Source organism: Kutzneria sp. CA-103260 (assembly GCF_018263855.1).
GTDB lineage: Bacteria > Actinomycetota > Actinomycetes > Mycobacteriales > Pseudonocardiaceae > Kutzneria.
This window is the reverse complement of the sequence record NZ_CP073318.1, coordinates 8,708,962-8,764,768: the sequence shown is the minus strand read 5'-3', so window position 1 is coordinate 8,764,768 and position 55,807 is coordinate 8,708,962. Positions and strand designations below refer to the sequence as shown.

59 protein-coding genes and 1 tRNA gene (2 of these 60 running past the window's edge) are annotated in these 55,807 nt (G+C 70.5%); 32 read left to right on the top strand and 28 right to left on the bottom strand.

Translation table 11 applies throughout. From position 1 onward, the window contains the following. The 3 genes from JJ691_RS38770 to JJ691_RS38760 all read right to left on the bottom strand — a co-directional run. Positions 1–1,105 carry the 5' portion of a solute symporter family protein gene (locus JJ691_RS38770; RefSeq protein WP_211764471.1) on the bottom strand. It extends 515 nt beyond the left edge of the window, so only the first 1,105 of its 1,620 coding nucleotides appear in the window; it begins with the start codon at positions 1,103–1,105; its stop codon lies off the left edge, out of view. Continuing rightward, the gene (locus JJ691_RS38765; RefSeq protein ID WP_211764470.1) at positions 1,102–1,452 is read right to left on the bottom strand and encodes a DUF485 domain-containing protein; all 351 of its coding nucleotides are present in this window, start codon (positions 1,450–1,452) and stop codon (positions 1,102–1,104) included. The genes JJ691_RS38770 and JJ691_RS38765 overlap by 4 nt, the downstream gene beginning before the upstream one ends. A gap of 177 nt (positions 1,453–1,629) precedes the next feature. Then, positions 1,630–2,139 (bottom strand): hypothetical protein, encoded by a 510-nt coding sequence (locus JJ691_RS38760; protein ID WP_211764469.1) that lies wholly within the window; start codon positions 2,137–2,139, stop codon positions 1,630–1,632. A 93-nt stretch (positions 2,140–2,232) separates the two neighbouring features. Between JJ691_RS38760 and JJ691_RS38755 the strand changes: the two genes are divergently transcribed. Both JJ691_RS38755 and JJ691_RS38750 read left to right on the top strand, forming a co-directional pair. Further along, positions 2,233–2,763 carry a peptidylprolyl isomerase gene (locus JJ691_RS38755; RefSeq protein ID WP_305874183.1) on the top strand — a complete coding sequence of 177 codons (531 nt, stop codon included), beginning with the start codon at positions 2,233–2,235 and terminating at the stop codon, positions 2,761–2,763. Between the two features lie 3 nt (positions 2,764–2,766). Then, on the top strand, positions 2,767–3,651 hold the full coding sequence (locus tag JJ691_RS38750; RefSeq protein ID WP_211764467.1) for a rhomboid family intramembrane serine protease: 885 nt from the start codon (positions 2,767–2,769) through the stop codon (positions 3,649–3,651). On the opposite strand, the gene JJ691_RS38745 is transcribed toward JJ691_RS38750, so the two are convergent. Together JJ691_RS38745 and crgA are read right to left on the bottom strand one after the other, a co-directional pair. Continuing rightward, a complete protein-coding gene (locus tag JJ691_RS38745; protein WP_211764466.1) occupies positions 3,628–4,059 on the bottom strand; it encodes a PH domain-containing protein in 432 nt (143 codons plus the stop codon). The two genes, JJ691_RS38750 and JJ691_RS38745, sit on opposite strands and share 24 nt — an antisense overlap. Positions 4,060–4,236: 177 nt before the next feature. Continuing rightward, on the bottom strand, positions 4,237–4,503 hold the full coding sequence (gene crgA, locus JJ691_RS38740; RefSeq protein ID WP_211764465.1) for a cell division protein CrgA: 267 nt from the start codon (positions 4,501–4,503) through the stop codon (positions 4,237–4,239). Positions 4,504–4,732: 229 nt separating this feature from the next. On the opposite strand from crgA, the gene JJ691_RS38735 reads away from it, so the two are divergent. From JJ691_RS38735 to JJ691_RS38725, 3 genes are read left to right on the top strand one after another with little or no spacing between them, the layout of a single operon-like run. Next, a complete protein-coding gene (locus JJ691_RS38735; RefSeq protein ID WP_442912507.1) occupies positions 4,733–5,653 on the top strand; it encodes a class E sortase in 921 nt (306 codons plus the stop codon). Between the two features lies 1 nt (position 5,654). Next, complete coding sequence (locus tag JJ691_RS38730) at positions 5,655–5,810, top strand: hypothetical protein (protein WP_211764464.1); 156 nt, start codon at positions 5,655–5,657, stop codon at positions 5,808–5,810. A gap of 9 nt (positions 5,811–5,819) precedes the next feature. Further along, positions 5,820–6,464 carry an aminodeoxychorismate/anthranilate synthase component II gene (locus tag JJ691_RS38725; RefSeq protein WP_211764463.1) on the top strand — a complete coding sequence of 215 codons (645 nt, stop codon included), beginning with the start codon at positions 5,820–5,822 and terminating at the stop codon, positions 6,462–6,464. A 57-nt stretch (positions 6,465–6,521) separates the two neighbouring features. Here the strand turns inward: JJ691_RS38725 and pknB are convergent, their stop codons facing one another. From pknB to JJ691_RS38690, 7 genes are read right to left on the bottom strand one after another with little or no spacing between them, the layout of a single operon-like run. Beyond that, positions 6,522–8,540: a Stk1 family PASTA domain-containing Ser/Thr kinase gene (gene pknB / locus JJ691_RS38720; protein WP_211764462.1), complete on the bottom strand. Its 2,019-nt coding sequence runs from the start codon at positions 8,538–8,540 to the stop codon at positions 6,522–6,524. A gap of 57 nt (positions 8,541–8,597) precedes the next feature. Next, positions 8,598–9,836, bottom strand: coding sequence for a serine/threonine-protein kinase (locus JJ691_RS38715; RefSeq protein ID WP_211764461.1), 1,239 nt, complete (start codon positions 9,834–9,836; stop codon positions 8,598–8,600). Between the two features lie 2 nt (positions 9,837–9,838). Next, positions 9,839–11,329: a peptidoglycan D,D-transpeptidase FtsI family protein gene (locus JJ691_RS38710; RefSeq protein WP_211764460.1), complete on the bottom strand. Its 1,491-nt coding sequence runs from the start codon at positions 11,327–11,329 to the stop codon at positions 9,839–9,841. Next, positions 11,326–12,777: an FtsW/RodA/SpoVE family cell cycle protein gene (locus tag JJ691_RS38705; RefSeq protein WP_211764459.1), complete on the bottom strand. Its 1,452-nt coding sequence runs from the start codon at positions 12,775–12,777 to the stop codon at positions 11,326–11,328. Before JJ691_RS38705 ends, JJ691_RS38710 begins: the two co-directional genes overlap by 4 nt. Then, positions 12,777–14,198 (bottom strand): PP2C family protein-serine/threonine phosphatase, encoded by a 1,422-nt coding sequence (locus JJ691_RS38700; protein WP_211764458.1) that lies wholly within the window; start codon positions 14,196–14,198, stop codon positions 12,777–12,779. The genes JJ691_RS38705 and JJ691_RS38700 overlap by 1 nt, the downstream gene beginning before the upstream one ends. Next, positions 14,195–14,656 (bottom strand): FHA domain-containing protein FhaB/FipA, encoded by a 462-nt coding sequence (locus JJ691_RS38695; protein ID WP_184863441.1) that lies wholly within the window; start codon positions 14,654–14,656, stop codon positions 14,195–14,197. The genes JJ691_RS38700 and JJ691_RS38695 overlap by 4 nt, the downstream gene beginning before the upstream one ends. A gap of 46 nt (positions 14,657–14,702) precedes the next feature. Beyond that, on the bottom strand, positions 14,703–15,896 hold the full coding sequence (locus JJ691_RS38690) for a DUF3662 and FHA domain-containing protein (RefSeq protein WP_211764457.1): 1,194 nt from the start codon (positions 15,894–15,896) through the stop codon (positions 14,703–14,705). Positions 15,897–16,011: 115 nt separating this feature from the next. On the opposite strand from JJ691_RS38690, the gene JJ691_RS38685 reads away from it, so the two are divergent. Then, positions 16,012–16,094 (top strand) — tRNA-Leu (locus tag JJ691_RS38685). Between the two features lie 302 nt (positions 16,095–16,396). On the opposite strand, the gene JJ691_RS38680 is transcribed toward JJ691_RS38685, so the two are convergent. After that, positions 16,397–17,473: a hypothetical protein gene (locus JJ691_RS38680; RefSeq protein ID WP_211764455.1), complete on the bottom strand. Its 1,077-nt coding sequence runs from the start codon at positions 17,471–17,473 to the stop codon at positions 16,397–16,399. Between the two features lie 639 nt (positions 17,474–18,112). On the opposite strand from JJ691_RS38680, the gene JJ691_RS38675 reads away from it, so the two are divergent. Continuing rightward, on the top strand, positions 18,113–18,733 hold the full coding sequence (locus JJ691_RS38675; RefSeq protein WP_211764454.1) for a hypothetical protein: 621 nt from the start codon (positions 18,113–18,115) through the stop codon (positions 18,731–18,733). A gap of 16 nt (positions 18,734–18,749) precedes the next feature. Continuing rightward, positions 18,750–19,406 carry an NAD(P)H-binding protein gene (locus JJ691_RS38670; protein ID WP_211764453.1) on the top strand — a complete coding sequence of 219 codons (657 nt, stop codon included), beginning with the start codon at positions 18,750–18,752 and terminating at the stop codon, positions 19,404–19,406. Between the two features lie 242 nt (positions 19,407–19,648). Here the strand turns inward: JJ691_RS38670 and JJ691_RS38665 are convergent, their stop codons facing one another. Further along, entirely contained in the window at positions 19,649–20,992 is a 1,344-nt protein-coding gene (locus JJ691_RS38665) for a D-arabinono-1,4-lactone oxidase (RefSeq protein ID WP_211764452.1), read from the bottom strand. An 88-nt stretch (positions 20,993–21,080) separates the two neighbouring features. On the opposite strand from JJ691_RS38665, the gene JJ691_RS38660 reads away from it, so the two are divergent. Further along, positions 21,081–22,286 carry an amino acid deaminase/aldolase gene (locus JJ691_RS38660; RefSeq protein WP_211764451.1) on the top strand — a complete coding sequence of 402 codons (1,206 nt, stop codon included), beginning with the start codon at positions 21,081–21,083 and terminating at the stop codon, positions 22,284–22,286. Position 22,287: 1 nt separating this feature from the next. Here the strand turns inward: JJ691_RS38660 and JJ691_RS38655 are convergent, their stop codons facing one another. Further along, positions 22,288–22,956 carry a TetR family transcriptional regulator gene (locus JJ691_RS38655; RefSeq protein ID WP_211764450.1) on the bottom strand — a complete coding sequence of 223 codons (669 nt, stop codon included), beginning with the start codon at positions 22,954–22,956 and terminating at the stop codon, positions 22,288–22,290. A gap of 107 nt (positions 22,957–23,063) precedes the next feature. Here JJ691_RS38655 and JJ691_RS38650 point away from each other — a divergent pair, with 107 nt between their 5' ends. After that, complete coding sequence (locus JJ691_RS38650; RefSeq protein ID WP_211764449.1) at positions 23,064–24,377, top strand: GH1 family beta-glucosidase; 1,314 nt, start codon at positions 23,064–23,066, stop codon at positions 24,375–24,377. Further along, positions 24,377–25,660: an MFS transporter gene (locus JJ691_RS38645; protein WP_211764448.1), complete on the top strand. Its 1,284-nt coding sequence runs from the start codon at positions 24,377–24,379 to the stop codon at positions 25,658–25,660. Before JJ691_RS38650 ends, JJ691_RS38645 begins: the two co-directional genes overlap by 1 nt. A gap of 458 nt (positions 25,661–26,118) precedes the next feature. On the opposite strand, the gene JJ691_RS38640 is transcribed toward JJ691_RS38645, so the two are convergent. Both JJ691_RS38640 and JJ691_RS38635 read right to left on the bottom strand, forming a co-directional pair. Further along, positions 26,119–26,484 (bottom strand): hypothetical protein, encoded by a 366-nt coding sequence (locus JJ691_RS38640; protein WP_211764447.1) that lies wholly within the window; start codon positions 26,482–26,484, stop codon positions 26,119–26,121. Between the two features lie 13 nt (positions 26,485–26,497). Then, complete coding sequence (locus JJ691_RS38635) at positions 26,498–26,728, bottom strand: hypothetical protein (protein WP_211764446.1); 231 nt, start codon at positions 26,726–26,728, stop codon at positions 26,498–26,500. A gap of 302 nt (positions 26,729–27,030) precedes the next feature. Here JJ691_RS38635 and JJ691_RS38630 point away from each other — a divergent pair, with 302 nt between their 5' ends. From JJ691_RS38630 to JJ691_RS38620, 3 genes are all read left to right on the top strand, one after another. Continuing rightward, a complete protein-coding gene (locus JJ691_RS38630; protein ID WP_211771980.1) occupies positions 27,031–28,347 on the top strand; it encodes a helix-turn-helix transcriptional regulator in 1,317 nt (438 codons plus the stop codon). Positions 28,348–28,351: 4 nt separating this feature from the next. Further along, positions 28,352–29,257 (top strand): aminoglycoside phosphotransferase family protein, encoded by a 906-nt coding sequence (locus JJ691_RS38625; protein ID WP_249227285.1) that lies wholly within the window; start codon positions 28,352–28,354, stop codon positions 29,255–29,257. 109 nt (positions 29,258–29,366) lie between these two features. Continuing rightward, positions 29,367–29,651: a hypothetical protein gene (locus JJ691_RS38620; RefSeq protein WP_211764445.1), complete on the top strand. Its 285-nt coding sequence runs from the start codon at positions 29,367–29,369 to the stop codon at positions 29,649–29,651. Here JJ691_RS38620 and JJ691_RS38615 read toward each other — a convergent pair. Next, complete coding sequence (locus tag JJ691_RS38615; RefSeq protein WP_211764444.1) at positions 29,635–30,480, bottom strand: macrolide 2'-phosphotransferase; 846 nt, start codon at positions 30,478–30,480, stop codon at positions 29,635–29,637. The two genes, JJ691_RS38620 and JJ691_RS38615, sit on opposite strands and share 17 nt — an antisense overlap. Positions 30,481–30,561: 81 nt before the next feature. Here JJ691_RS38615 and JJ691_RS38610 point away from each other — a divergent pair, with 81 nt between their 5' ends. The 6 genes from JJ691_RS38610 to JJ691_RS38585 all read left to right on the top strand — a co-directional run bounded on the left by JJ691_RS38610 (position 30,562) and on the right by JJ691_RS38585 (position 36,017). After that, positions 30,562–31,344 (top strand): alpha/beta fold hydrolase, encoded by a 783-nt coding sequence (locus JJ691_RS38610; RefSeq protein WP_211764443.1) that lies wholly within the window; start codon positions 30,562–30,564, stop codon positions 31,342–31,344. 63 nt (positions 31,345–31,407) lie between these two features. Continuing rightward, positions 31,408–31,725 carry a tetratricopeptide repeat protein gene (locus JJ691_RS38605; protein WP_211764442.1) on the top strand — a complete coding sequence of 106 codons (318 nt, stop codon included), beginning with the start codon at positions 31,408–31,410 and terminating at the stop codon, positions 31,723–31,725. Between the two features lie 617 nt (positions 31,726–32,342). After that, the gene (locus tag JJ691_RS38600; RefSeq protein WP_211764441.1) at positions 32,343–33,089 is read left to right on the top strand and encodes a helix-turn-helix transcriptional regulator; all 747 of its coding nucleotides are present in this window, start codon (positions 32,343–32,345) and stop codon (positions 33,087–33,089) included. Between the two features lie 122 nt (positions 33,090–33,211). Further along, positions 33,212–33,769 (top strand): hypothetical protein, encoded by a 558-nt coding sequence (locus tag JJ691_RS38595; protein WP_211764440.1) that lies wholly within the window; start codon positions 33,212–33,214, stop codon positions 33,767–33,769. Between the two features lie 14 nt (positions 33,770–33,783). Then, positions 33,784–35,064, top strand: a complete 1,281-nt coding sequence (locus JJ691_RS38590; protein ID WP_211764439.1) for an MAB_1171c family putative transporter — start codon at positions 33,784–33,786, stop codon at positions 35,062–35,064. Continuing rightward, positions 35,061–36,017 carry an NAD-dependent epimerase/dehydratase family protein gene (locus JJ691_RS38585; protein ID WP_211764438.1) on the top strand — a complete coding sequence of 319 codons (957 nt, stop codon included), beginning with the start codon at positions 35,061–35,063 and terminating at the stop codon, positions 36,015–36,017. The genes JJ691_RS38590 and JJ691_RS38585 overlap by 4 nt, the downstream gene beginning before the upstream one ends. Positions 36,018–36,032: 15 nt before the next feature. On the opposite strand, the gene JJ691_RS38580 is transcribed toward JJ691_RS38585, so the two are convergent. Genes JJ691_RS38580 through JJ691_RS38565 form a run of 4 tightly spaced genes read right to left on the bottom strand, consistent with a single transcriptional unit; the run spans position 36,033 to position 38,947 of the window. Continuing rightward, positions 36,033–37,067, bottom strand: coding sequence for a copper resistance D family protein (locus tag JJ691_RS38580; RefSeq protein ID WP_211764437.1), 1,035 nt, complete (start codon positions 37,065–37,067; stop codon positions 36,033–36,035). Continuing rightward, positions 37,064–37,603, bottom strand: a complete 540-nt coding sequence (locus JJ691_RS38575) for a copper resistance CopC family protein (RefSeq protein ID WP_249227284.1) — start codon at positions 37,601–37,603, stop codon at positions 37,064–37,066. Before JJ691_RS38575 ends, JJ691_RS38580 begins: the two co-directional genes overlap by 4 nt. Beyond that, positions 37,600–38,379 carry a YcnI family copper-binding membrane protein gene (locus JJ691_RS38570; protein WP_211764436.1) on the bottom strand — a complete coding sequence of 260 codons (780 nt, stop codon included), beginning with the start codon at positions 38,377–38,379 and terminating at the stop codon, positions 37,600–37,602. Before JJ691_RS38570 ends, JJ691_RS38575 begins: the two co-directional genes overlap by 4 nt. A 46-nt stretch (positions 38,380–38,425) precedes the next feature. Further along, positions 38,426–38,947, bottom strand: coding sequence for a hypothetical protein (locus tag JJ691_RS38565; protein WP_249227283.1), 522 nt, complete (start codon positions 38,945–38,947; stop codon positions 38,426–38,428). Positions 38,948–39,022: 75 nt separating this feature from the next. Between JJ691_RS38565 and JJ691_RS38560 the strand changes: the two genes are divergently transcribed. The 4 genes from JJ691_RS38560 to JJ691_RS38545 are packed head-to-tail and all read left to right on the top strand — an operon-like array spanning position 39,023 to position 42,503. After that, positions 39,023–39,670: an ABC transporter permease gene (locus tag JJ691_RS38560; protein WP_211764435.1), complete on the top strand. Its 648-nt coding sequence runs from the start codon at positions 39,023–39,025 to the stop codon at positions 39,668–39,670. After that, on the top strand, positions 39,663–40,799 hold the full coding sequence (locus JJ691_RS38555) for an ABC transporter ATP-binding protein (RefSeq protein WP_249227282.1): 1,137 nt from the start codon (positions 39,663–39,665) through the stop codon (positions 40,797–40,799). Before JJ691_RS38560 ends, JJ691_RS38555 begins: the two co-directional genes overlap by 8 nt. Then, positions 40,792–41,529, top strand: coding sequence for an ABC transporter permease (locus JJ691_RS38550; protein ID WP_211764434.1), 738 nt, complete (start codon positions 40,792–40,794; stop codon positions 41,527–41,529). Before JJ691_RS38555 ends, JJ691_RS38550 begins: the two co-directional genes overlap by 8 nt. Further along, on the top strand, positions 41,526–42,503 hold the full coding sequence (locus JJ691_RS38545) for a glycine betaine ABC transporter substrate-binding protein (RefSeq protein WP_211764433.1): 978 nt from the start codon (positions 41,526–41,528) through the stop codon (positions 42,501–42,503). The genes JJ691_RS38550 and JJ691_RS38545 overlap by 4 nt, the downstream gene beginning before the upstream one ends. Here JJ691_RS38545 and JJ691_RS38540 read toward each other — a convergent pair. Continuing rightward, complete coding sequence (locus JJ691_RS38540) at positions 42,500–43,141, bottom strand: TetR/AcrR family transcriptional regulator (RefSeq protein WP_211764432.1); 642 nt, start codon at positions 43,139–43,141, stop codon at positions 42,500–42,502. The two genes, JJ691_RS38545 and JJ691_RS38540, sit on opposite strands and share 4 nt — an antisense overlap. A 120-nt stretch (positions 43,142–43,261) precedes the next feature. On the opposite strand from JJ691_RS38540, the gene JJ691_RS38535 reads away from it, so the two are divergent. Continuing rightward, positions 43,262–43,696, top strand: coding sequence for a DUF6069 family protein (locus JJ691_RS38535; RefSeq protein ID WP_211764431.1), 435 nt, complete (start codon positions 43,262–43,264; stop codon positions 43,694–43,696). On the opposite strand, the gene JJ691_RS38530 is transcribed toward JJ691_RS38535, so the two are convergent. After that, a complete protein-coding gene (locus JJ691_RS38530; RefSeq protein ID WP_211764430.1) occupies positions 43,693–44,130 on the bottom strand; it encodes a DUF6474 family protein in 438 nt (145 codons plus the stop codon). The genes JJ691_RS38535 and JJ691_RS38530 overlap by 4 nt on opposite strands. A gap of 78 nt (positions 44,131–44,208) precedes the next feature. Here JJ691_RS38530 and JJ691_RS38525 point away from each other — a divergent pair, with 78 nt between their 5' ends. Further along, on the top strand, positions 44,209–45,846 hold the full coding sequence (locus tag JJ691_RS38525) for a TM0106 family RecB-like putative nuclease (protein WP_211764429.1): 1,638 nt from the start codon (positions 44,209–44,211) through the stop codon (positions 45,844–45,846). Positions 45,847–45,941: 95 nt separating this feature from the next. Here the strand turns inward: JJ691_RS38525 and JJ691_RS38520 are convergent, their stop codons facing one another. Continuing rightward, a complete protein-coding gene (locus JJ691_RS38520; protein ID WP_211764428.1) occupies positions 45,942–46,700 on the bottom strand; it encodes an SDR family NAD(P)-dependent oxidoreductase in 759 nt (252 codons plus the stop codon). Between the two features lie 228 nt (positions 46,701–46,928). Continuing rightward, positions 46,929–47,891, bottom strand: coding sequence for an aldo/keto reductase (locus tag JJ691_RS38515; RefSeq protein ID WP_211764427.1), 963 nt, complete (start codon positions 47,889–47,891; stop codon positions 46,929–46,931). 133 nt (positions 47,892–48,024) lie between these two features. On the opposite strand from JJ691_RS38515, the gene JJ691_RS38510 reads away from it, so the two are divergent. From JJ691_RS38510 to JJ691_RS38490, 5 genes are all read left to right on the top strand, one after another. Next, positions 48,025–49,338, top strand: a complete 1,314-nt coding sequence (locus tag JJ691_RS38510) for a UDP-glucose dehydrogenase family protein (RefSeq protein ID WP_211764426.1) — start codon at positions 48,025–48,027, stop codon at positions 49,336–49,338. Positions 49,339–49,345: 7 nt separating this feature from the next. Continuing rightward, positions 49,346–51,142: a gamma-glutamyltransferase family protein gene (locus tag JJ691_RS38505; RefSeq protein WP_211764425.1), complete on the top strand. Its 1,797-nt coding sequence runs from the start codon at positions 49,346–49,348 to the stop codon at positions 51,140–51,142. Between the two features lie 82 nt (positions 51,143–51,224). Next, positions 51,225–52,301, top strand: coding sequence for a sensor histidine kinase (locus JJ691_RS38500; protein WP_211764424.1), 1,077 nt, complete (start codon positions 51,225–51,227; stop codon positions 52,299–52,301). After that, entirely contained in the window at positions 52,298–52,963 is a 666-nt protein-coding gene (locus JJ691_RS38495; protein WP_211764423.1) for a response regulator, read from the top strand. Before JJ691_RS38500 ends, JJ691_RS38495 begins: the two co-directional genes overlap by 4 nt. Positions 52,964–53,026: 63 nt before the next feature. After that, complete coding sequence (locus JJ691_RS38490) at positions 53,027–54,718, top strand: multicopper oxidase family protein (protein ID WP_211764422.1); 1,692 nt, start codon at positions 53,027–53,029, stop codon at positions 54,716–54,718. Here the strand turns inward: JJ691_RS38490 and trxA are convergent. Together trxA and JJ691_RS38480 are read right to left on the bottom strand one after the other, a co-directional pair. Then, positions 54,664–55,020 (bottom strand): thioredoxin, encoded by a 357-nt coding sequence (gene trxA / locus JJ691_RS38485; RefSeq protein ID WP_211764421.1) that lies wholly within the window; start codon positions 55,018–55,020, stop codon positions 54,664–54,666. The genes JJ691_RS38490 and trxA overlap by 55 nt on opposite strands. Beyond that, positions 54,975–55,376, bottom strand: coding sequence for a MerR family transcriptional regulator (locus JJ691_RS38480; protein WP_211764420.1), 402 nt, complete (start codon positions 55,374–55,376; stop codon positions 54,975–54,977). The genes trxA and JJ691_RS38480 overlap by 46 nt, the downstream gene beginning before the upstream one ends. Before the next feature lie 58 nt (positions 55,377–55,434). Here JJ691_RS38480 and JJ691_RS38475 point away from each other — a divergent pair, with 58 nt between their 5' ends. Next, positions 55,435–55,807, top strand: partial view of a GNAT family N-acetyltransferase gene (locus JJ691_RS38475; protein WP_211764419.1) — the 5' portion only. It continues 359 nt past the right edge of the window; the window shows 373 of its 732 coding nt (coding positions 1–373); its start codon is at positions 55,435–55,437; its stop codon lies off the right edge, out of view.

Sequence of the window (55,807 nt, the reverse complement as noted above, 5' to 3'; positions counted from 1 at the left end):
AGGCCGACGCGGTGATGGTGAGACCGGCGACGACGGCCAGGATGGTCGCGAACGCCACGGCGGCGATCAGGCCGAGCAGCACCGGCCCACCCAGCGCCAGAGCCAGCAGCGGGGCGGCCGAGTTGACCTTGCCGGGGGCGCTGTTGATCGTCTCCGGACCGACCAGCGCGCCGGCGCCGTAGCCCAGGACCAGGGTGAACAGGTAGAAGATGCCGATCAGCACGATCGCCCAGACCACCGATCGCCGAGCCTCCTTGGCGGTGGGCACGGTGTAGAAGCGCATCAGCACGTGCGGCAGGCCGGCGGTGCCCAGCACCAGGGCCAGACCCAGGGACAGGAAGTCCAGCCGGGAAGTGCCGGTGGCGCCGTACTGCTTGCCCGGACCGAGCAGTGCCTCACCGGTCTTGCCACCGTGCGCGACGGCGTCGCCGAGCAGGGCCGACAGGTTGAAGCCGTAGCGGCCGAGCACCCACACCGTCATCACGAACGCGCCGAGGATGAGCAGCACGGCCTTGATGATCTGCACCCAGGTGGTGCCCTTCATGCCGCCGACCAGCACGTAGATGAGCATGACCACACCGACCACGGCGACGACCACCGCCTGGCCGGCGGTGCTGGTCACGCCGAGCAGCAGGGCCACCAGGCCGCCGGCGCCGTTCATCTGGGCCAGCAGGTAGAACAGCGACACGGCCAGCGTGGAGATGGCGGCCGCGGTGCGGACCGGGCCCTGCTTCATCCGGAAGCTGAGCACGTCGGCCATGGTGAACCGGCCCGTGTTGCGCAGCAGCTCGGCGACCAGCAGCAGCGCCACCAGCCAGGCCACCAGGAAGCCGATCGAGTACAGGAAGCCGTCGTAGCCGTAGACCGCGATGGCGCCGGCGATGCCGAGGAACGAGGCGGCCGACAGGTAGTCGCCGGACAGGGCGATGCCGTTCTGCGGGCCGGTGAACGCACGGCCGGCCGCGTAGAAGTCGGTGGTGGTCTTGGTGCTCCGGCTGGCCCGGAACACGATCACCAGGGTGACCACCACGAAGACGGCGAAGATGGAGATGTTCAGCGTCGGGTTGCTGCCCTCGACGCCCGCGGCGAGCACGGAGTTGGTCACTGGCCGTCTCCCTCGATCTCGTGCCGGATCTTGTCCGCGGCCGGGTCGACCACGCGGTTGGCGAACCGGACGTACAGGCCGGTGATCACGAAGGTGGAGACGAACTGCAGCAGCCCGAACACCAGGCCGACGGTGATGTTGCCGAACAGCTTTGTCGACATGAAGCCATGGGCGTAGTCGGCGAGCAGGACGTACAGCAGGTACCAGGCCAGGAACAGGCCGGCCATCGGGAACACGAACCCGCGCAGCCGGCGGCGCAGATCCGCGAATTCGGGACTGGCCTGGACCTGGTTCCAGTCGGTTGTCGCCGGCGTCGGCGCGGCGGCGGAGTCTTCGGTGGTGCCCACGGCAACCTCCCGGACGGGGGACAGTTACCCGCCGTAACCTAGGAGATGCAGGTCACATCGACAGCACTCAATCGGGCATAAGCGACCAGCGGGACCCCTGCGCCGCAGGAACGGTGTGGTTTTCGCGACGAACGGTGCTCCGCCCAGCTCAGCGGGGGCGGAGCACCGTTCGACTCACTACTTGTCCGCGGTCCGCGGGGCGTCCCGGCCGTTGCGCGCCGGCTCGGGCACCGGCACCGCGCCCGGCGCGTCGTCGCGAACGTCCTGCAGACGCACCTCGCGCGGCCGCCGGGACAGCGCCACATACGCGGCCGCCGCGCCGCCGGCCAGCACCAGCCCGACCAGCCACGGCCATCGACGTCGCCGCTTGGGGCGCGGATCGATGCTGTCGGCCAGGTCCTCCGCGACCTTGCGGGCCTGCTTGCGGATCTGGTTGGCGTTGCGGGCGGCCTCGGTGCGGGCCTTGCCAGCGGTGCGCTTGAGATCCCGCCGCGCCTGCTTGGCCATCTTGCGGGCGGCCTTGCGGGTCGGCGCGAACTCCTCGCCGGCGAAATCCACCAGTTCGTGGGTGCGCTCGATGCCGGCCTGGCCCGCGCGGACGGCCCTGCGGCGAGCGGCGCGCACCGCCCTGCCGACCGCCTCGCCCGCCTTCGCGCCGGCCTCGGCCATGGTCTCGACCTCGTCCATCAGCTGTTCTCCAAGCCCGTCGATCGGTACCGATCTGACCGATCCAGTCTGCCCCTCCGGCCGCGATCCCGCCGTGGATGGCACGATGGCGTGGTGGCTGACAACGACATCGTCGGGGCGACCCTGCACACCACGCAGGGCGACATCCGCCTCTACCTCTTCCCGAACCACGCCCCGAAGACGGTCCGCAACTTCGCCGGGCTGGCCGAGGGCACGGCCGACTACACGACCGAGAACGCCCGCGGCGAGAAGTCGGGCCCGTTCTACGACGGCGCGGTCTTCCACCGCGTGATCAAGGGCTTCATGCTGCAGGGCGGCGACCCGACCGGGACCGGCCGCGGCGGCCCCGGCTACACCTTCGCCGACGAGTTCCACTCCGAGCTGGTGTTCAACAAGCCGTACCTGCTGGCCATGGCCAACGCCGGGCCCGCGACCAACGGCTCGCAGTTCTTCATCACGGTGGGCCCGACGCCGCACCTCAACCGCAAGCACACCATCTTCGGCGAGGTCCGCGACGAGGAGTCCCGCAAGGTGGTGGACGCGATCGCCAACACGCCCACCGACCGCAGCGACCGGCCGCTGACCGAGGTCGCCATCGAGAAGATCACGATCGAACGCGGCTGATCCATGACCGCGCCGTACGGGCCGCCGCCGACGGACGCGCTGCCCGCCTGTTACCGGCACCCCGGCCGGCACACCGGACTGCGCTGCACCCGGTGTGACCGGCCGACCTGCCCGGAATGCCTGCGGGACGCCGCCGTCGGCCAGCAGTGCGTGGAGTGCGTGAACGAGGGCCGGCGCAGCGTGCGCCAGCCGGTGAACGCGGTCGGCGGCCGCATGACCCAGCGGCCGGTGCTGGTCTACCTGCTGATCGCGGTCAACGTGGTGATCTTCGGCATCACCGTCGTGCAGGCCGGCAGCATCGCCGGCAACTCCAACTCGCCGCTGTTCGACGCGTGGGTGACGTGGCCGCGAGCGGCCGCGCTCAACGGTGAGTGGTGGCGGCTGGTCACCGGCGGCTTCCTGCACTACGGCTTCATCCACATCGCGGTCAACATGCTGTCGCTGTGGATGCTGGGCCGGGACCTGGAGCGCATCCTCGGCCGGGTCCGGTTCGCCGCCGTGTACTTCCTGTCGCTGATCGGCGGCTCGGTCGCGGTGATGCTGTTCTCCAGCCCGGACACCGGCGCGGCCGGCGCGTCCACCGCGCTCTACGGCCTGATGGGCTGCTACCTGGTCGCCATCCTGCGGCTCAAGCTGGACCCGCGGCCCATCCTGATCACTCTCGCGGTCAACGTGTTCATCACGTTCACCCTGCCCGGCATCTCCATCACCGGGCACTTCGGCGGCCTGGTCGTGGGCGCGATCGCGATGGCGGCCATCGTCTACGCGCCGGCCAAGAATCGGCAGTGGTGGCAGGGCGGGGCGATGGTGGCGCTGCTGCTGGTGCTCGTGCTGATGTACGTGACCAGGGCGGCGCAGCTGGTGTCAGCCCTGGGACCAGGGTCGTAGCGCCTGGAGCTGCTCGACGACGTCGGCCGGATCCTCACCGAGGTCCAGCTTGCCGAACACGATCAGGCCGTCGTCGTGCAGCACCGTCAGCTCGACGGTCGAGGTGACCCGACCCAGCCGCCGGCCGTGGGCCAGCCGGATCCGCACCTCCGGCCAGGTCCACGTGCGGCTGGAGAACAGGCCGCGCACCGTCACGCCCTGCTCGTCGGCCCGCAGCCGCGGCCGGGCCAGCGTGCCGAACAGGGAGATCGCGGCCAGCATCAGCGCCGCGATGCCCAGCATCACCCGGTCGCCCGGGTCGGTGCCGACCACCACCAGCAGGACGACGATCGCGGTCAGCACCCAGCCGATGCCGACCAGCGGCGCCTGCGGGGCCCAGCGGTGCTCCGTCGTGGAGGGCTCGGTCATGTGCACGCTCCGGCGCTTGTGCCTTTTTGCGCAAAGTTGTCCACAGGAGTTGTCCCCACTGGGGATGACTTACACCCGTGTCGTTCGATGACCGTGAGGTGAACTGGCTGAACGACGGTGTAACAGACAACGACCCGGACGTGTCACGCCCGGGCCGTCGTCACGAGTGGTGAGCGGTCAGCGCCACCGCATGGTCATCAGCAGCCCGACGATCATCAGCGCGAAGCCGATGAGGAAGTTCCACGAGCCCAGCGACTCCATGACCGGGATGCCGGTCGGCACCAGGTAATAGGCCACCAGCCACGCCAGGCCGAGCAGCATCATGCCGAGCATGACCGTCACGTACACCGGGTGGGACGGACCGACCGCCTTCACCTTGACCGGCGTGCGCCGATCCGTCGGCGGCGTGTAGACGGTCTTCTTGCGGACCTTCGACTTTGGCATCTTTCCTCGCCTGACCTCGCGCGCTGAGGCATCGGTGGCTGCGCGGGGCAACCACTGCCAGGGGTAACACGTTAACGTAATCGAGGATGCCAGCGAACCACTAGTTGAGGTCAGGGGCACAGGAGGCGTACACGTGAGCTACGACCCGCGGCCAGCGGCGGGACGTCCACCCGGCTGGCGCCCCCGCCCTGCGCCCGAACAGCCCACGGCGTTCCTCCCGAAGATCGATGTGATCGACCCTGAGCCGGGCACCCGCTTCCGCTACCAGGACGAAGAGGACGACACCGGACGCATCGACCGGGACGACACATACGGGGACGACTCGCTGGAGACGCCCCCGCCGCCCAAGGACACCGCGCGCAAAGTCGTCCGCACGTTCGGCGAGCTGTTCATCACCGCCGGCCTGGTGATCCTGCTGTTCGTCGGCTACGAGGTGTACTGGACCGACCTGATCTCCGCGGGCAAGCAGAACCAGGCCACGTCCTCGCTCAACGACAAGTGGAAGGACCAGGACACCGTGGGCGGCCCGCAGCGTGGCACCCACTACGACCTGGCCGACGGGCAGGGCTTCGCCAAGATCTATGTGCCGGCGCTCGGCGCCGACTACCACTTCACCATCGTCGAGGGCACCACCGATGCCGACCTGGACATCGGCCCCGGCCACTACGTCGGCAGCGCGCTGCCCGGCCAGCCCGGCGACTTCGCCGTGGCCGGCCACCGGGTCGGCAAGGGCGCGCCGTTCAACGACCTGGACCTGATCAGCTCGTGCGACGCCATCGTGGTGGAGACCGAGACCGACTGGTTCGTCTACCGGATGCTGCCCACCACCGACGAGGTCGCTGGCTGGGCCGCCGGCAAGGGCGCCCAGCCCCAGTGCAAGGGCGTCGCGCCGCTCGGCGGGGCCTACGCCGGCCTGGTCGGGCAGGAGACCGTGCTGCCGTCGCAGGGCGACGTCATCGCCCCCGTGCCGCACAAGGCCGACCTCACCCTGCCGGCCGGCCAGCAGGTCGCGCTGATGACGCTGACCACCTGCACGCCGAAGTTCTCGGCCTCGCACCGGCTGATCCTGCACACCGTGCTCACCAACCAGTACGCCAAGGACCCCAAGCAGCCGGACAAGGCTCCGCCGGAGCTGAAGGAGACCGACTGACGTGTACGGCTGGATCTGGCGGCACCTGCCGGGGCCGACCGCGGCCAAGGTCGCCGAGGCCGTGGTGCTCGTGCTCGGCGTCATCGCGCTGCTGATGCTGGTGGTGTTCCCGTGGGTAGAGCCGCTGCTTCCCTTCAACCAGGTGACAACGGGGTAGGTTCCTTCCATGCGCGTCCTGGTCGTCGACAACTACGACAGCTTCGTCTACAACCTGGTGCAGTACCTGGCCCAGCTGGGGGCCGACTGCGTCGTGCGGCGCAACGACGTCGTGCAGCTGTCCGACGTCGCGGCCGCCGACGGCGTGCTCATCAGCCCCGGCCCCAGCACACCCGAGCGGGCCGGCGCCAGCATGGACGTCATCCGCCACTGCGCCACCGAGCGCATCCCCGTGCTCGGCGTCTGCCTCGGCCACCAGGCCATCGGCGCCGTCTTCGGCGGCACCGTCGACCGGGCCCCCGAGCTCCTGCACGGCAAGACCAGCCTCGTCCACCACGCCGGCGTCGGCGTGCTGGCCGGCGTGCCCTCGCCGTTCGTCGCCACCCGATACCACTCGCTCACCGTGCTGCCCGAGACCGTGCCGGCCGAGTTGGAGATCACCGGCCGCACCGAGACCGGCATCGTCATGGCCATGCGGCACCGCGAGCTGCCCATCGAAGGCGTGCAGTTCCACCCCGAGTCCGTGCTCACCGACGGCGGCCACCGCATGCTGGCCAACTGGATGTCCGCCGCCGGCTTCCCCGTCGCCCCCGAGCGCGTCAACGAGCTCGAAGCCGGCATGCGCCGCCTGGCCGCCGCCGCTGCCGCCGTGTAACACTCCGCACAGACGAAGGGCCCGGCACCTCAGGTGCCGGGCCCTTCGTCTGTGCGGTCAGTTGTGAGGTGTCGTTGTGGTGGTCGAGCCACCAAGCGACGTGAAGACCTGGATCTGAATGGTCTGGCCCTTCTTGACCGTATTTCCGGTGTCCGGGCTGGACGACTCGATGGTGCCGATCTTGGTCGAATCGATGGTCGGATCCGGCTGCTGGCTGAAGGAGCCGGTCCAGCCGTACTGCGACTGAAGCAGGCTCTGCGCCGCGGACACGGTCATGCCGACCAGGTTGGGCAGAGTGAACTGGTCGCCGAGCGACGTGGTCAGCGTGATGGTGCTGCCTGGGGCGACCTTGGTGCCGCCCGTCGGGCTCTGGCTGAGCACCTGGTCCTTTGGCTTCGCGCTGGACTGGGTGACCTGCACGACCTTGAAGCCGGCGTTCTCGAGATTGGCCTTGGCGGCGTCGGAGGACTGACCGGTCTCATCCGGCACGGCTACCTGGTCCGGGCCCTTGCCGATGTTGAGCGTGACGGTGGTGCCCTGGGTGACCTGCGAGCTGACGGGCGGCGTGGTCGAGCTGACCTTGCCGATCAGCGCCGGGTTGTCCACTGTCTCCTGGGTCGTGGTCGGCGAGACCACCAGCTTGGCCGCCTTGAGGACGTCGGTGGCCTCCTGGACGGACTTGCCCGACACGTCCGGCATCGGGAACGCGTCCGGCGACTTGCCGACGGTCAGCTTGAGCACGGTGGTCTTGGGCAGGTTGCCCGACTGCGGGTCCTGGGTGAGGACGTTGCCGATCTGGTCCTTGGTGCACGGCTGCGGGCTGCCGTCGGTGCTCGGCGCGCAGGGGACGTACTGGACGTTCGGGGTGGCGAAGCCCTTGTCCCGAAGCTCCTGCTGGGCCGCCGGGAGCTGCATGCCGACGACCTTGGGCACGTCGGCGTTGTTGGTGTTGCCGGAGGTGTTGTTGCCGAGCAGCATCGTGGTCAGCCAGGCGGCCAGCGCCAGCACGGCGATGCAGATCAGCACCACACCGGCGATGGTGAGGGCGCGCTTGCGGCGGGCCTTGCGCTCGGCTTCCTCGTCGGCCTCGAAGTCGTAGGCGTCGTACTCGGGCTCCTCGGCGGCGGCGGCCGAGGGCCGGTGCCGGCCGGTGACGACCTGGGTGCGGGCGCCGGCGCCGTTGCCCATGTACGCGGTGCGGTCCTCGGCGGTCATCACGGCCGGGGCGGAGGGCCGCTGGCCGGAGAGCACGCGGACCAGGTCGGCGCGCATCTCGGCGGCGGACTGGTAGCGGTTGGCCGGGCCCTTGGCCATGGCCTTGAGCACGATCGAGTCCAGCGCCGGGGTCACCTGCGGGTTCACCGAGGACGGGGCCGGCGGCTCCTCCCGCACGTGCTGGTAGGCGACAGCCACCGGGGAGTCGCCGGTGAACGGCGGTTGCCCGGTCATCAGCTCGAACAGCACGCAGCCGGCGGCGTACACGTCGGACCGGGCGTCCACGGCCTCGCCGCGGGCCTGCTCGGGCGACAGGTACTGGGCGGTGCCGATGACGGCGGCGGTCTGGGTGACGGCGGCCTGCCCGTCGTGGATGGCGCGGGCGATGCCGAAGTCCATCACCTTGACCGCGCCGGTCTTGGTGATCATGACGTTGGCCGGCTTCACGTCCCGGTGGATGATGCCGTGCCGGTGGCTGAAGTCCAGCGCCGCGCAGACGTCGGCCATCACCTCCATGGCCCGCTTGCCGGACAGCGGACCCTGGGTCTTGATGATGTCCCGCAGCGTGCGCCCGTCCACGTACTCCATGACGATGTAGGGCAGCGGGCCGTACTCGGTCTTGGTCTCGCCGGTGTCGTACACGGCGACAATCGCGGGGTGGTTCAGCGCGGCGGCGTTCTGCGCCTCGCGCCGGAAGCGCTCCTGGAACTGCGGGTCCCGGGCGAGGTCGGCGCGCAGCACCTTGACGGCGACATCCCGGCCGAGACGGACGTCGCGGCCTTTGTGGACCTCCGACATCCCACCGTAGCCGAGGGTCTCGCCCAGTTCGTAACGGTTGGAGAGCAGTCGCGGAGTGCTCATCGGTGCGTCGTCTCGTTCCTCGTCAACAGTCGTCCCATCATGCTCCTGCCACCGACCTCAGCCACCTGGCCCCCGCCCCGCGCAGGGGACCGTCCCCAGACATCGGTCCTGCGCCGGGCGGTCGCCCGTGAAGGTGGCCGTCGTCGGCCGTCCGGTGCCCTCGGTCCCCGACGACCCCGAGCGCTGCCATTCGCGAATCCCCCAGACCGCGAGCAGACTCACCAGAATCACCACCAACAAAGCCAGCAGGACCCACAGCCCGGTCCGGTTCGGTCTGGGCTGCGGTGGCGGTCCCAGCAGAAAGGTACCGGTGCCCGGCCCCATCGGAGCACCCGATGGCGGCAGCTGGGCGGGAACCACCGGAATGGCCCCGGGCGGGTAGGTCGGCGGCCCACCATGCGGTAGCCGCTGCTGCTGCATCGGGATCGCCATGGCCAGCCCGGACGGCGCCGGCAGCGGCAACCCGGCCCGGACGGCGCCGACCGCGGCGGCGAACTCGCCGCCGCTGCGGTAGCGCTGCCGCGGGTCCTTCACCAACGTGGCCTCGATCAGCGCCCGCACACCCGGCGGCACGTCCGGCGGCAGCGGCGGCGGCAGCTCCCGGATGTGCATCATCGCCACCGTGACGGCGTTCTCCGACAGGAACGGCCGCCGGCCGGCCAGGCACTCGTAGCCGACCACGGCCAGCGAGTACACGTCGCTGGCCGGCTCGGCCTCCTGGCCGACGGCCTGCTCGGGGGCGATGTAGTGGGCGGTGCCCATCACCATGCCGGACCGGGTCACGGGCGCGGCGTCGGCCGCCTTGGCGATGCCGAAGTCGGTGAGCTTCACCTTGCCGTCGGGCCCGACCAGGATGTTGCCCGGCTTCACGTCCCGGTGCACGTAGCCCCGTTCGTGGGCGGCCTGCAGCGCGGCGCCGCACTGCTGGAGCAGGTCCAGCGTCCGGTCCGGGGCCAGCCGGCCCTGGCCGGCCAGGATCGCCGCCAGCGGCTCACCGGCCACCAGCTCCATCACCAGGTACGCGGTGTCCTCCGGGCCGTCCGGCAGGGAGGCCGTCTCGCCGTAGTCGTGCACCGCGGCGATGCCCGGGTGGTTGAGCGACGCGGTGGTGCGGGCCTCGGTCCTGAACCGGTGCAGGAACTCGGGGTCGCCGGACAACTCGGGCTTGAGCACCTTGACCGCCACCGCCCGGTCCAGCCGGGAGTCGGTCGCCTCCCACACCTCACCCATGCCGCCGACGGCGATACGCCGGGCAAGCCGGTACCGGTCGGCGAGCAACTGCCCGGTGGTGAGCATCCTCAGCCTCCCCCGGCAAGGTAGGCGTTGATGGTCGCACGGCCGACGCCCGCGGCCACGGAACTGCCGGTGGCGGCCAGGCCGCGGTCACCGCCGTTCTCCACAACAACGCACACCGCGATCTTCGGGTTGTCCGCCGGCGCGAACGCCACGTACCAGGCGTGCGGCGGAGTGTTCTTCGGGTCGGCGCCGTGCTCGGCGGTGCCGGTCTTGGAGGCGATGGTGACGTTGGCCTGCTTGCCGGTGCCGCCGGTGTGCTGCTCGGACAGCAGCATCATCTGCTTGAGCTGGTCGGCGACGTCCTTGCTGACCGCCGGGCCGCCTGGGGCCTCCTGCGGGGAGAAGCTGGAGAGCGACGACATGTCCGGGGCCAGGATGTTCTTCACCAGCTGCGGCTGCATGCGCACGCCGCCGTTGGCGATGGTGGCGGCGACCATGGCGTCCTGCAGCGGGGTCAGCTTCACGTCCCGCTGGCCGATGCCGCTCTGGTAGAGCGCGGCCTCGTCCGGCAGGGAGCCGACCGTCGAGGCCGCCACCGGGATCGGCACGGTCAGGTCGGTCTGGCCGATGCCGAACTTCGCCGCCTGCGCGGTCAGGTTGTCCTTGCCGACCTTGCCGGCCAGCGTGGAGAAGGCCGTGTTGCAGGAGTACTCGATGGCGATGGTCACCGAGACCTGCCCGTTGGTGCTCTCCGGGCACGGCTGGTTGGCGAAGTTGGACAGCGTGGTGCTGGTGCCCGGCAGGGTGATCGTCGCGTCGGCCGGCAGGTTCTTGGTGTTGGCGTCGGCGACGCCGTTGGACAGCGCCGCGGAGGCCACCACCAGCTTGAACGTGGACCCCGGCGGCAGCGTCTCCTGGGTGGCCCGGTTCAGGTCCGGCTGGCTGTCGTCGTTGTCCAGCTTGGTGATGGTGTCGCGCTGGGTGGTGCTGTCGTGCGAGGCCAGCGGGTTCGGGTCGAACGACGGCGTGCTCGCCATGGCCAGGATCTCGCCGGTCGACGGCTTGATCGCGACCACCGCGCCGCGGAAGTTCTTCGCGGTCATGCCCGAATAGGCGGCGTCCTGCGTCTTCGGGTCCACGGTCAGCTGCACGTTGCCGCCGCGCGGGTCCCGGCCCGTGATCAGGTCCGACAGCCGGCGCACGAACAGTTTCGACGAGGAGCCGTTGAGCACGTCGTCCTCGGCCCGCTCGATGCCGGTCGCGCCGAACACCGACGAGTAGTAGCCGGTGACCGGGGCGTACTCCGGGCCGTTGGCGTACACCCGCTGGTAGTGCTGGGCGTCCTTGCTCTCCACCGAGTTGGCCAGGATGGTGCCGGTGGCGCTGACGATCTGGCCGCGCTGCCGGCCGTACTCCTCCATCACGCTGCGCCGGTTGGCCGGGTTGTTGGCATAGGTGTCGGCGTTGATGACCTGCACATACGTCAGGTTGGCCAACAGCAGCAGGACCATCACCATCATGGCGAGGCCCACCCGGCGAAGTGGCTTGTTCACGTCGGTCGCTCCACGAGGACGGTGCTTGCCTCGGCGATCGGCGCCTGCGGCTTGGGACGGCTGGCCTGCGGGCGGCGCGCGGCGTCGGAGATCCGCAGCAGCAACCCGACCATGATGTAGCTGGCCAGCAGGGACGAGCCGCCCGCGGACAGGAACGGCGCGGTCAGACCCGTCTCCGGGATGAGTTTGCTGATGCCGCCGATGACCACGAACATCTGCCACATCAGCAGGAAGGACAGGCCGCCGGCGAGCAGCTTGCCGAAGGTGTCGCGCACGGCCAGGCCGCTGCGCAGCCCGCGCAGCGCCAGCAGCATGTAGACGATGATCATCGCGGCCAGGCCGATGAAGCCCAGCTCCTCGCCGAACGCGGACACGATGAAGTCGCTGCTGACCACCGGCACCAGCTCCGGGTGGCCGGCGCCGAACCCGGCCCCGGCGATGCCGCCGCTGCCCAGGCTGAACAGCGACTGCACCATCTGGTAGCCGTCGTTCTGCGCGTCGGCGAACGGGTCGATCCAGTTCGTCACGCGGGTCTGCACGTGCGTGAACATCTTGTAGGCCAGCGTCGCGCCACCCATGAACAGCACTACGCCGATCCACACCCAGGCGGATCGCTCGGTGGCCAGATAGACCATGGCCAGCACCGTGCCGAAGAACATCAGCGAGGCGCCCAGCTCGGTCTCGATCATCAGGACCACGATCGCGACGGCCCAGGCGATCAGCAGCGGACCGAGGTCGCGCGGCCGGGGCAGCTCCAGGCCGAACAGCTTGCGGCCGGCGATGGTGAACAGGTCCCGCTTGGCCACCAGGAAGGCGGCTACGAACAGGATGATCAGCACCTTGGCGAACTCGCCGGGCTGGATCGACACCGGGCCGATGATGATCCACAGCTTCGCGCCGCCGACACAGGAGATGCTGCACGGCAGCACACCCGGCAGCACCAGCAGCACCAGCCCGACCAGGCCGAACGTGTAGCCGTAGCGGGACAGCGTGCGGTGGTCCTTCACGCCCCACAGCACCGCGACCATCGCGGCCAGCGACAGCGCGGTCCAGATCAGCTGCTTCGGCGCGGCGTTGGAGTAGCCGTGACCGCCCTGGAAGGCGATCTCCGCCAGCGCCGGGTCCAGCCGGTACAGCATCGCGATGCTCAGGCCGTTGAGCAGCGACGCGCACGGCAGGATCAGCGGGTCCGCGTACGGCGCGAACTTGCGCACCGCCAGGTGCGCCACCCCGAACAACACCGCGTAGCCGGCCACGTAGAGCAAGATGTCCGGCTTCAGGGTCTGGAACTGGTTCTCCGAGATCAACACGAAGGCCAGCACGACCAGGCCCAGCACAAAACCGAGCAGCGCGAGCTCGGTGCCGCGGCGGGTCGGTGTGGCGGACGTCGGCTCCGGCGCGTTCATGTGCGTCGTCGCCGCGCCCAGTACACCGGGCGGCAGGGCCATCAGCCCACCTTCCTACAGTTCTTGCCCGGCTGCTGGGGTGCGCTGGTCAGCGTGGGCGTGGAGCTGGTCGTCGAGGCGGGCGCGCCCGAGGTGCTGGTACCCGTGGCCGAGGTGCCGGTCGTGGTCGTGGTGGTAGTCGTCGTGGACGCGCCGGGGGTTGCCGAGTCCGTCGTGCACACCGGCAGCAGCGCGCCCAGCCACAGCCGCCGCACCGCCTCCCGCGCCCCGTCCACACCCGGCTTCTCCGGGATCACGCCCTTGCGCACGTCCTCCCGCGCCGACTCCTGCAGCTCGTCCAGGGTCAGCGAATCGCAGTTCGGCGCCTGCTTCGGGTCCAGGCACGAGCTCTCGGCCACCCGGTGCAGCGGAATGCCGAGCACCGGGCCGCCGCGCACGCCCTCGAAGATGGCGACATGGTTGTCGTCGGTGGCGCCCACGTAGTACTGGCCGAGCACCCACCACACGGTGCCGCCCGCGCCCAGCCCCAGCACGATCAGGATCGCCACGATCCAGACGAGTAACCGGACCCGCTTGCGATTCCTCGCCTTGGGGTCCGGTGTCGGTGCTACCTGCGCCATCGGCTGTGGTGGAGGCGTGCGGGGCGCGGTTATCGCGCCGGCCCGCGACGCCGGCGAGTCCGGTGGCGGCTGGTCGTTGGTGCCGTCCCCGGCGGCCCCGCCGACGATGGCCACGTCGTCGCCGTAGTCCACGTCGACCACGTCGGCGATGATCACCGTCACGTTGTCCGGGCCGCCGGCCTTGAGCGCGAGCTCGATCATCCGGTCGGCGCAGGCCTGCGGGTCCGGGATCAGGATCGCCTCGGCCAGCGTCTCGTGGCTGACGTAGGAGCACAGGCCGTCCGAGCACAGCAGGTAGCGGTCGCCGGCGCGGGCCTCGCGCACCGCGAGACTCGGCTCCACCTCGTGGCCGGTCAACGCGCGCAGCAGCAGCGAGCGCTGCGGGTGCACGTTGGCCTCCTCCTCGGTGATCCGGCCCTCGTCGATCAGCGACTGCACGAACGTGTCGTCGTGGGTGATCTGGGTGAACTGGCCGCCGCGCAGCAGATAGGCCCGCGAGTCGCCGACGTGCACCAGGCCGAGCCGGTTGCCGGAGAACAGCACCGCGGTCAGCGTGGTGCCCATGCCATCCAGATCGGGGTCGTGCGACACCAGCTCGGCGATGGCGCCATTGCCCTCCAGCACCGCGCCGCGGAGCTGGTCGAGCAGGTCGTCGCCGGGCTCGTCGTCGTCGAGCGGGGCCATGGCGGCGACAACCACCTTGCTGGCCACCTCCCCGGCGGCGTGGCCACCCATGCCGTCGGCAAGGGCGAGGAGGCGGGGGCCGGCGTAGACGGAGTCCTGGTTGTTGGCTCGAACCAGGCCCCGGTCACTGCGGGCGGCGTAGCGGAGGACGAGGGTCATGTGCGCAGCTCGATCACTGTCTTGCCGATGCGGATCGGGGCACCGAGCGGGACCCGGAGGGGTGCCGTGACCTTCGCCCGGTCTAGGTATGTTCCGTTCGTGGAGCCGAGATCCTCCACGTACCAGTCGCTGCCACGCAGCGACAGCCTCGCGTGTCGGGTCGAGGCGAAGTCGTCGTCGAGCACCAGGGTCGAGTCGTCGGCCCTACCGATCAGGATCGGTCTGCCGTCGAGCGAGATGCGGGTGCCCGTGAGCGCCCCATGGGTGACCACAAGCTGCCTGGCCGTCTTCCCCTTGGCCGGTTGCTTGCCACCCTTGCGGAACCCGCCGGGCACCGCGACTCTCAACCCCGACGCGGCATAGATGTCTGACCGGACCACGCGCAGCGCGGCCAGCACGAACAACCAGAGCAGGGCGAGAAACCCTGCTCTGGTCAGCTGCAACACCAGCTCTGGCACCTGTAGTGACCGCTCCCGCTTGACCTCGTACCCGCCCGCGACCGCCTCAGCCCTGCATGCGGAACACGAGTGACGAGTGGCCGACCCGGACGACGTCGCCGTCCGCGAGCTGCCAGGTCTGCACCGGAGTGCCGTTCACCGTGCTGCCGTTCGTGGAGCCGAGGTCCGCGAGCATCGCACTCTGACCATCCCAGGTGATCTCCAGGTGCCTCCTGGAGACCCCCGTGTCGGGCAGTCGGAAGTCCGCGTCCTGGCCGCGGCCGACCACGTTGCCGCCCTGCTTCAGGTTGTACGTGCGGTTGGAGCCGTCGTCCAGCTGCAGGATCGCGGTGATCTGGCGCGGGCCCGGCGGCGGGCCGGGAGGGGCGCCGTAGGGGTCCTGCTGGCCGTAGCCGCCGCCCTGCTGCTGCCCGTACGGGTCGTAGCCGCCCTGCTGCTGCCCGTAACCGCCCTGCTGGCCGTACGGGTCGTAGCCGCCCTGTTGCTGCTGCTGCTGCGGGTAGCCCTGGTCGTAGCCGCCCTGTTGCTGCTGCGGGTAACCGCCGCCCTGCTGGGGGTAGCCCTGGTCATAGCCGCCGCCCTGCTGCGGGTAGCCCTGCTCGTAACCACCACCACCGCCACCCTGCTGCGGGTAGCCGTGCTGGTCGTAACCGCCACCCTGCTGCTGGCCGTACTGGTCGTACCCGCCGCCCTGTTGCTGCTGCTGCGGATAGCCGCCCTGCTGCGGGTAGCCCTGGTCATAGCCGTAACCCTGCTGCTGACCCTGGTGCTGACCGTAGGGGTCCTGCGGGGGGTACTGGCCTGGTGGCTGGCTCATGGATCGGTCTCCTGCGGTGCGAGGTGGTGCTGGCCGTCGTACGTCAGGGTCGACGGACGAGTTGGTTCGGAACTGTCCAGTGTGCAGCGCGTCGGAGCGCTCCAGGGAGACTACGACGTCACCATAGGTATCCCATCCGTGCTCTGCGAGGTGCTCGCGGACGCAGTCCTCGAGCAGCTCCGTTATGCGCTGTTCGTCCTGCCCCGCACCCGCCAAACGGTCGTGGTCCGCTGCGCCGAGCAGCACCCGGTAGCTGTTGGGCGCCAGCAGCCTCTCACCCGCCAGCTCCCTGACGTTCAGCTCAGCTTCGCGTTGGAGCGCCTGGGCCACCTCCTGTGGCACGACGCTGCCGCCGAACACGCGTGCGAAGGCGTTGCCCACAGCGCCCTCAAGGCGGCGCTCGAAGCGCTGCACGCGTCCCACGGCTCTTCCTCTCGCTACGGACTTCCTGACTCGATCGTATCCGGGCCCGCGAGGGGCGACACGGCCCAATTAGGAGACCGAGCCACACCCGTGCTAGTGTTTCTCCTGTCACCGAGGGCGAGTGGCGGAATGGCAGACGCGCACGGTTCAGGTCCGTGTGTCCGAAAGGACGTGGGGGTTCAACTCCCCCCTCGCCCACTCGAAAGTGGGGAAGCCCCGTTTCGCGAAGAACGCGAAACGGGGCTTTCTCGTTTTTCACTGGGGCTCTCGCCCCAGACCCCAGGGCAGGGCGGGCTTCGCCCCCCTGCACCCCCGATCCGGGTCTGAAACAGTCGAAGTCGCAGGTCGTGGTGTGGCCGTGTCCCTGGTTGGAACGCCGGCCAGCACCGGACCGCACTCCCGCTGTCGCATTCTTCAGAGCGCTGACCTGCTTCTTTCTGGGTAGTTGTTGCCGCATGGCTAAAAATCGCTGTTCGCGTCCCGCTAATGGGTGATGTCGGTCACTTATTGAGGGGGGATGGGGTCTGGGTGGCTTGACGGGGGAAGGTGGGATTGGCGACGGACAGGGCGCGTTGCCAGGCTGACCAGGGGCTGGCGGCGGCGCGCCAGCCGGGGCTAGACAACTCGAGTGGCCCATCAGGGCCGGGGACGGGACGCAGCACCAGCACCGGGGCGCTGGACGCGGGGTGCATGGCGCAGCGCGGGGCGTAGAGATCGGTGAGAGTGAGACCACTCTCGTCGAAATAGCGAACGTGATGTCCGTCGCCGGGCAGGCCGAACAGCGGATGCATCAGCAGCCGAGCCACCCGGCCGAGTGACGGCTGCGGGGTCCACTCCACCTTGGTCGTCTCGCAGCCCCTGGACCAGGCGACCGACCAGAGGGCGTCGCCGAAGATCCGGAAGCGGCGCAGCAGCGAGCTGTTCAGGCCGGCGGGGCCGGGCGAGCGGTGCCGAGTGTCCAGGGCCGCCCGCTCGGCGTCGGTGAGCGGCGTCGGATCGTTGCCGAGCCAGCGCAACTCGCCCATGTCGACCAGTGACTCGGCGAAAGCCAGGCCGGCGGTCCACTGGCGGTAGGAGACGTTCGACAGGTGCACCGCCGCCGAGATGTCGTCGACCAGGTACAGCTCGACGTGCCGGCGGTGCAGGCGGGCACGCAGGCCGGGGACGCCGACCAGCTCGTCCTGAGCGACGTGCGGCATCAGCTCCGCCAGCAGCGGGCCGAGCGCCCCGCCCTCCAGGTGCAGGACCAGCTCGTGGGCGTGCGGTCGGATCATGCGGAAGACCCGGGCCGGGCGCAGCAGGTCGGCCGGCATCCGCAGGTGCAGATAGTTCACGGCGCGGCCGGCGGCGGTGAGGATGCCGGACTCCAACTCGCGCTGGCCCTCTGTCGGGGCGTCAGCCAGCATCGCCTGGCGCACCCGGTTCGGCGGCGGGGGCAGCTCGTCGTCGCCGAACAGGCGGCCCACGTTGTCGTTGTCCAGGATCTCGTGCAGCTGGGCCCGGTCGTCGGCGACGAGCTGATGCACGCCCGCGGTGATCGCGGGCAGCAGCGACGAATCGGTCTCGCCCGTGTACATGCGACGCAACATCGCCAGGCGGCGGACCAAAGACAGTTTGTGTGGCACGGGGAACCTCGCTCCCTCACCGCCCGGCTCGGCGAAGGCGCGTGGCAGCTTTCGACGAGAGCGCAAGAAGAAGTGGGCCTGGTGACCCTTTGGCGATCGCCTCCACCCGCAGCCGGGCGCGGGTACGGCAGGAAGACCGGCCTGGCATCCGTGAATGCCGGTCACGGACTGTACCGGTTATGTCGTCTCGATTGTCCATGCCCATGCCGACCGTTCGTCGCAGCGTGGGCTGGTCACCGTGCGACGAGCGGTCGACATTCACCCATCCGGCGGTCTGCGCGGCTGGTCAGCGGCCTGTGTTCCACCACTCGCGTGAACGCTAACGGAGCCGATTCCTGGGCAGATGCACGTGCATCAGTCTGGGCGCGACCACTGACCGACCGCCGACCGTCCGCCGGAGCCGTTCACACGAACGGCAGCACCGCCGGGCCGAAGTCCGATTCCGGGCTGTCGACCGGTCACCGACCGCATGTTGCCGCCAGCCGCACACCCCCATGTAGCGCGGAATCCGGGCCGGTCAGACCTGGTACTCCAGTAACCGGAAGAAATCGCGACGGCGCAGTCGTCGAGGCTGATGAGGAGGCGAAGTTCGTGAGCCGCTCCGCAGGCAACACGGCAGCAGTCCACAAGAACGCCAAGACCCTGCCGTCCCGCGCGGTGCCCGCGGTCGAACTTCCGGCGCCGTCCGAGGAGCTTGCCGCCAAGGCGGTCGAACGACTGGGGTGGAATGGCGTGCTGCTGCCGCAGCTCACCCTGCTCGGCCGGAAGGTCTTCGTGGTCGCCGAGCTGCTGCCCGACGCGCACGCCGAACGGCTGTGCTTTGGCGTCGGGCCGGTCGTCGACCGCACCACCGTCGCCACCTGGGTGTGGCCCGAGCTGGCCGGCAAGGTGCCGCCGGCCGCCGTGCGCATCGTCGGCGTGCTCGCCGTCGCCAAGCACTGGCGCACCGGTCTCGCCTCCGCCGTCCCGTTCGCGCTGCACGGTGACGCCGCCGTGGTCCTGCCCTCCTCCGTCGCGCTGACCGACGACTACCTGAGCAACTGCCTGCCGCGGGCCCGCCGCTACGGCCTGTCCATCGTCAGCGCCGACCCCGACGGCACCGTCTCCATGGACCTCGCCGGCACCCCGGAGCACGCCAGCCTCGACCAGACCGCCGTCACCCGCTGGGTCAACGAGGTCGTGTACGAGCAGGTGCTGGCCACCGCCAGCTGAACTAGTGTCGGAACCCATGCGCGTAGTGATCGCCGGCGGACACGGCCAGATAGCCCTTGAGCTGGAGCGACTGCTCTCCGCCCGAGGCGACAGTCCGGTCGGGTTGGTGCGTAACCCCGCCCACGCCGACGACCTGGCCGCCGCCGGGGCCGAAGCGGTGGTGTGCGACCTCGAGTCCGCCACCGTCGACGAGCTCGCCGGTCACCTCAAGAACGCCGACGCCGTCGTCTTCTCCGCCGGTGCCGGACCCAACAGCGGCACCGCCCGCAAGGACACCGTCGACCGGGCCGCCGCCGTGCTGCTCGCCGACGCCGCTGCCCTCGCCGGCATCCGTCGCTACCTGCTCGTGAGCTCCATGGGCGTCGGCCGACCGCTTGCCGCCGGCTCCGACGACTCGTGGGCCGCCTACATGGCCGCCAAGACCGCCGCCGAGGACGCGGTCCGCGGCTACGACCTCGACTGGACGGTGCTGCGTCCCGGTGGCCTCACCAACGACGCGCCCACCGGTCGGGTCCGGTTGGAGACCCCGTCCACCATGCGCGGCACGGTGACCCGGGCCGACGTCGCCGCCGTGCTGCTCGCCCTGCTCGACGCCCCGGCCACCGCCGGCCTCACCCTGGAACTCATCGCCGGCGATCACCCGATCACCGACGCGGTCGCCGCCCTGAGCTGACCCCACCACCCCTGCCGTCCGCTCAGGGCCAATCGCCCCCGTCGCGACCCAACACAGGCCCCCGCCCAACCCGGGGGGCGACCCCGCTGCCAGCCTAATCCGGGCGGGGTGGTGTTGATCTTCACGGTGGGTCGCCTGTGGATAACTCGGGCAGTTGTGGACAAGCGTTTGCGGGAGCTGTGAGCTGCGACGATGGGACGCGACGAAGGGCTTACGGGGCGGGTTGCCCCCATGACCGAATGTCACGGGGCGCCGAGAACCTGGTCCAGGTAGGCGTTGCGGAACACGCCGTTCGGGTCGACCTTGGACCGCACCGAGCGGAACTCCTCGAAGCGGGGATAGCGCTCGGCCAGGACCGAGGCGTCGAGGGTGTGCATCTTGCCCCAGTGCGGCCGTCCGCCGACGGCGCCGGCGATCTTCTCGAAACAGTCGAAGTACTCCCGGAACGGCATGCCGACGTACTGGTGGATGGCGATGTAGGCGCTGTCCCGGCCGTAGGCGGTGGACAGCGGGATGTCGTCGGCGGCGGCCACGCGGACCTCGACGGGCACGATCACCGGGTGTCGCAGACGAGGGATGGCGGAGCGGAACTCGCGGAGCACGTCGTGCAGTGATTCACGTGGAACCGCGTACTCGGTCTCCACGAACCGGACCCGCCGCGGCGTGGTGAAGACCCGGAACGACTGGTCGCTGTACGAGCGTTCGGACCAGAGGGACGCGCAGAACCGGTTGAGGGTGGGAACGACGGCGGGGGCAGCCCGGCCGAGCTTGCAGACCAGGCCGAAGGCGGCGTTCTCCATGACCTCGTACTCGTAGAACTGTCGAGCCCGGGACAGCGGAGCGGGCGTGACGTCGGCGGGCAGTCGGACGTTGTGCTTGACCTGCACCCGGTCGCTGTGCGGAAACCAGTGGAACTCGACATGGTCCTCGGACGCGGTCATGCCGTCGAACCGCTCCAGGATCCCGTCCAACGGCTGCGGGAACTCCCGAGCCTGCAGCACGAACGCGGGCACACACTGAAGAGTGACGGTGCTGATCACGCCCAGGGCGCCGAGACCGACCCGGGCCACGCTGAACAGATCGGGGCGCTCGTCGGGGGAGCAGGTCACGACCGAACCGTCGGCGAGCACCAGCTCCAAGGCCTTGACCTGGGTGGACAGCCCGCCGAGCTGGGCGCCGGTGCCATGGGTGCCGGTGGAGATGGCGCCGGAAATGGTCTGGGCGTCGATGTCGCCGAGATTGGCCATGGCCAACCCGAGACGGTGCAGTTCGACGTTCAACCGGTGCAGTGGCGTGCCGGACCGCACCGTGACCAGGCCCTTCTCCAGGTCGGCGTGGACGATGCCGGACCACTCGGCCAGGTCGATGGCCACGCCGTCGGTGGCGGCGATGCTGGTGAACGAGTGCCCACTGCCGCGCGGCCGAACGGTGAAGCCGTCCCGGGCCGCGACCGTCACAGCGTCGGCGATCTCGCCCACATCGCGCGGACGAGCCACGTGCACCGGCTGTGAGCGCGCGGTGCCCGCCCAGTTCCGCCACTGCGCCGGGCGTGCCGTGTCGCTACCCAACCGGAGCCGTCCGACCATCGCTGTCCTCCGCGAACCTGTGATGCGCTGCACACAAGCTAGGTGAAAAGTATTCACATTTCAATGCGTTCCGACGTACCGTTCAACTGTGTCACCGCAGCAGCAGCGCGTCCGGTTCGACTCCGCGACCGAGGGCTTCGACGCTCCCTTCGCCCTGGTCGACCTCGACGCCTTCGATCACAACGCCACCGAGCTGGTGCGACGGGCCGGCGGCACGCCGATCCGCGTCGCCAGCAAGTCCGTGCGCTGCCGTGCGCTGCTCGAACGGGTGCTGGCGGTGCCGGGCTACGCCGGCCTGATGACCTACTCGCTCGCCGAGGCGATGTGGCTGTTCGCCGAGGGCACGTGCGAGGACCTGCTGGTCGGCTACCCGACAACTGACCGCGCGACGTTGCAGAAGCTGGCCGTCGACGAGGCGGCGCGCAAGGCCATCACGATCATGGTCGACTCGGTCGACCACCTCGATCTGGTCGACGACGCGCTCGGCCCGGGCCACCCGGACATCCGGGTCTGCCTAGAGCTCGACGCCTCCTGGCGACCGCTCAACGGATCACGCCGGCTGCACGTCGGCCCGCTGCGCTCGCCGGTGCACACCGCAGCCCAGGCCGCGGCGCTGACCAGGCGAATCGTCGACCGGCCGGGCTTCACGCTGGTCGGCATCATGGCCTACGAGGGGCAGATCGCCGGCATCGGCGACGCCCCGCCCGGCAATCCGCTGCGCGGCGTGGCGGTGCGCTGGATGCAGGGCAAGTCGGCGGCCGAGCTGGCCGAGCGGCGGGCGGCGGTGGTCGCGGCGGTCCGCGCGCTGGCGCCGCTGGAGTTCGTCAACGGCGGCGGCACCGGCAGCCTGGAACTGACCTCCGCCGAGCAGGCGGTCACCGAGGTCGCGGCCGGATCCGGCCTGCTGGGACCGACGCTGTTCGACGGCTACCGATCGTTCCAGCCCAGGCCGGCCGCCCTGTTCGCGCTGCCGGTGGTGCGCCGTCCCGGCCCGAACACGGCCACCCTGTTCACCGGTGGCTACCCGGCGTCCGGGCCGATCGGCGAGGACCGGCTGCCGTCCCCGTACCTGCCGGCCGGGCTGAAGCTGACCAAGCTGGAAGCCGCCGGCGAGGTGCAGACCCCGGTCACCGGCAAGGCCGCCGACCGGCTGCGGGTCGGGGACCGGGTCTGGATGCGGCACGCCAAGGCCGGCGAGCTGGCCGAGCGGTTCCGCGAGTTCCACCTGGTCCGGGGCTATCAGGTGGAGCGGACGGCCCCCACCTACCGAGGTGAGGGCCAGGCGTTCGGCTGATCTACTCCGGATCACCCAGTCGGGTCGACAGGTAGCCCTTGATCAGGGCCTTGGCCTCGTCGACCACGATCTGGTCGCCGCTGTCGTTGCGGCGGAAGGCGAACTTCAGCACGCCGTCCGCCGCCTCGATGGCCACCGCGACCGGCAGCTGGAGTTCGGCCATCGAGCGGCCGAACCGCTCGGAGATCAGCGAGGCCAACCCCTCGGCGATCACCGCGTTGTTGTCCTTGCCGTCGTCGAGTAGCCGGGTGTCCACCACGTCGCCGAAGTGCAACCGGCTGAACGCCGGCACCGTGCGGTGCATTTCCACGTACACGTCGAACATCGAGTCGACGGCGTCCCACCAGTGCTCCAGCTCGGCCGAGTCGAAGCGCTGCACCACGTTGGCCATGAAGCGTTCCAGGTTGCGCAGGGTCAGCGCCTGCACCACCGCGCGCTTGTCCGGGAAGAACTGGTAGAGCGAGCCGACCGCGACGCCAGCCCGCTCGGCGATCAGCGTGGTCGTCACGCCGTCATAGCCCAACTCCTCGATCAGCGAGGCGCACGCCTCGAGCATGCGTTCCACCCGCTGAGCGCTGCGTTGCTGGACGGGCTTGCGACGCAGCGGACCCACGTCGGTGGTCAGGTCGGCGGACACTCGGACTCCTTGGCTGGCGGCTGTGGCAGGCATTCTCGCCTGTGACGGGTGAGGGCACTTCCCTGTGACCCCGCACACGCCTAGTATCCGAACAAATTTCACGTCTACTCGGCGGTAGTGCAAGTCTCGAAGGTGGTGCCATGAGCGAGCCCGTCCTCCCATCCTTCCCCGAGGACTTCCTCTGGGGTGTCTCCACCTCGGCGTATCAGGTCGAGGGGGCCGTCTCTGAGGGTGGCAGGGGCAGGTCGGTCTGGGACACGTTCTGCGAGACACCCGATCGGGTGTTCTCCGGGCACAGCGGCAAGATCGCCTGCGACCACTACCACCGTTACCCCGAGGACGTCGGCCTGCTGCGCGACCTCGGTGTCGGCGCGTACCGATTCTCGATCGCCTGGCCGCGAGTGCAACCCGAAGGCACGGGCGCCGTCAACCCCGAGGGCCTCGATTTCTACGACCGGCTGGTGGACGCGCTGTGCGAGGCCGGCATCACGCCGGTGGCCACCGTCTACCACTGGGACACCCCGCAGGCCGTCGAGGACGCCGGCGGCTGGCTCAACCGGGACACCGCCAAGCACTTCGCCGAGTACGCCGCGATCGTCGGGGCCAAGCTGGCCGACCGGGTGCCGACCTGGATCCCGATCAACGAGCCGATGGTCACCACGGTCTACGGCTACGGCATCGGCGAGTACGCGCCAGGCCAGTTCCTGCTGATGGACGCCATCCCGACCGCGCACCACCAGAACCTCGCGCACGGCCTGGCCGTGCAGGCGCTGCGGGCGGTGGGAGCCAAGCAGATCGGCACCGCCAACAACCATGGCCCGATCTGGCCGGCCACCGACAAGCTCGCCGACCGCCAGGCCGCCGACCGGGCCAGCGACCTGCTCAACTGGCTGTACGCCGACCCGGTGCTGGCCGGCGCCTACCCCGAGTCGATGCACCGGTACCTGCCGGCCGGCTTCGCCGACGACCTGCCGGCGATCAACGCCCCGCTCGACTTCTACGGCGTCAACTACTACGAGCCGACCCAGGTGTCCGCGCCGTCGGAGGGCAACCCCTTGCCGTTCGACCTGGGCCAGGTCGAGGGTTACCCGATGACCACCAACGGGTCCCCGGTGGTGCCGGACGGCCTGCGCCAGTTCCTGCTCCAGTTGCGCGACCGGCACGGCGACCGGCTGCCGCCGGTGCAGATCACCGAGAACGGGTGCAGCTTCGACGGCATCGAGGACCGGGCCCGCATCGAGTTCATCGCCGAGCACCTGCGCGCGCTGCGGCTGGCCATGCACGAGGGCGTGGACGTGCGCGGCTACTTCGTGTGGTCGCTGCTGGACAACTTCGAGTGGTCCAAGGGCTACCAGCCCCGGTTCGGCCTGGTCCACGTCGACTACGAGACGCTGCGGCGCACGCCCAAGGCGTCCTTCACCTGGTTCCGCGAACTGATCAGAGGTGAGCACTGATGGCACAGGCCGCCGAGGTCGACGGGGCCGGACCGTTCGACGACAAACCGGGTGCGCTCGCCGAACCTGTGATCAAAGTCCGCGGCGGCTGGACCACGCTGCTGTTCCTGGCCAACCTCGGCTTGTGGCTGGGGATCTACGCGCCGATCCAGGTGTTGCTGCCCGAACAGGCCCAACTGCTGGCCAGCGCCGACAAGGAAGCGGTGTTCAGCCTGGTCACGGGCATCGGCGCGGTGGTCGCGCTGATCGCCAACCCGGTGATCGGCGCGCTGTCGGACCGCACCTGCTCGCGGTTCGGGCGGCGGCACCCGTGGACGCTGGCCGGCTCGGTGCTGGGCGGGGTCGGCTTGGCGGTGCTCGCGGTCGCGCCGAACGTCGTGATCATGATCATCGGCTGGTCGCTGGTGCAGGCCGGGTTGAACGGCATGCTGGCCAGCCTCACCTCGGCGTTGCCCGACCGGGTGCCGGTCGAGCAGCGGGCCGAGGTCGGCGGCTTCATCGGCATCAGCCAGATGCTGGGCACGGTCGCCGGCGCCGCCCTGGTCTCGGTGGTGATCACCAGCCTGGCCGGCGGCTATGTGGCCTGCGCGGTGCTGGTGGTGCTGGGCGCGCTGGCCTTCGTCCGGTTCACGCCGGACGCCGTGCTGCCGCGGCGGTTCCGGCCCGGCGGCGGCCTGCGGCAGATGGTCGGCGCACTGTGGATCTCCCCGGTCAAGCACCCCGACTTCGGCTGGGGCTGGGGCACCCACTTCATGGTCAACCTGGGCAACGCGCTGGGCACCCTGTACCTGCTGTACTTCCTGGCCGACGCGGTGCACTACCAGGGCGACCCGGTGGACGGGCTGCTCATCCTGATGGTGCTGTACGGCATCGCGCTGACCATCGGCGCGCTGGTCGCGGGCAAGATGTCGGACAGCTCGGGCCGCCGCAAGCCGTACGTGGTCGCCTCCGCGGTGGTGATGGCCGCCGCCGCGATCATCCTGGCCGTCTCGCCGACCTGGATCGCCGCGCTCGTCGCCGCCCCGCTGCTCGGCATCGGCTTCGGCGTCTACTGGGCGGTCGCGCTGGCCGTGCTCACCCAGGTGCTGCCGGCCGCCTCGAACCGGGCCAAGGACGTCGGCGTGATCAACATCGCCAACTCGTTGCCGCAGGTCATCGCCCCCGTGGTGGCCGGCCTGGCCCTCCAGATGGCCGCCGGCGGCTACGCCGCCCTGTTCATCCTGTCGGCGATCGCCACCGTGGCCGGCGGCATCATGGTGACCAGAATCAAGTCCGTGAGCTGAGATCCACCGCGAGCGGGGAGACGACCGCCAACCTACGCGAGGCCCCGCCGCTGTTTCGCACGGTTGCTGGATTTTTCGAGGGCCGCCACCCGACGCGCCCCACCACCTGGCCGACGCGGCGCTCGAAAAATCCAGCAAGGGCGAGACGGCGGCTACCCGGGGGCCGAGCCGCGACGCCGAAGGCGGCGCCAAAAACACAGACCGGTTGGGGTGCCTGTCCGGGGAAAACAGGCACCCCAACCGGGGTTGGTGGCCGCGGACCGTCGCCGGTTCGGGGTTGGGCCCCCAGAATCTGGCTCTGCGGGCGCCACTCAGCGCCGGCCCGCGGAAATCTGTGGAGTTATCTGGCCAGCGACCCGGTACGTCGCGGTCGGGGGTTCGGACGTCCCCGGGTCGCCGGCCGGTGGCGGAGGATCAGCGTTCCCGGGTCGGGGTTTCCGGGACGCCGACGCCGCCAGCTAGTGGGCCACCGCTACGGAGCGGTGACGGGACCCGCGCGGCGCCGGTGCGGGCTGCTGCGGGGTGAGCATGTGTCGGGCCGGTCGCGGCGCGAGTCCGCCGGCGACCAGGTGTTCGTAGGCGGCGCGCCACACCGCGCAGGGCGACTTCTGCTGCCGCCAGCGGGTGGAGCACTCCGGGCAGTTGCCCTTCTCGTCGGGTTCGTGCGCGGCCAGCAGGGCTCGCCAGCCGTCGGTCAGGCGGGGCAGCTCGGAGCGTGCGACGGAGAGCAGGGACGGCGCGTCCGCCCGGTTGGCCAGCTCGGACAGCATGTCCAAGCGTTCCCACACGGCGTTGCGGAGCACCTGGCCGAGTATCTCGTCCACCTGTACGTCACCGTCACCTTTCCGCCTGGTCGGCGGCCTCGCGCAGGACCGTCCGCAGCTGGCCGAGCTGGCCTGCGGACAGGACCGCGGTCTCCCCAGGAGGGCCCATCAGGACCACCCTGCCCTTGTCCACCACAACGGTGAGGCACCGTTCCCGGTTCACCACATCGCGGCAGTGGATCTGCCATGCGCGCCGCCCGTCGGACCAGCCCGCAGCCTGCTCGGCGAGGGTCTCCCGGGTCATCCCCTGGACTCGTCCGATCAGTTCCACTTGCTGTGTCCCTCCGTGTGCGGCCGCTTACGGAAAACTAGATTGCGCGTACATCAAACGTTGTGGGGCGTCACAGCGCTGATCGGTGGGAGCGGCACGATGAACGGTCACCGGGGTTCGGTGCGACCGATCAGCCTCGCCGATCAGCCCTTCTCGGCCGGGCGGAGCAGCCCTTACTCTTCGAATGACGCCCAACGGACCGTGAGGGGGCGCAATTGAACACCGTCGGTTCCCAGAGCTCGCCCGTTACGCCGGACAACTGGGAGCGCCAGGAGATGCGCGACGCGCTGGCCAACCGAGACGTGAGCTCGGTGTACCGGCAGCTGCGCCGCGTTGGCGTGTCCCAGCGGCAGATCGCCGCGCTGACCGGCCAGTCCCAGTCCGAGGTCTCGGAGATCCTCAAGGGTCGCCAGGTCATGGCCTACGACGTGCTGGCCCGCATTGCCGACGGGCTCGGCGTGCCTCGCGGCTACATGGGCCTGGCCTACGACGAGACGACGGCCCTCAAGGTCGCCGGCTCGGTCGATGAGGCCGAGCAGCGGGAGGACGAGGAGGTCAAGCGGCGGCGCTTCCTGCAGCACGCGGCCTCCGTCACGATGGGCGCCCAGGTGCTGGGTCCGGACAGCGGAGCCTGGGTGCCGACCGCGGCCCAGACGCCGACGCCGAACCGGATCGGCACCACCGACGTGCGGCAGATCGAGGCCGCGACCAGGGCGTTGCGCTCGCTGGACTACCAGTACGGCGGCGGGTTCTGCCGGGACGCGGTGGTCGCCCAGCTGTCCTGGACCCGCCAGCTGCTGGAGGTGGAGGCGGCCGAGCCGGTGAAGCACCGGCTGTTCAAGGCGGTCGCCGACATGCACAGCCTGGCCGGCTGGACCTCGTTCGACACCGGCCTGCTGGACTCGGCCCGCACGCACTTCGCCAAGGCGCTGGAGCTGGCCAAGATGGGCGGCGACAACGGCCTGGTGGCCAACATCCTGTACCGGATGGGCCGGGTCTACCTGCACAACGACGCCGCCGGCGAGGCGCTGAAGATGTTCCAGCTGGGCCAGATCGCCGCCCAGGAGTCCGGCTCCGCGCTCACCGTCGCGGTGCTGTGCGCCAACGAGGCGTGGGCCTACGGCATGCTGGACCGGCCCGACCAGGTGCAGCGCATGATCAGCCGCACCCGCGACGAGTTCGAGCGGGCGCAGAGCGAGGAAGCGCCCAGCTGGGTCAAGTTCTTCGACGTCAACGACCTGCACGGGATGATCGGCTCGGCCCTGTCGGCGCTGAGCAAGTTCGACGACAACCGGGTCAAGTACGCGCCGCTCGCGGTGAACGAGCTGATCAAGTGCACCGAGGGCTACGAGAGCAACATGCAACGAACCCACGTCTTCGGGCTCTCCATGTTGGCGGAGAACCACATGCGCGTCGGCGACGTGGACCAGGGCGTGAAGATCGGCCACAGCGCCATGAAGCTGGGCGAGTCGATCAAGTCCAAGCGGATCGCGGACCGGCTGATGCCGCTCCAGATCGAGGCCGCTCGACGCAAGAACAACTCGGCGGCGCTCGACCTCGCCGAGCGGATCAAGGTGTATCGGACGGTATGACCAAGTGACTGCCTCGTTGTCGGACGGACGCTCCACCGCGGATCGGCTACGTGCCGTCCTCGGTCAGGCGTGCGCGGAAGTCGGGCTGGACGCGACCGGTGCAGAACTGATCCGGTTCGTGAACAACGCTGTCTTCCGGCTGGCCCGCCACCCGGTCGTGGTGCGGATCGTGCTCACCCCGGGCCTTCGGCACCGGGCCGACAACGTGGTGAACGCCGCCCAGCTGCTGTCCGACTACGGCGTGCCGGCCGTCGAGCTGCTGCCCGACGTGCGCCAGCCGCTGCACATCGGCGAGCACTCGCTGACCTTCTGGCAGGAGGTGCCCGACACCGGCGACGAGCCGACCGCCGTCGAGCTGGCCGACCTGCTGCGGCAGATGCACGAGATCCCGGTCGAGGACGCCAACCTGCCGGAGTGGAACCCGATCGACGACCTGCGCCGGCGGATCCGCGACGCCGAGGGCTGGGACCCCGACGACGTGGAGTTCCTGCTGCGCCGGTGCGACGACGTGGAGACCCGGCTGGCCGAGGTGCGCTACGAGCTGCCGCCGGGCGTGGTGCACGGCGACGCGCACCTGGGCAACCTGATCACCACCCCGGGCGGCACGGTGCTGTGCGACTTCGACACCACCTGCGTCGGGCCGCGCGAGTGGGACCTGGTGCCGATCGCCGTCGGCCAGCTGCGCTTCCACCACACCGTGAACAAGCACGCGATCCTGGCCGAGGCCTACGGCTTCGACGTCACCCGGTGGGATGGTTTCGCCGTGCTGCGCGAGGTGCGTGAGCTCAAGCTCACCGCCGCCGTGCTGCCGATTGCCCGCAGCAACCCCAACATCCGCTCCGAGCTGCGCCGCCGACTTCGCTCGGTTCGTGTCGGCGACACCTTCACCAGGTGGGTCCCTTACCGGTAGCGTCACATCCCGGTAACGCGGTGCCGGACCGGTACGACGTCACAGGCATCGTGTAGTGGGCGACGCTGTGAGGTGGACTGCGACGGTGAAGGGCCAGGCGGGGACGCGCATGTTCGCGTGGCGGGGGTGGCGCACCCGGCGTGCGCTGCGTACGGCGCAACTGCTCGACGAGGTCGTCGACAGTCAGTTGCCGCTGCTCACCGCGCTGCCCGAGGGCCGCCGCCGCCGTTCCGCCGACTACCTCGCCGAACTGGTCATGCTGTCCCAGGCCTACCGGCACTACGCCGCCGGCTGGATCGACCGCCGCGAGCTCGACCGCCGTGGGCACGGTGTGCTCGACCGGCTCGGCGAGCTGCGGGCCACGCCGTCCGCCGCCTTCACTGAGCGCGACTGAGATCCGCCCGGGCCTTGTCGATCAGGTCGGCCCGGCCCGTTTCGAGTCCGTACAGGCCGCTGATCACCGGTTCGAGTGACGCGCGCAGCGCGATGTGCTCCCGCATGCCCGGCCAGACGTGCCCGCCGTGCCGTTCGTAGTCGGCCAGCAGCCGCTCGAAGACCGCCGGCGACAGATAGGCGTACGGGTCCACGAAGTCCATCGACGGGTCGCTGATCGTCGCGTCCGCCCAGTCGATCAGCCCCACCAGCCGGCCGCCGTCGACCAGCAGGTGCTGCGGGTGCAGGTCGCCCCGGGCCAGCACCATGGCCCGCGGCCAGCGGCCGGTCGCGTCCAGCCAGTCCTGCCAGCGGCGCAGCCGCTCGTCCGCGATGACGTATTCGGCCCGCGCCTGCTCCACCAGGTCGGCGATCCACTGCCGCTGCCGGTCGGGATCGAACACGGGGACGCCAAGCGCTTGCGCCGGCTCGGTCGGCAGGGCGTGCAGGATCGCGATGGTGCGTCCGAGCAGGTCGTCGGTCGGTGACCAGAACTCGTCGGCCTGCACACCCGGCAGCCGCGGGTAGGCGATCAGCGTGTCGGTGCTGATCCGCCAGTCCGGGACCGCGACCGGCAGCAGCGGCCGGACGTGGTCGAGCAGCCGCCCCTCGGCCGGCAGATAGAGGCCGTCGGTGTGGCGGGGCGCCCGCAGGATCCATCTCGTGCCGTCGACCGCGGTCGCGTGCAGCACCAGGTAGTCCCAGCCGGACTGGTCGACCTCGTGCTGATCCAGCAGGTCGAGGCCGTTTTCCTTGGCCTCGCGGAGCATCGACTCGGCTGAGGGGGACACACGATCCACGCTATCGGGCTCTGGCAATCGAGTTACCGAAAGGTATTCTTACTGCCAGTAGGTTATCGGGAGGTGGGTCTGGTGAGCCTGGCTTACGACCGCGTCGGTTCCGGCGCTCCGCTCGTCCTGCTGCACGGCGTCACCCATCGGCGGCAGGCCTGGGCACCGGTGGTGGACCTGCTCAGTCCGCACCGCGAGGTGATCCTCATCGACCTGCCCGGGCACGGTGAGTCCGGGCCGCTGGCCCGGGACGGCCGCACCGCCCTGGCTCAGACCCTCGACGAGCTGGTCCAGCTGTTCGATCGGATCGGCGTGCCCCGCCCGCACGTCGCCGGCAACTCGCTCGGCGGCCGCCTGGCCCTGGAGTTGGCCGCGCTGGGCGCCGTCCGCTCGGTGACCGCGCTGTCGCCCGCCGGCTTCTGGCGCGCCAACTGGGACTTCGCCTACACCCGGGCCGTGTTCGGCACCATGCGCGGCATCGGCCGGGCCCTCGAACCGGCCGTGCCCCGGCTCGTGCATCACACCGCCGGCCGCGGGCTGATGTACGCCGCCATCGTCGCTCGCCCCAGCCGGCTCGAACCCGGCCAGGCCCTCGGCGACTTCGAGGCGTTCAAGATCGCCTGGCCCTCGTACAAGCTCATCGTGCGGGAGGGCACCCCGTTCGCCGAGCAGATCCCCGACGACATCCCGATCACCGTCGCCTGGGGCACCAAGGACGCCATGCTGCCGCCCTACCAGGCCAAACGTGCCCGCCGGGCGCTGCCCGACGCCCGGCACCTGTCGCTGCCCGGCTGCGGTCACGTGCCCATGAGCGACGATCCCGAGCAGGTCGCCGCCGTGCTGCTGGCCGGCAGCGCCGCCTGAGTCCCTGCTATCCGGGATGACGGCCGCCGCCGGCGATTTATGATCCGTTCCGGGGAGGCCGGCATGGACGTGGAGACAGTCACGGAACTGGAGAAGACGGTCGAGAAGTGCCGGGCGCGGGCGGCCGAGGACCCGGCGCACCTGGCTGACCTCGCCACGGCCCTGACCGCACTGGGCGTCGCCTACCACGATCACGCCCGCTATCCCGACGCCGTTGCCCTGACCGAGGAAGCCGTGGAGACCTGGCGGCTCGTCGCCGCCGACGATCCCGGCCAGCGTGGCGGATTGGCCGTCGCGCTGGCCACCCTGAGCGGCTACTACATCGAGATCGGTCTGGACGAGGAGGCGGAGGCCGCCGCCCGGGAAGCCGCCGAGCTCTAGGCCCACGTGCGGAAGCGGGCCCGCCTGCGCGGGGGCTTTGCTGGGGAGTGCGCAGACGGGCCCGAGTCGTCGACCAGAACGGGGAACTCTCGGTCGACGGTCCACCTCGCCATGGCAACACGATCAAGCGGCATGGGGTGTGCCGCTGATCGTGGATCACGCTGACTGTGGAGGCGGGACCTGGAGACGCGACCGCGACGGCGCGCACCAGGTGCGGCCACTGCGGACTTCTCCACTGCTCGCCTCCTCCCCCCTTGGGCGCCAGCACGAGCTCCACGGCGAGGTAACACGCCGCTTGACGCGGCCAGCCCAGCATCTCGCAGTTCCAACTCATAACAGTGTTACGAGTTGGACGAAACCCGAATGGAGCAGTCGGGACTGTGGGCAGATGCGCGCCTTGTCGCCGGTCCGTGACTGTCCCGACCGGATGTCCAGGTGTGCCTTCTGGTCGTAAGTGGCCAGTTCACGCACCTGATGATGGGGCAGGGAGGGTATTGCGGCCGACGTCTCACGGTCGCCGACAGTGACGCCGGGCCGCTGAACTGGTTACCACCACGGTATCCAGGGTGCTGGTAGCTCAGTTAGGCTCGGCGCAGGTCAGCGAACGAGGGGGCCACATGCCAAGCCGGGATGCCGACGGCGAGCACGGACCGCTGGCGGCGAAGATCCACGCGCTGTTCGAGCGGCAGACGCGCCCCGTGTCCGACCATCAGCACGCGCGCGACGTGGCCGCGTCCGGCAATGCGCACGCGCCCCGCCGTCGGACGGAGTACAGCCACAGCGCGGTCGCCCGCGCGATCGGATCCACCGACACGTATGTCACCCAGCTCCGCTACGGCCAGCGGGACAACCCGAACCTCAAGCTGATCCAGCGGCTGGCCGACTTCTTCGGTGTCGACGTGATCTACCTGGTGAAGGACGAGATTCCCGTCGGCGACCTGCCGCTGTATCTCAAGCAGCGCAGCGTGCGGGACCGGGTGAACACCCTGTTCGAGAAGGTGCGCCCGGCCGGCCTGTCGAACCCCCCGTTCACCGATGACGCGGTCGCCGCCGCGATCGGCGTCGACGCGGCGCAGATCAGCCGCCTGCGGGACGGGTCCGAGGACGATCCCGGACTCAAGCTGCTGCGGGCCCTCGCGGAGTACTTCGGCGTGCCGGCCGAGTACCTCACCACCTCCGACGCCAAGGTCATCGCCCGCATCGACGAGCAGCTCGACCTGCTCGCCGACTACCTGCCGGTGGCCGCCCGCCATCTGTCGGCCCAGGTGCTGGCCGACAACGCCTCGCTCGGCGCGATCGCCGCCGTGCTCCGCCACGTGCGGACGCAGAACGCGAGGCAGACGGGCGGACCCGACTCCCCATGACCGCCGATTACTAACTTCGAACAGCCGCTCGTGGTCGTGTCACCACGAAACCCTGGGGGGATCCGTTGCGTTTCACATCGTGGTTGTCCGGACTACGCCGTCGACAACAGCTGACGAGGGCGGTGCGGAGTCTGCTCGCCGCCGTCCCCGTGGGCACCGACCTCGACGAATTCATCGCGGGACTGGCGGAATTCCGTGGCCGCCCAGTGTGTCTGATCCCGTTCTCGACCGTGGTGCCCGACGGGCCGGCGCCCTTCTCCGGACTGTGGGTGCAGGCGCCGACGCTCGACTGCGTCGTCTACGACGACACCGCGCCGCAGGCCGTCCAGCGGCAGGCCGTCTTCCACGAGGTCGCGCACATGGTCCTCGGGCATCTCTCGGCCGAGGACCTCGACGATCTCCAGTTCCGCCTGATGTCCGCCCTGCTGCCGGACCTGCACCCCGACGTGGTCCGTCGCACCGTCCGGGCCGGTCTGTGCCGGTTGAACTGCGGCGGCCAGACCGGGTACGTCGACGAGCAGGAACAGGCCGCCGAGCGGTTCGCGACCACCCTGGCCCTGCGGGTGGCGGAAACCCAGCTCATTCACCCGATCTCGCCGCCCGACCCCTCGGACCTGGCCGTGATCGCCCGGTTCACCTCGACCCTGCGTCCCGCGCGGCGGGTACGTGACCAGCCGTGAACGCGTCCCTCGCGGTGGTCGTCGGCCTGATCGCCTCGCTCATCGCGGTGATCACGGTGCTGCACCGGGTCGTCCAGGGTGGCCGCACACCGCAGTTGCGGGCGTTGGGCGCGGGGGCGGTCTTCTCCTTCGTCGCCTCGCTCGTCCGAGTTCCCGACGTGTCGGCGTTGTTGGTGTTCGGCGGCGTGAACGTCACCTGGCCGCTCGAGAACATCCTCGGCATGCTCTGCCTGTACCTCATGCTGTGCTATATGCATTTCACGGTGGACGCGTCAGCGGTCGCGGCCCGGCAGATGCTGCGCCACCTCACGGCTCTGCTGGGTGCGGGTGCGATTCTCGTTTTTCTGTTCGCGCTGGCCCCGCATTCGCGGGAATTCGATTTCGGCCCGCAGGGACGTTACACGGCGGGCGGATCACCGGACACGGTCGTCGGCCCCATAGCCTGGCTCATTCTGGCCGTCTACCTCATTTACCCGCTACAGGACCTCACTCGGGTCAGCCTGCGCTGGGCCCGCAAGGCGGCGTCGATCCGGTGGTTGTCGATCGCGCTGGGCGCCTACGCGCTGGGGGCGTTCATCTCGGCCGCGGTACAGCTCCATGTGCTCGTCTACCAGGTCGCGCTGCTGGTGCCGGACCTCGACCCGCTGCCCTGGCCGGAGGCGTCGGTGGAAGGTCCGCCGCTCGCGGTCGCCGGCGTCGGCACGATGGTCGGCCTGTGCGCGACCGGGGTCTATTCCGTGCTCATGACCAGTCCTCGCCTGCGGCCGGTCCGCGAGCTGCTGCACCACGTCCAATTGTGGTGGCAGTACCGCGTCGCCTGCTGCCGCCTGTATCCGTTGTGGTCGACGCTGTGGCAGGCGCTGCCGAGCGTTGCGCTCAGTCCGGCCAGGTCGAGAATCGCGGACTGTCTGCGGCTGCACGCGACGTGGAATCTTCATCGACGGATAATCGAGCTCGCCGACTTTCTGCAGGCGTTTCGGCGATACGTCTCCGCCGACGTGGGTGAGCTGGCGGAGAGGCTCGCCCGCGAGCGCGGTCTCGACGGCGACGACGTGGCGGCCGTCGTCGACGCCGTTGTCCTCGCGGTCGGCAGCGAGGCTTATCTGGCGAAACGGCCGATGCCCGACAGCGTCGTCGACGTCGTCGCCCGGCGGCACGCGGTCAGCGCGCTGGATCACGAGGCCCGGCACTGGTTGCTCGTCTCCGCCATGCGCTTCGGCTCGCCGGTCGTTCCCGAGGTGCTCAACGCCGTGCGCGAGCGGGTGCTCACCGCTGAAGAAGGGGATGTTTCTTGAAGGTCTTGATCGTCGGTGGCACCGGCTTCGTCGGCCATCACGTCGTGAACAAGCTCGTCGCCCTGGGACATGAGGTGTCGGTTCTCGCCCGGAGCCGGGCCGACTCCCTTTCGCCGGCGGCCACGGTGCACATCGGCGACATCCAGAAGATCTCCGACCGCGAGCTGGCCGATCTCGTCGCGGATCGCGACGGAATCGTCTACGGGGCGGCCGCGGCGGTCTACTCCCCGCTCAAGGCCGACACGTCGGCCTGCTACCGGGCCGCGAACATCGAGCCGGTGGTGCGCCTGCTGACGGCCGGCCGCAACGCGGTGTGCGACCGGGCCGTCCTGCTGGGCAGCTACTACGCGACGCTGAGCCGGCTGCATCCCGAACTCCACCTGCTCGAGGGCAGCCCGTACATCCAGAGCCGGGTCGACCAGAGCCGTCAGGCGCACCAGGCCGCCGGCGACGCCATGTCGCTGACTGTGCTCGAACTTCCCTACGTGCTCGGTGCGACACCGGGCCGACCGTCGTCCCTCGATCCCTTCGTGCAGCGGATGCTGGAGGGCAAGGACCCGCTGGTCTATCCCGGTGGAACCGCCGTCGCGGCGGTGTCCGAGGTCGCCGACGCCGCGGTGGCCGCGCTGGAGAAGCGGGTCGACGGCGACTATCCGATCGCGACCGCCAACCTGACCTGGGCGGATCTGCTTCGTCGACTCGCCGCGGCCGCCGGTTGTTCGCCCGAGCGGGTGTGGCGGCTCAGCGCCGCGGAGGTGTCTGTGCTCTTCCACCTGCGCGCGGTGCAGCGGCGTCGGCAGGGCGTTCGCCCGGGCTTCCACACCGCGAAGATCAGCCGGCTGCACGCCGCCGAGGCGTATGTGGATCTCGACGTCGCCGGCGCCGCCCTCGGCATCACCCACGCCGACGTCGACCAGGCGATCCGGGACACCGCCCTGGCCAACCTCGGGTAGGCGGGCAATCGCGGGTCAGACCACCGGGGCCCGGGTGAGCACCACCGCGAGGCCGTAGGCCAGGCCCATCACGGCGATCTCGAAGGTGAACCAGCCGGCCAGGGCCGGGATGCGCTGGTGCTGCTCGACCAGGGGCATCAGGCGGAAGCGGATGTTGGCGCCGAGCAGGCCGAGGGCGGCGAAGCAAGCGATCTTGCCGAGCACGATCCAGCCGTAGTGGGTGACGAACAGGCCGGTCCAGATGCTGACGCCGGGGGTCTCGACCAGGGTGATGGCCGCGTTGACCAGGCCGGTGACGCCGACGGCGATCAGGCAGACGGTGGCCAGCTTGGAGAACTTGGGCAGGGCCCGGGCCAGCAGGGAGCGGTTGGCCAGCAGCAGCACGCCGAGGGCGAGCAGGCCGCCGGTCCAGCCGGCGGCCGCCATGACGTGCAGCTCCATGGAGACCATGGAGAGGCCGTGCCCGCCCCAGGCCAGCCCGAAGTTGGACGCGTGGCCGGTGACGGGAATGGGCAGCAGGCCGAACACGGACAGCACGATCCGCAGCTCGGCCGGGACCTTCTCGCCGTGGCGAAGGGCCAGCACGGCGAACAGCAGATAGACCAGGGCGATCACGGCGCTGATCACCAGGGCCTGGCCGGCGCCGATGGTGGAGACGTACTCGACCACGGTGCCGACGGTGGGGATCTCGCCGGGGCGGAGGTCGGCGGCGGCGAACACCAGGGACAGCAGGGCGGTGACGGCCCACGCGGCGGAGCTGACCACGGCCGCCCGCCGGGCCAGGTTGAGCACGGGCTCGGTCTGCTTGGGACGGTCGAAGCCGAGCAGCATGGGCAGCACGCTCAGCCCGACCGTCACCAGCGCGGACACGTCGAGCAGCACCCGCACCGCGGGCAGCCCGAACCGGACCATCGCGCCGGGCTCGGCGACGCCGGGCACCGGGGTCTCGCCGGTGAGCGAGGTCCCGATCAGCGCGCCAGCCAGGGCCGCCAGCAGCAGGCCGACGGCCAGCCCGTAGTTGGGCCGCGCGATGGTCCGGGCAGTGGTCACTTCGAGCTGTCCTCCGGCGCCCGACCCATGCGCAGCGCGACGAACACGCCGGCGCCGAGCAGCACGACACCGCCGACGATCCACGGCCACACCGGCACGGAGCCGTCGGAGCCGCCGGTCGAGGCCTGGGCGTCGGAGGCGGCGGTCGGCGTCGCCGGCGTGCCGGTGCCAGCCTTGGTCAGGGTGAACTTCACCGCGCCGGACACCGGGTGGCCGTCGGCGGACAGGATCCGGTAGCCGACGGTGTACTGCCCGGCCGCGCCCAGCGGCCGCACCGGCGCGCTGATCACGTTGCTGTCCACCTTGGCCGGGCCGGCCTCCCAGCGGGTGTTGTTCGGCCCGGTCACGGTGATCACGTCGAAGTCACCCTGCTGGATGGGCAGGTCGAAGGTGAGGCTCACGGTCGACGGACCAGCCTCCATCGAGCTGCCGTCCTTCGGGTCGCTGCCGACCAGCACGTTGTGCGCGAACGCCGGCCCGGCCAGGCCGACCATTCCCGCGCCGGCCAGCAGCAGGCACGCCAGCAGCCGCTTCACTCCGACTTGCCCTCGTCTTCCTTGGCAGCAGTGACAGTCGCGGTCGCCGGTCGCCGGCTGCGCAGCACCGCGCCCACCCCGAAACCGACGCCGATGGCCCCGACCAGCAGGCCGGCGCCGCCCAGCCAGCGGGCGGTGTTGTCCGAGACCGCGGTGCTCGACGCGGTGTCGGTGACGCCGCCGGTCGCGCCCATGGCCGACATGTCCATCGCCCCGGGGGCGTTGGCCTTGGTCTGCAGCTTGATCGACGGCGACGGGTGCTCGGGCTCCTTCTGCCCGGCCGCCGGCGGCGCGTCGGTCCAGTTCACCACCACGCCGTTGTCGTAGGTCTGCACGGCCGGGAACTGGAGCTCGTCGGTGTCGTCGGGCAGCGGCCCGGCCGACACGGCGAACTCCTGGAACTCGCCGGGGTTGATCCGGGTGCCGGCGTCGGCGGTCCAGGTGATCGTCTTGACTGCCTTCTTCACGTCCAGGTTGTTCTCCTTGACCGGCGAGGGCAGCGGCTCGACGTCGATCTGGGACTTCCAGCCCGGCACCGGCCGCACCGACGCGCCCGGGATCGGGTACGAGTCGGGGAAGGTGACCTGCAGCTTCACCGTGCCGGCGTTGTCCTCCTCGTTGGGCACCCGGAAGGTGATCACCGAGTAGCTGCCCTGGACGGCGGTGGTGACGTTGGCGGTGACGTGCGCGAACGCGCCGGGGGCGGTGACCAGCGCGACGGCGCCGGCAACGGCGAGCACGCCGCCGGCGCGCAGGGCGAAGCGGGTTGTGGACATGGGTGTGTTCTCTCCTGAATGAGAAATGACTGGGGTGTGGGGGAATTCAGGAGAGAACCGGGGGGCCGCGGCGGCCGAGCGACCGACGGAACAGCACGTCGAGCACATGGTCGGCCGGTCGGAAGACGACCGGGGCGACAAGAGCCCGGTCGGGATGGGGGAAGGACGGCACGCGCGGCAGCAGCCGGCGGACCGCGCCGGCGACCGCGACGATTGCGGCGTCGGCCTTGGCCAGCAGCACGGCGGTCAGCAGCAGCGCGACCAGGTGCGCACAGGTCATCAGGCCGGAGCCGAGCACCGCGTCGCCGTGCATCACCGACAGCAGCACGTGTTGGGCGAGCTCGGCCATCCCGAGGGCGCCGATGATCGTCCAGCCGCTGCGCCAGCGGTCGGCCAGCGCCGTGCCGGCCAACGCGATGAGCAGGCTCAACGGCAGCACTGGCAGCGTCTCGGGCCAGCCGCCGCCGGCCACGCCGTGCGCCGTGATGGCCAGTGTCGTGGAGCTGACGGCCAGCATGGCGCCGCGCAGTAAGCGCACGGGGCCGGAGAGCTGCTGCCGTCGGGACACGTCGCTGAGCGTAAGGGGTGAGGGTGGCCGTTCCGAATGGTGGTTTATCGCTGCTCCATTTGGGTACCCGGTGTCATGGGTTTGTGGACGTACGTGACCGCTCGCTGGCAGGCCCTGCTGATGGACTCCTACCTGCACGCCAGCGCCGTGGTTCAGGCCACGCTGCTCGCCACCGTGCTCGGTGTGGGTCTGGGCGTCGCGGTCTATCGAAGTCCCGCCGGCTCGGCCGTGGCCACCGCGCTGACCAGCGCGATCCTGACCATTCCGTCGTTCGCGCTGCTCGGCCTGCTCATTCCGGTGCTGGGCCTGGGCGTGCCGCCGACGATGGTCGCGCTCGTGCTCTACGCGCTGCTGCCGATCGTGCGGAACACGGTGGTCGGGCTGAACGGGGTGGACCCGGCGGTGGTGGACGCGGCCCGCGGCATCGGCATGGGCCGGGTGCGCGTGCTGACGCTCGTCGAGCTGCGGCTGGCCTGGCCGGCGATCCTCGCCGGCATGCGGGTCAGCACCCAGTTGCTGATGGGCATCGCGGCCATCGCCGCGTACGTGAAGGGACCCGGCCTGGGCAACCTGATCTTCAGTGGGCTGTCCCGGGTGGGCAGCGTCAACGCCGTCGACCTCGCGCTGGTCGGCACCATCGGCGTGATCGTGATCGCATTGCTGCTGGACGGCGTGTACGTGCTCGTCGGCCGGCTGACCACATCGAGGGGCATCCGTGACTGAGCAGCAGGCCGTCGACATCGAGCTCGATAACGTCACCAAGCGCTATCCCGGCGGCAAGCAGGCGGCCGTCGAGGACTTCAGCATGACCATCGCGGCCGGCGAGATCGTGGTCTTCGTCGGGCCGTCCGGCTGCGGCAAGACCACCACCATGAAGATGATCAACCGGCTGATCGAGCCGTCCTCGGGCCGCATCACCATCGGCGGCCGGGACGCGCTCTCGCTCGACGCCGACGAGCTGCGCCGCGGCATCGGCTACGCGATCCAGCAGGCCGGCCTGTTCCCGCACCTGACCGTCGGCCAGAACATCGGTCTGGTCCCGGGCCTGCTCGGCTGGCCGAAGCCGAAGACCGCGAGCCGGGTGGAGGAGATGCTGGACCTGGTCGGGCTGGATCCGGGCGAGTTCCGCGACCGCTTCCCGCGCCAGCTGTCCGGCGGGCAGCAGCAGCGCGTCGGGGTGGCCCGGGCGCTGGCCGCCGACCCGCCGGTGCTGCTGATGGACGAGCCGTTCGGCGCGGTGGACCCGATCACCCGCGGCAATCTCCAGGACGAGCTGCTGTCGCTGCAGTCCGAGCTGCACAAGACCATCGTGTTTGTCACCCACGACTTCGACGAGGCGGTGAAGCTGGGGGACCGGATCGCCGTGCTCGGGCCCCGGTCGAGCATCCTCCAGTTCGACACCCCGGAGGCGATCCTGGCCGCCCCGGCCAACGACACCGTGGCCGGCTTCGTCGGCGCCGGGGCTTCGCTCAAGCAGCTGACGCTGCTGCGAGTCCGGGACGTCGAGTTGGACGACGCCGTGACGGCGACGCTCGACGAGCGGCCCGAGGACGTCCGGGCCCGGCTCGACGCCGCCAACCGGAAGTACGCGCTGGTGCTGGACAACCGGAAGCGGCCCAAGCGCTGGGTGCACCTGCGCGATCTCAACAACGGGCCGCTGGGCACGGTCGGCCGGCCGGTGAACGACCAGGTCAGCCGCCAGTCCACGCTCCAGGACGCGCTGGAGGCGATCCTCACCGAGGGCGGCTCGGTGCCGGTGGTCGGCACCCGCGGCGAATACGTCGGCGCGGTCGGCATCGACACCGTGATGGACGTCGTCCGCAAGCTGCGTGAGGAGCACGAGCATGCCTGACCGGGCCGATCGGATCCGGCTGTTCGCCCAGCCGGTCGTGGTGCTCGCGGTGGTCGCGGGCGTGCTGGTGTGGGAGAGCACCCGGCAGCTCGACGACATCGAGCAACGCAACATCAACTTCCCCACGCTGCTCGACCTGACCTGGCAGCACCTGCTGCTGGCGGTGGCCGTCACGGCGGTGGTGGTGCTGGTCGGCGTGCCGCTGGGCATCGTGCTGACCCGGCGCTGGGCCCGGTTCGCCGCGCCGGTCGTGCTGACCCTGGCCAACATCGGGCAGGCCGCCCCGGCGATCGGCCTGATGGTGCTGTTCTTCCTGGTCACGGCCAGCACCGGGTTCTGGATCGCGGCGCTGCCGATCGCGCTGTACTCACTGCTGCCGGTGCTGCGCAACACCATCGTCGGTATCCGGCAGGTCGACCCGACGCTGATCGAGGCCGGCCGGGGCATCGGCATGTCGCCCTCGACGGTGCTGCGGCGCATCGAGCTGCCGCTGGCCGTGCCGCTGATCCTGGCCGGCCTGCGCACCTCGCTGGTGCTGGCCGTGGGCACCGCGACGCTGGCCTTCTTCGTCGCCGGCGGCGGTCTCGGCGTGCTGATCGACACCGGCGACAAGCTGGCCCGCTACTCGGTGCTGGTGGTCGGCGCGGTGCTGGCCATGGCGCTGGCGCTGCTCGTGGACTGGCTCGGCGGGCTGGCGGAGGAGTTTCTCGGACCGAAGGGGCTGCGGTGACGAAGTTTCGGGCGAGGAAGCTGGTGGCGTTGGCCCTGGTCGGGACGCTGCTCACGGGCTGTGGGCTGAGCTCCGGCTCGACCGTGCCGGTGGCGGTCGGCCCGGGCTCGATCAAACCGGTGCTGTCCGGGGTGAAGCTGGCCGTCGGGTCCAAGGACTTCACCGAGAACATCGTGCTGGGCTATATCGCCGAGCTGGCCCTGTCGGCGGCCGGTGCGGAGATCAGCGACCTGACCAACATCCAGGGCTCCAACTCGGCCCGCAACGCCCTGCTGGCCGGCCAGATCGACATGACCTGGGAGTACACCGGCACGGCGTGGATCAGCTACCTCGGGCACAACGACGTGATCGTCGACCCGAAGGAGCAGTTCGACAAGGTGCGTGAGGCCGACAAGGCCAACGGCGTCAGCTGGGTCGCCATGTCCCCGGTCAACGACAAGTACGCCATCGCGGCCAACGCGGACGTGATCAAGAAGTACAACGTGCACACCCTGTCCGGGCTGGCCAAGGTGGACCCGTCGGCGGTGACGTTCTGCCTGGAGACCGAGTTCGCCAGCCGCAACGACGGCTTCCCGGGCATGACCAAGAAGTACGGCATCCCCTCGCAGAACGTGAAGATCCTCGGCACCGGCGCGGTCTACCAGGCCACCAAGGACGCTCAGGCCTGCAACTGGGGCGAGGTGTTCACCACCGACGCCCGCATCCTGTCGCTGGGCCTGACCGTGCTCGACGACGACCAGCACTTCTTCCCGCAGTACAACGCGGCGCTGACCGTGCGCTCCAGCGTGCTGGCCGCGCACCCGCAGATCGAGCAGGTGCTGGCCCCGGTCTCGGCCAAGCTGGACAACCAGACCATGCAGGAGCTGAACGCCCAGGTCGACGTGCAGGGCAAGGACCCGGCCGACGTCGCCCGCGACTGGCTGGTCAAGCAGGGCTTCGTGACCAGCAAGGACGTGCCCAACAGCAACGCCTAGCGAGGCGCGCTCAGCACCTGCTCGATCTGTTCCGGCGTGGGCGTGGCGCCCGGCAGCGGCTCCCGCTGCTGGGCGTCGGCCCGATAGCCGTCCAACACGAGGGCGAGCGCCCGCCGCCACAGGTTCGGGTCGATGCGCCGTGAGTGCTCCAGCACCGCGCCGACCATCTCCTGGACCAGGGGAAAGTCCTCGACGCCGACGTCCGGGCGCAGCTGCCCGGAGGCGTGTGCGCGCTCGACCAGTTCCCGCACGGCCGGGCCGATCCGGCGCTGGGCGCGCTGCGCCAGCTCGGTGGCCCGGCCGTCGCCGAGCATGAGGTCCTTCAGGCCCTTGTCGCCGGCCTGGAGCTCCAGGTTGCCGGCGAGGAACGCGCACAGGCCCTGCCACGGGTCGTCGATCTCCAGCGCCTCGTCGACCAGCGCGATGATCCGGTCCACCCGCTGGTCGAACAGCTCGTCGATGAGCTCCTGCCGGTCCGGGAAGCGCCGGTAGACGGTGCCCACGCCGACCTCGGCGGCGCGGGCGATGTCGTTGTGGGTCACGTCCAGGCCCACCTCCGCGACCAGCGCGTTCGCCGCCGCCAGGATGCGCTGGCGGTTGCGCTCGGCGTCCCGTCGCAACGGTTTCGAGGCGTCCATGGCCCCATCGTAGCTGTCAAACGGATCAGAGCTGTCCATGCGGATAGCGTCTATCCGCTTCTGCTGCTACCGTCGTCGGCAGAAACGGATTGAAGCTATCCACTTCTAGGGAGTCCGGTCATGAGCACTCAGGTCCACCCGCAGGCCGACACCTCGACCGTTCGTGTCGTGCTCGGCCTGGTCGCCGCGGCGGTCGTCGCGATCGCCGTGAACACCGTGATCGCGCTGGGCGCGGTCGCGCTGAACCCGAATGGCACCCGCATGGGTCTCGACCTGGTCGCCTACGCGCCGCTGACCGTGGTCGGCGTGCTCGCCGGCACTATCGGCTGGGCCGCCGTCCGCCGCTACGCCGCCCACGCGCGGTCGGTCCTGCGCGTGCTGGTGCCGGTGGTCGTCGTCCTGAGCTTCATCCCGGACTTCGGGCTGCTGATCTCCGGCATGGCCGACGTGGTCAACACGGTCGGACTGCTGGTCATGCACGTGGTTGTCGCGGCCGCGACCGTCACCGCGGTGAGCCGACTGCTGCCGCTGACCGGCTACCGCCGGACCGTCTAGTTCACGCCGAGGCGGCGGAGCAGGTCCTCTTCCAGCCGGTCCAGCTCCTGGGAGACGGCCTTGTGCGCCGCCTTCCGGCGGGCGCTGGGCATCCGCTCGGCGGCCCGGACCGCCGCGGCGAGCTGGGTCAGCCGGGTTTCACTCGAATCGGCGAAGGCAGCCTCGGTTGCGCGCAGGTCGGCGGCTGCCTGCGCGGCGCCGGCGATACGAGCGTGCAGCGCGCCGCCGGGGCCGGAGTAGTTGGCCAGATCCTCGACGGCGATGCCGAGCCGGCGGGCGCGGCGCTTGTCCACGGCCTCGCGGGCCATCGAGGCGGCACGCAGCGCGTAAGGGGCGACGACGGGCACAACGGCCGGTGCGATGACCTTCGCCAGGCCGATGAGGTTCTTGGCGCGGGCGGGGGTGAGCCGGGGCTTGGACCGGTTGCGTGCCACACGCCGACTCTAGTCCGGGAGGTGGAGATCCACCGGCCGTCGACACGGAGCCCGGCAGGCGGAACTAGGCTGCTCCCTGTGACGTCCTCGGTGCTGCTCGACGCCGGTGTGGTGACCCGCTGCCGGCGGCGCGTGCACCTGGAGAACGACCCGACCATGGCCGACGCCCCCAAGGCCGAGCCGGACCCGTCCGGGGAGCAGCGCCGCGCCGACGCGATGGCGCACCGCCGGGCGGTCGCCGACCGGATGGCCCGGATGGCCGGCTCGGCCTGGACGGAGATCCCGCTCGACGCGAAGCCGGCCGATCGGGAGCGGGCCACGGTGGCCGCGCTCTCGGCCGGCGCGCCGTTCGTGTGGGCCCCGCAGCTGCCACGGGACCCGGCCGGCGGCCGGCGCGGCGGCATCGACCTGCTGGTCCGGACCAGCACGGGCTACGTGCCGGTGCTGGTGGTTCGGCACAAGGTCACCGACCCGGGCGCGGGCGCCCGCACCTCGTCGCTGAGCGAGCCGACGCCGATCGGCATCCGCTCCGACCCGTTGCGCAAGGTCCGCCCGCAGCCCCGCGACCAGCTCCGCCTCGCGCATGCCCAGCGCATGCTCCAGGCCGCCGGCTTCGCCGCGAGCGGCCGCTCCTACGGCGGCGTCGTCGGCATGGACGCCGACGTGGTGCTCTGGCACGACCTGGACGCGCCGACCTGGCCGGGCGCGCGGACGGCGCTGTCCGAGTACGACATGCGGTTCGCGGACCGGCTGGCCGTGGCCAACGCGGCGGCGTCCGGCGGGGAGCCGCTGGCGCGGCCGTCCCGGATCGTCGAGTGCCGCAGCTGCCCTTGGTGGCCGGTCTGCGAGAAGTCGCTGACCGAGGCCCGCGACGTGAGCCTGGTGGTCCGCGGCGAGGACGCGTTCGCGCTGCGCAAGCTGGGCGTGTCCACAGTGGACGAGTTGGCGGCGATGGAGCCGGCCACCAAGCTGGTGACGCCGCTGGTCGGCATGCCGCTGTCGGACGCCGTGATCCTGGCCCGGGCCTGGCTGCGGGACCTGACCGTGGTGCGCCGGGTGCGCAAGGTCCGGGTGCCGCGGGCGGACGTCGAGGTCGACATCGACATGGAGAGCTTCGGCGACGCCGGGGCGTACATGTGGGGCTGCCTGCTCACCGGCCAGGACATCGGCGAGCCGCAGGGCTACCGGCCGTTCGTCACCTGGGAGCCGCTGCCCGACGATGACGAGGCCCGGTCCTTCGGCGAGTTCTGGACCTGGCTGATGCGGGTGCGCGACAAGGCCCTCGCGCACAACCTGACGTTCCGCGCCTACTGCTACAACGAGTTGGCCGAGAACCGCTGGCTGCTGTCCTCGGCCGAGCGCTTCGCCGGCAAGCCCGGTGTGCCGACCGTCGCCCAGGTCAACGCCTTCATCCGCGACCCGGCCTGGGTGGACGTGTTCGGCGTGGTCCGGGACCAGTTCCTGTGCGCCCACGGCAAGGGCCTGAAGATCATCGCCCCGGTCGCCGGCTTCCACTGGCGCGACCCGGAGGCCGGCGGCGAGAACTCGATGCGCTGGTACCGGGACGCGGTTGGCATGGACGGCGCGCCGGCCGAGGTGTCCCAGCGCCAGCGGCTGCTCGAGTACAACGAGGACGACGTGCACGCCACCCTCGCGCTGCGGGAGTGGATGAGCTCGCCGGCGATGACCGAACTGCCCTTCGCCGGCGACCTCTGACCCCGATCGAACGCTGTGAAGGGGCCATCCCTGACGGTGGACGAGAAGAAGGGCCCCTGCACAGCGTCAAAGGCTTGACAAGGGCCTGAATGGCCCTAGCGCGGGGCCATACGCAGCGCGCCGTCCATGCGGATGACCTCGCCGTTGAGGTAGTCGTGCTCGACGATGGCGACCGCCAGCTGCGCGTACTCGTCGGGACGGCCCAGGCGCTTGGGGAACGGCACGCCGGCGGCGAGGCCGGCGCGGAACTCCTCGGAGACGCCGGCCAGCATCGGGGTGTCGATGATGCCGGGGGCGATGGTCATCACCCGGATGCCGGAGGAGGCCAGCTCGCGGGCGGCCGGCAGGGTGAGGCCGACGACGCCGCCCTTGGACGAGGAGTAGGCGGCCTGCCCGATCTGGCCGTCGAACGCGGCCACCGAGGCGGTGTTGACCACGACGCCGCGCTGGCCGTCGGCGAGCGGCTCGGTCTTGGCGATGGCGTCGGCGGCCAGCCGCAGCACGTTGAACGTGCCGATCAGGTTGACCTCGATGACCTTCCGGTACGTGTCCAGGTCGTGCGGGCCGTTCTTGCCCACGATCCGCCCGGCGGTGCCCACCCCGGCGCAGTTGACCGTGATGCGCAGCGGCGCCCCGGCGGCGACCACGGTGTCCACCGCGGCCTGCACCTGCTCGGGACTGGTGACGTCCGCCTCGACGTAGGTGACGCCGTCGACGGCCTCGGCGTTGGCGACGGCCTTGGGCAGGTCGAGTGCGAACACCCGGGCGCCGCGGGCGGCCAGCGCCCGCGCGGTCGCCCCACCCAGCCCGGAAGCCCCACCGGTCACGATCGCCGCGTTGTCAGAGATCTGCATTCGGCGAGGCTAACTTGCTGGATCGATCAGACGTCGTGTCGGTCGGCGGGATCCTGGAGCAGCCGCAGCATCACCAGCAGCGGCAGGGACAGCACCAGCGCACCGCCCGCGAACAGCCCGGCAAACAGCAGAATTTCCATGTCAACCAGGGTGCGCGCGGGCGGCTCGCCGCCGCGTCGGCCGCAGGTGCCGTTCCGGCGTCCTACCGGGGGATGACAAGCATCACACTCAGCGACGACCCGGCGGGCAGATCTCGTCGAGCATGTCCAGGTCGGCCGAGCTGAGCGTGAGCTCGCCGGCGCGGGCGTTGGCCCGCACCTGCTCGGGGCTGGTCGCGCCGCAGATCACCGAGGCGACCGCCGACTGGGCCGCCAGCCAGGCGATGGCCAGCCGCACCATCGGCACGTCCCGCTCCTCGGCGAAGGCCCGCAGCTTCTCGATCCGGTCCCACGGCGCCTCGGCCAGCAGCCGCTCCCGGCCGGACAGCCGGCTGCCCAGCGGCGGCTCGCCGTCCTGCCGGTACTTGCCGGTCAGCAGGCCGTTGGCCAGTGGGAAGTAGGGCAGCAGCCCCAGTCCGAAGCGGCCGCAGGCCGGCATGATCTCCCGCTCCACCTCGCGCTCCAGCAGCGAGTAGTGGTTCTGCGCGGACACCGGCGCGGCCACGTGCTCGGACTGCGCGGTCCAGGCCGCGTCGGCGATCTGCCAGCCGGCCAGGTTGCAGTGCCCGACGTAGCGGATCTTGCCCTCGTGTACCAGGTCGTCCAGCACGGACAGGGTCTCGGCCAGCGGCGTGCGGGGGTCGGGCCGGTGCAGCTGGTAGAGGTCGATCCAGTCGGTGTTCAGCCGCCGCAGCGAGGACTCGACGGCCCGCCGCACGTAGCGCCGCGAGCCGCGGGCCCCGAAGTCCGGGCCGTTGACGCCCTGCATGTCCACGCCGAACTTGGTGGCGATCACCGCGTGCTCGCGTCGCCCGGAGAGCGCTTGCCCCAGCAGCTCCTCGCTGCGGCCGCGCGGCGCGCCGTAGACGTCGGCCACGTCGAAGAAGCTGATTCCGTTGTCCAGCGCGGCTTCCACCACCGACCGCGCGCCGGCCAGCGTCTCCGTCGCGGTGCCGGGACGGCCTAAGTTGTTGCAGCCGAGGCCGACCGTGCTGACGACAAGACCGGAATCACCCAGACGACGTTGCTCCACGGGCGGTCACACTAAACCTCGGCTAGCGCCACCGGGTGTTCACCACCTGTACGGCCTAAGCGTGCTGGTATGTCAACTCCGTTTGCGAACGTCGGACTCGGATACTCCTGCGACCAGGTCGGGGTGGTGCGAGGTGTTCGCTCGTCGAATCGCGGTGATCGGGACCGGTTACGTCGGTCTCACCACGGGGGCCTGTCTGGCCTCGCTCGGGCACCACGTGGTGTGCGCGGACGTGGACGTGGCCAAGGTGGAGCGGCTGCGGGCCGGTCAGGTGACCATTCTGGAGCCGCGGCTGGCCGAGCTGGTCCAGGAGGGCCAGGCCGGCGGCCGGCTGGAGTTCGTGGTGGGCGCGTCGGCCGCGGTCGGCGACGCCGAGGTGGTTTTCCTGTGCGTGCCGACCCCGATGGGCCAGGGCGGGGCGGCCGACCTGGCCGCGGTCGAGTCGGTGATCGCCGAGGTGCGCACGATCCTGCCGGTCGGCAGCATCGTGGTGAACAAGTCGACGGTGCCGGTGGGCACCGCGGCCCGGGTGTCCGGCCTGCTCAAGCGCAAGGACGTGCCGGTGGTGTCCAACCCCGAATTCCTGCGCGAGGGCACCGCGGTGCACGACTTCCTCAACCCGGACCGCATCGTGGTCGGCTGCGACATCCAGGACGCGGCCGAGCGGGTCGCCGCCCTGTACGCCCGGCTGGGCGCGCCGACCGTGCTCACCGACGCGGCCAGCGCCGAGATGGTCAAGTACGCCGCCAACTGCTTCCTGGCGATGAAGCTGTCCTACGTCAACGCCATCGCCGAGCTGTGTGAGCGGCTGGGCGCGGACGTCGCCGACGTCACCGAGGGCATGGGCTACGACCGTCGCATCGGCCAGTCTTTCCTGCAGCCCGGCCCCGGCTGGGGCGGCTCCTGCCTGCCCAAGGACACCCAGGCACTGCTGCAGGTGGCGGCGGCCGTCGGCTACGACTTCTCGCTGCTGCAGGCCACCATCGACACCAACACCCACCAGCGGCAGCTGATCGTGGCCAAGATCCGCGAGGCGGCCGGCGGCCGGCTGCGCGGGCGCCGGATCGGCCTGCTGGGCCTGGCGTTCAAGGCCGGCACCAACGACCTGCGGGACTCGCCGGCGCTGGCCGTGGCCGCGCTGCTGCGGGCCGAGGGGGCCGAGCTGACCGGCTATGACCCGGGCATCGACCGCGACGTCGACGGCATCCGGGTGGTGTCCGACGCGTACGAGGCGGCCAAGGACGCCGACACCGTCGTGGTGCTGACCGAGTGGCCGGAGTTCCGTGGCCTGGACTGGTCCCGGATCAACGAGTTGGCCGTCGGCTCGGTGGTGGTGGACACCCGCAACCACCTGGACCCGGACGCGCTGCGCCGGCACGGCCTGACCTGGTGGGGCGTCGGCCGCGGACATCTGGATCTGGGACAGGACCTCGCCGCCGTGATCTGATGGCCTCATGTTCACCACTCGCCCGGAGCTGACCGGCACGGTCGGCATGGTCGCTTCCACGCACTGGCTCGCCTCCAGCGCCGGCATGGCGGTGCTGGAGTCCGGCGGCAACGCGTTCGACGCCGCGGTCGCCGCCGGCTTCGTGTTGCAGGTGGTGGAGCCACATCTGGTCGGCCCGGGCGGCGACATGCCGGCGATCTTCGCCACGGCCGCCGACCCGACGCCGCGGGTGCTGTGCGCGCAGGGCGTCGCGCCGGCCGGGGCGACCATCGAGCACTACCGGGACCAGGGGCTGGATCTGGTGCCCGGCAGCGGTTTGCTGGCCGCGGTGGTGCCGGGATCGTGGGACGGTTGGCTGACACTGCTGCGCGATCACGGCACCAAGTCGCTGCGTGCCGTGCTGGACTACGCGATCGGCTACGCGCGCAACGGGTTCCCTTTGGTGGCACGGATTCCGGACACGATCAACGCCGTCAGCCGGCTGTTCACCGAGCACTGGCCGACCTCAGCGCAGCTGTGGATGCCCGGCGGCCAGGTGCCGAAGGCCGGCACGCTTTTCCGCAATCCGGTATTGGCCGACACCTGGGAACGGCTGCTGCGCGAGGCGGAATCCGTTGGTGGCGACCGGGAAGCGCAGATCGAGGCGGCCCGCAAGGCGTGGTACCAGGGCTTCGTCGCGGCGGAGGTCGAGGCCTTCAGCCGCAAGCCGCATCGCGACGACTCGGGTCGTGACCACGCCGGCGTGCTCACCGGGCAGGACATGGCCACCTGGTCGGCGAGCTACGAGGAGCCGGTGACCGTCCGAGTCGGCGACTGGACGCTGGCCAAGTGCGGGCCATGGAGCCAGGGACCCGCGCTGGCGCAACAGGTTCTGCTGCTGCACGAGCTCCGCGACCGGCTCGCGTACGTGGACGGCGTGCCGACGGCCGAGACCGTGCACCTGGCCATCGAGGTCGCCAAGCTGGCCTTCGCCGACCGCGAGGCCTGGTACGGCGACAGCGCCGACCTGCCCGTCGACGACCTGCTGTCGGCCGAGTACACAGCCTCTCGGCTCGCGTTGATCGGCGACACCGCGTCGTTGGAGCTGCGGCCGGGCTCGCCGGGCGGGCGGACCCCGCGGCTGCCGGAGTTCATCGCCTCTGGCCGGGGCATCGGCGGCGGTGACTCGCCGATGGACGCCGCGGTCGGCGAGCCGACGGTCACGCGGGAAGGCCAGATGCGCGGCGACACCGTGCACATCGACGTGGTGGACCGCTGGGGCAACGTCATCTCGGTGACGCCGTCCGGCGGCTGGCTCCAGTCCTCGCCGACGATCCCGTCGCTGGGCTTCGCGCTCGGCAGCCGGGCCCAGATGTTCTGGTTGGAGGAGGGTCTGCCGGCCTCACTGGTGCCCGGTCGGCGGCCGCGGACCACGTTGAGTCCGTCGTTGGCCTTCCGGGACGGCGCGCCGCTGGCCTTCGGCACGCCAGGCGGCGACCAACAGGACCAGTGGCAGCTGTGCTTCTGGCTGGCCCACACCGTCGGCGGCCTGAACCTCCAGGAGTCGATCGACGCGCCGATGTGGCACTCGGCCGCGTTCCCGCTCTCGTTCTATCCGCGCAGCTGGCAGCCGGGGGAGCTGGTCGCGGAGTCGCGGCTCGGCTCGGCCGCGTTCGAGGAGCTGCGCCGGCGTGGACACGATGTGGTCGACGCCGGTCCATGGGCGCTCGGCCGGCTGTCCGCGGTGTCCCGTGACCCGGCGAGTGGCCTGCTGCGGGCCGCCGCCAACGCCCGGGGCATGCAGGGGTACGCCGTCGGCCGCTGAGCTACGTTCCACGTGGAACGTAGTTCGCATTGCCGCCTCGTGACGTACGCGAGGCGGCCGGCGATGTCGTAGCGTCGGCGGCGTGCCACGAGGCCGGGCCCGGAAGACCGCGCTGCTTCCCATTCCGCTCGCGGTCGGCTGCCTGCTGATCGCGCTGATCAGCGCGCACTGGCACAAGACGAGTGTGGACGCGCTCAGCATCACGTGGGTCGTCTCCGGCGCGGTGCCGCTGTTCTGGCGCAAGCGCTGGCCCTACGCGGTTCTTGTGCTGTCCGCGGTGTTGGCTTTCACCTACTTCTACTCCGGCTACCCGGGCGCGCCGACGCCGGTCTATCCGGCGATCGCGCTGTACACGCTGGCCAAGCGGGAGGGGCCGATCCGGTCCAGCATCGCCGGCCTGCTGCTGATCGGCGCGCACATCGGGGCGCAGCTCGCGACCGGCGGCGACTTCATCGACCCCCGCGTGGTGGCGTTCGTGCCGGTGGTGATCTCCATCGGCACTGCCGCCCGCAACGTGTCCGACCGGCGGCAGTCGCAGCACGAGTACTTCGAGGAGCGGGCCCGCCGCATCGCCGAGGAGGAACGGCTGCGCATCGCGCGCGAGGTGCACGACGTCGTCGCGCACAGCCTGGCCATGATCAACGTGCAGGCCGGGGTCGGCGCGCACGTCGCCGACCGGCGGCCCGAGGAGGCCAAGCAGGCGCTGCTGGCGATCAAGGAAGCCTCCCGGGCGGCGTTGGTCGACCTGCGGGCCACGCTCGGCGTGCTGCGCTCGGGCGAGGACCGCGCGCCCGCGCCCAGCCTGGCCCGCATCGACGAACTGCTCGCGGCCGCCCGTGGCACCGGCCTGTCGGTCGAGGTCAGCGGCGATCCAGGCGACCTGCCGGCGCCGGTCGACTCGACGGCGTACCGCATCGTGCAGGAAGCGCTGACCAACACCGTTCGGCATGCCGTCGAGGCGCGTACGGTCAGCGTGCGGTTCGCGCGTGCCGACGGCAGTCTCACTGTCGAGGTCCAGGACGACGGCCAGCCGGTGCAGGCCGAGCCGGGCAACGGAGTTCGCGGCATGCGGGAACGGGCCTTGGCGCTGGGCGGCACGCTGTTGGCCCAGTCACGGGACGAGGGGGGATTCGTGGTGCGGGCGGAGTTGCCGCTGTGAACGTCAGGGTGGTGCTGGCCGACGACCAGGCGCTGGTCCGGGCCGGTTTTCGGCTGCTGTTGGAGACCGAGGCCGGCTTCGAGGTGTGCGGCGAGGCAGCCGACGGGGCGCGGGCGGTCGAGCTGGCCCGGGAGCACCGGCCGGACGTGGTCGTGATGGACATCCGAATGCCCGGCACGGACGGGCTGGTGGCGACCAGGCAGATCACCGCCGATCCGGCGCTGTCCGGCGTGAAGGTGTTGGTGCTGACCACTTTCGACGTCGACGAGTACGTGTTCGAGGCACTGCGGTCGGGGGCGTCCGGCTTCCTGCTCAAGGACACCGAGCCGGTCGACCTGCTGCACGCGATCCGGGTCATCGCCGCCGGCGAGGCGCTGCTCGCGCCGACCGTGACCCGCCGGCTGATCGCCGAGTTCGCCGCCCGCCCCGAGCACCGGCGGCCGGACCCGTCGGCGCTGCGCGAGCTGACCGACCGGGAGCGCGAGGTGTTGGCGCTGGTCGCGGGCGGGCTGTCGAACGAGGAGATCGCCGAGCATCTGGTGATCAGTCCGGCGACCTCGCGCACCCACGTCAGTCGGATCATGACCAAGCTGGGTGCGCGGGACCGGGCGCAACTGGTCGTGCTGGCGTACGAGTCGAAGCTGGTGACACCGCGCGATTAGTACGGGCCGGTGCCGCTTGTCGACCGACGACGCGACAGCGCGATGTGCTGAGCATTGTGCGACGTGTATGTGATCGCACTCATCGCAGAGTTCCTGACTTCGCTGCTTCTCGTGGTGGCGCTGGCCATTCGGTTCGGTCGGAAGTGGACCGCCGGCACGCTGCTCGTGCTGAAGGTCGGCCTGGCGGCCCTGATGCTGATGTACGGCTTCGAGTTCGCGGTTCGGCCGCTGCGCGACCTGGCGTTGCTGGCGGTGGCTTTTGCCTTCCCCCAACGACAGAAGCTGCTCATCGTCGCCGCGGCCGCCGGCTTCGTGCTGGATCTGCTGCTGCCGCAAGCCGTTCCACAGTGGACGGCGGTGGGGATGTTCGCGGTGGCCGGCCTGCTCGTCGCGTTGCCGGTGCGCCGGTGGGTCGCGCCGGTGGCGTTCGTGGTGCTGGCCGCACTGGGTGTTGGCATCTGGATTCCCGCGTCCGCCGCGCCGGCCACGATGAACATGGGCATGCCCGCGATGCCCGGCATGGCCATGCGCAGCGTCACCCAGCTGACCGGGCCGCCGACCACCGGTCCGGTCAGGAAGCTCACCATCACCGCTCGGCAGAACGGTGACCGGTATTCCTTCAGCCCCAACGTGATCCGTCTCCAGCAGGGCGACGTGCTGGACGCGACCCTGGTCAACAAGACGCCGGACACGCCGGTGACGATCCACTGGCACGGCCTGGACGTGCCCAACGCCTACGACGGCGTCGCCGGCATCACCCAGGACGCGGTCAAACCCGGCGGCGCCTTTGAGTACAAGTTCCAGGTCAACCAGGTCGGCACTTACTGGTTCCACTCGCACGAGGACACCAAGGACGAGGTCGTTCGCGGCCTGTTCGGGCTGATCGTCGTCGAGCCGCGGACCGGCCCGGTGGCCGACCTGGACCAGGCGCTGATGATCCACACCTGGGGCGACCAACTGTCCTTCGGCGACAACCCCGGCGTGCAGGTCAAGCAGGTGAAGCCGGGGTCCTCGGTGCGGGTTCGCGTCGTGAACACCGACTCCGACCTCCAGTCCGTGCAGGTCACCGGCTCGCCGTGGCAGCTGGCCGCCGTCGACGGCAACGACCTGCACCAGCCCGGGACGCTCACCGATCAGACCGTGCCGATCGGTGGCGGCGGTCGGGCCGACATCCAGCTCACCATGCCCGACCATCCCGTCCGGGTGTCGCTGGCCGGCGAGTCGCCGGCGTACGTGCTCAGCCCGGACGGGAAGTCCACTGTGGACGACCAGTCGCCCGGGCCGGCGGTCGACCTCATGCACTACGGCACGCCCGCGCCGGTTTCCCTTGGCACGAACTACAACCGTGACTACACCGTCGACCTGGACCAGGGCATCGGGGCGTCGGGATTCAAGTGGACGATGAACGGTGGCGTGTTCCCCGACGCCCCGATGCTGATGGTCACCGAGGGCGACACCGTGCGGGTCACCTTCCGCAACCTCAGCCTCGGCGAGCACCCCATGCACCTGCACGGACACGAGGTGCTGGTGCTGTCCCGGGACGGCGTGGCGTCAGCGGGCAGCCCGGTGTGGATGGACACCGTGTCGGTGGAGCCCGGGGAGACCGTGACCGTCGCGTTCAAGGCCGACAACCCCGGGATCTGGATGGATCACTGCCACAACCTCGGCCACGCCAAGATCGGCATGGTGATGCACCTGGCCTACACCGACGTCACGACACCGTTCGTGGTGGGCGACGGCAACAACCCGGAGTGAAACAGCTCCCGCTCCAGGGCCGCTTTCGGCTTCGCGCCGACGATGTTCGCCACCGGGACACCATCCTTGAACAGCAGCATCGTCGGCGCGGCCATCACCTGGTACTCCCGGGCCGTGCCCTGGTTGGCGTCCAGGTCCATCTTCACGATGGTCAGCTCCGGGTGCTCGTCGGCGATCCGCTCCAGCACCGGTCCGACCATCCGGCACGGACCGCACCAGGTGGCCCAGAACTCCACCAGCACCGGCTTGTCGCTGGTCAGCACCCGGTCCGCGAAGTCCGCGTCGGTGACCTCTTGCAGCATGATTCCTCCCCTGTCGCCCTCTCGACCGCGGCCGCCACCTGCGCCCGCACCGCCCGCAGCCGCTCGATGCAGTCGTCCAGCTCGGCCAGCTTTCGCCGGTACACCGCCACCGACGCCGGGCAGACATCACCCGTCGGATTGCCCGCCCGCAGGCACTCCACGAACGGCCGCGTGTCCTCCAACGCGAACCCGATCGCCAGCAGCGACCGGATCTCGTTGACCGCCCGCAGGTCGTCCTCGTCGTAGTCGCGGTACCCGTTCGCCGTGCGCCGGGCCGGCAACAGGCCCTGCTCCTCGTAGTAGCGGAGCGACCGCGACGTCGTCCCGGCCCGGTCCGCGAGCTCGCCGATGCGCATGCCAGCGACGGTAAACCTTGACGCCGACGTGAAGGCCAGGGTCCATACTTCGGAACCGATGGACACCAAGATCGCCGCATACCTGCGCGCCAACCGCCGCAACCCGGTCCGAGTCGGCCCGTTCACGATCGGCTTCTCCACGGAGACGAGCAGTCCGTTCGCCAACTACGCCGTGCCCGACGACGACGCCCGGCCGACCGCCGCCGACGTCACCGAGCTGATCGGCGTGTTCCAGGACCGTGGCCGCACGCCTCGGCTGGAGTACCTGCCGAGCGTCAGCCCCCTGGTGCAGCCCGCTCTGGAGGAGGCCGGTTTCACCGTCGAGGGCCTGCTGCCGTTGATGACGCTGTCGGATCTGGTGGAGCCGCCCGCGGTGGACGACCTCGAACTGGTGGCCGCCGACTCCGGCGACAGGCTGTTCGCCATGGCCA

Excerpts from the sequence above, each read along its gene's own strand:
- JJ691_RS38630 (WP_211771980.1), top strand. The coding sequence starts at position 27,031 with ATGCGCGACGCGCTGGCCAACCGAGACGTGAGCTCGGTGTACCGGCAG.
- JJ691_RS38760 (WP_211764469.1), bottom strand. The coding sequence starts at position 2,139 with ATGGACGAGGTCGAGACCATGGCCGAGGCCGGCGCGAAGGCGGGCGAG.
- JJ691_RS38665 (WP_211764452.1), bottom strand. The coding sequence starts at position 20,992 with ATGGTCGGACGGCTCCGGTTGGGTAGCGACACGGCACGCCCGGCGCAG.
- JJ691_RS38540 (WP_211764432.1), bottom strand. The coding sequence starts at position 43,141 with ATGGACGCCTCGAAACCGTTGCGACGGGACGCCGAGCGCAACCGCCAG.
- JJ691_RS38550 (WP_211764434.1), top strand. The coding sequence starts at position 40,792 with ATGCCTGACCGGGCCGATCGGATCCGGCTGTTCGCCCAGCCGGTCGTG.
- JJ691_RS38725 (WP_211764463.1), top strand. The coding sequence starts at position 5,820 with ATGCGCGTCCTGGTCGTCGACAACTACGACAGCTTCGTCTACAACCTG.
- pknB (WP_211764462.1), bottom strand. The coding sequence starts at position 8,540 with ATGAGCACTCCGCGACTGCTCTCCAACCGTTACGAACTGGGCGAGACC.
- trxA (WP_211764421.1), bottom strand. The coding sequence starts at position 55,020 with ATGCTGCAAGAGGTCACCGACGCGGACTTCGCGGACCGGGTGCTGACC.
- JJ691_RS38605 (WP_211764442.1), top strand. The coding sequence starts at position 31,408 with ATGGACGTGGAGACAGTCACGGAACTGGAGAAGACGGTCGAGAAGTGC.
- JJ691_RS38505 (WP_211764425.1), top strand. The coding sequence starts at position 49,346 with ATGTTCACCACTCGCCCGGAGCTGACCGGCACGGTCGGCATGGTCGCT.
- JJ691_RS38715 (WP_211764461.1), bottom strand. The coding sequence starts at position 9,836 with ATGCTCACCACCGGGCAGTTGCTCGCCGACCGGTACCGGCTTGCCCGG.
- JJ691_RS38705 (WP_211764459.1), bottom strand. The coding sequence starts at position 12,777 with ATGGCCCTGCCGCCCGGTGTACTGGGCGCGGCGACGACGCACATGAAC.
- JJ691_RS38535 (WP_211764431.1), top strand. The coding sequence starts at position 43,262 with ATGAGCACTCAGGTCCACCCGCAGGCCGACACCTCGACCGTTCGTGTC.
- JJ691_RS38600 (WP_211764441.1), top strand. The coding sequence starts at position 32,343 with ATGCCAAGCCGGGATGCCGACGGCGAGCACGGACCGCTGGCGGCGAAG.
- JJ691_RS38655 (WP_211764450.1), bottom strand. The coding sequence starts at position 22,956 with ATGCCTGCCACAGCCGCCAGCCAAGGAGTCCGAGTGTCCGCCGACCTG.
- JJ691_RS38620 (WP_211764445.1), top strand. The coding sequence starts at position 29,367 with ATGTTCGCGTGGCGGGGGTGGCGCACCCGGCGTGCGCTGCGTACGGCG.
- JJ691_RS38670 (WP_211764453.1), top strand. The coding sequence starts at position 18,750 with ATGCGCGTAGTGATCGCCGGCGGACACGGCCAGATAGCCCTTGAGCTG.
- JJ691_RS38645 (WP_211764448.1), top strand. The coding sequence starts at position 24,377 with ATGGCACAGGCCGCCGAGGTCGACGGGGCCGGACCGTTCGACGACAAA.
- JJ691_RS38750 (WP_211764467.1), top strand. The coding sequence starts at position 2,767 with ATGACCGCGCCGTACGGGCCGCCGCCGACGGACGCGCTGCCCGCCTGT.
- JJ691_RS38650 (WP_211764449.1), top strand. The coding sequence starts at position 23,064 with ATGAGCGAGCCCGTCCTCCCATCCTTCCCCGAGGACTTCCTCTGGGGT.
- JJ691_RS38680 (WP_211764455.1), bottom strand. The coding sequence starts at position 17,473 with ATGTACACGGGCGAGACCGATTCGTCGCTGCTGCCCGCGATCACCGCG.
- JJ691_RS38560 (WP_211764435.1), top strand. The coding sequence starts at position 39,023 with ATGGGTTTGTGGACGTACGTGACCGCTCGCTGGCAGGCCCTGCTGATG.
- JJ691_RS38520 (WP_211764428.1), bottom strand. The coding sequence starts at position 46,700 with ATGCAGATCTCTGACAACGCGGCGATCGTGACCGGTGGGGCTTCCGGG.
- crgA (WP_211764465.1), bottom strand. The coding sequence starts at position 4,503 with ATGCCAAAGTCGAAGGTCCGCAAGAAGACCGTCTACACGCCGCCGACG.
- JJ691_RS38570 (WP_211764436.1), bottom strand. The coding sequence starts at position 38,379 with ATGTCCACAACCCGCTTCGCCCTGCGCGCCGGCGGCGTGCTCGCCGTT.
- JJ691_RS38745 (WP_211764466.1), bottom strand. The coding sequence starts at position 4,059 with ATGACCGAGCCCTCCACGACGGAGCACCGCTGGGCCCCGCAGGCGCCG.
- JJ691_RS38700 (WP_211764458.1), bottom strand. The coding sequence starts at position 14,198 with ATGACCCTCGTCCTCCGCTACGCCGCCCGCAGTGACCGGGGCCTGGTT.
- JJ691_RS38480 (WP_211764420.1), bottom strand. The coding sequence starts at position 55,376 with ATGCGCATCGGCGAGCTCGCGGACCGGGCCGGGACGACGTCGCGGTCG.
- JJ691_RS38635 (WP_211764446.1), bottom strand. The coding sequence starts at position 26,728 with ATGACCCGGGAGACCCTCGCCGAGCAGGCTGCGGGCTGGTCCGACGGG.